This window comes from Nocardioides sp. NPDC057767 (genome assembly GCF_042798275.1).
In the GTDB taxonomy this organism is placed as follows: Bacteria; Actinomycetota; Actinomycetes; order Propionibacteriales; family Nocardioidaceae; genus Nocardioides.
In genome coordinates this window covers 1-40,910 of sequence record NZ_JBHVKJ010000054.1, presented here as the reverse complement: position 1 = coordinate 40,910, position 40,910 = coordinate 1, and the positions used below count along the sequence as shown (strand labels likewise).

At 70.8% G+C, this 40,910-nt stretch carries 39 protein-coding genes; 26 read left to right on the top strand and 13 right to left on the bottom strand.

Annotated elements, in window-relative coordinates; translation table 11 throughout:
- The coding region (locus tag ACFVDI_RS23115; RefSeq protein ID WP_378910873.1) for a DUF222 domain-containing protein at positions 1-1,032 on the top strand (1,032 nt) is incomplete at its 5' end.
- Positions 1,033-1,044: 12 nt separating this feature from the next.
- On the opposite strand, the gene ACFVDI_RS23110 is transcribed toward ACFVDI_RS23115, so the two are convergent.
- Positions 1,045-1,467 carry a carboxymuconolactone decarboxylase family protein gene (locus ACFVDI_RS23110; protein WP_378910871.1) on the bottom strand — a complete coding sequence of 141 codons (423 nt, stop codon included), beginning with the start codon at positions 1,465-1,467 and terminating at the stop codon, positions 1,045-1,047.
- Positions 1,468-1,522: 55 nt separating this feature from the next.
- Complete coding sequence (locus ACFVDI_RS23105) at positions 1,523-2,641, bottom strand: substrate-binding domain-containing protein (RefSeq protein ID WP_378910869.1); 1,119 nt, start codon at positions 2,639-2,641, stop codon at positions 1,523-1,525.
- 95 nt (positions 2,642-2,736) lie between these two features.
- Between ACFVDI_RS23105 and ACFVDI_RS23100 the strand changes: the two genes are divergently transcribed.
- The 13 genes from ACFVDI_RS23100 (at position 2,737) to ACFVDI_RS23040 (ending at position 13,405) form a co-directional block, all read left to right on the top strand.
- Positions 2,737-3,132: a MarR family winged helix-turn-helix transcriptional regulator gene (locus ACFVDI_RS23100; protein ID WP_378910867.1), complete on the top strand. Its 396-nt coding sequence runs from the start codon at positions 2,737-2,739 to the stop codon at positions 3,130-3,132.
- Positions 3,133-3,247: 115 nt separating this feature from the next.
- Positions 3,248-4,489, top strand: coding sequence for an urea ABC transporter substrate-binding protein (urtA, locus tag ACFVDI_RS23095; RefSeq protein WP_378910863.1), 1,242 nt, complete (start codon positions 3,248-3,250; stop codon positions 4,487-4,489).
- A 4-nt stretch (positions 4,490-4,493) separates the two neighbouring features.
- On the top strand, positions 4,494-5,378 hold the full coding sequence (gene urtB / locus ACFVDI_RS23090; RefSeq protein WP_378910860.1) for an urea ABC transporter permease subunit UrtB: 885 nt from the start codon (positions 4,494-4,496) through the stop codon (positions 5,376-5,378).
- A complete protein-coding gene (gene urtC / locus ACFVDI_RS23085; RefSeq protein WP_378910856.1) occupies positions 5,375-6,478 on the top strand; it encodes an urea ABC transporter permease subunit UrtC in 1,104 nt (367 codons plus the stop codon). Before urtB ends, urtC begins: the two co-directional genes overlap by 4 nt.
- Positions 6,475-7,209, top strand: coding sequence for an urea ABC transporter ATP-binding protein UrtD (gene urtD / locus ACFVDI_RS23080; RefSeq protein WP_378910847.1), 735 nt, complete (start codon positions 6,475-6,477; stop codon positions 7,207-7,209). The genes urtC and urtD overlap by 4 nt, the downstream gene beginning before the upstream one ends.
- The gene (locus ACFVDI_RS23075; protein WP_378910845.1) at positions 7,209-7,886 is read left to right on the top strand and encodes an ATP-binding cassette domain-containing protein; all 678 of its coding nucleotides are present in this window, start codon (positions 7,209-7,211) and stop codon (positions 7,884-7,886) included. Before urtD ends, ACFVDI_RS23075 begins: the two co-directional genes overlap by 1 nt.
- Before the next feature lie 12 nt (positions 7,887-7,898).
- Entirely contained in the window at positions 7,899-8,201 is a 303-nt protein-coding gene (locus tag ACFVDI_RS23070) for an urease subunit gamma (protein WP_141805279.1), read from the top strand.
- 9 nt (positions 8,202-8,210) lie between these two features.
- The gene (gene ureB / locus ACFVDI_RS23065) at positions 8,211-8,546 is read left to right on the top strand and encodes an urease subunit beta (protein ID WP_378910836.1); all 336 of its coding nucleotides are present in this window, start codon (positions 8,211-8,213) and stop codon (positions 8,544-8,546) included.
- Positions 8,543-10,240 (top strand): urease subunit alpha, encoded by a 1,698-nt coding sequence (locus ACFVDI_RS23060; RefSeq protein ID WP_378910833.1) that lies wholly within the window; start codon positions 8,543-8,545, stop codon positions 10,238-10,240. Before ureB ends, ACFVDI_RS23060 begins: the two co-directional genes overlap by 4 nt.
- Before the next feature lie 6 nt (positions 10,241-10,246).
- A complete protein-coding gene (locus ACFVDI_RS23055; RefSeq protein ID WP_378910830.1) occupies positions 10,247-10,909 on the top strand; it encodes an urease accessory UreF family protein in 663 nt (220 codons plus the stop codon).
- Positions 10,902-11,639, top strand: coding sequence for an urease accessory protein UreG (gene ureG / locus ACFVDI_RS23050; protein WP_378910826.1), 738 nt, complete (start codon positions 10,902-10,904; stop codon positions 11,637-11,639). The genes ACFVDI_RS23055 and ureG overlap by 8 nt, the downstream gene beginning before the upstream one ends.
- Positions 11,620-12,366: an urease accessory protein UreD gene (locus ACFVDI_RS23045; protein WP_378910823.1), complete on the top strand. Its 747-nt coding sequence runs from the start codon at positions 11,620-11,622 to the stop codon at positions 12,364-12,366. Before ureG ends, ACFVDI_RS23045 begins: the two co-directional genes overlap by 20 nt.
- A gap of 13 nt (positions 12,367-12,379) precedes the next feature.
- Positions 12,380-13,405, top strand: a complete 1,026-nt coding sequence (locus ACFVDI_RS23040; protein WP_378910820.1) for an Atu2307/SP_0267 family LLM class monooxygenase — start codon at positions 12,380-12,382, stop codon at positions 13,403-13,405.
- A 22-nt stretch (positions 13,406-13,427) separates the two neighbouring features.
- On the opposite strand, the gene ACFVDI_RS23035 is transcribed toward ACFVDI_RS23040, so the two are convergent.
- The 6 genes from ACFVDI_RS23035 to ACFVDI_RS23010 all read right to left on the bottom strand — a co-directional run bounded on the left by ACFVDI_RS23035 (position 13,428) and on the right by ACFVDI_RS23010 (position 20,423).
- Complete coding sequence (locus ACFVDI_RS23035; protein WP_378910817.1) at positions 13,428-14,897, bottom strand: NCS2 family permease; 1,470 nt, start codon at positions 14,895-14,897, stop codon at positions 13,428-13,430.
- Positions 14,898-14,953: 56 nt separating this feature from the next.
- Positions 14,954-15,355: a type II toxin-antitoxin system VapC family toxin gene (locus ACFVDI_RS23030; protein WP_378910815.1), complete on the bottom strand. Its 402-nt coding sequence runs from the start codon at positions 15,353-15,355 to the stop codon at positions 14,954-14,956.
- Positions 15,352-15,600, bottom strand: coding sequence for a hypothetical protein (locus ACFVDI_RS23025; protein ID WP_378910810.1), 249 nt, complete (start codon positions 15,598-15,600; stop codon positions 15,352-15,354). Before ACFVDI_RS23025 ends, ACFVDI_RS23030 begins: the two co-directional genes overlap by 4 nt.
- A 39-nt stretch (positions 15,601-15,639) precedes the next feature.
- Positions 15,640-18,069 carry a GH92 family glycosyl hydrolase gene (locus tag ACFVDI_RS23020; protein ID WP_378910808.1) on the bottom strand — a complete coding sequence of 810 codons (2,430 nt, stop codon included), beginning with the start codon at positions 18,067-18,069 and terminating at the stop codon, positions 15,640-15,642.
- A gap of 63 nt (positions 18,070-18,132) precedes the next feature.
- Positions 18,133-19,224, bottom strand: a complete 1,092-nt coding sequence (nemA, locus tag ACFVDI_RS23015; RefSeq protein WP_378910804.1) for an N-ethylmaleimide reductase — start codon at positions 19,222-19,224, stop codon at positions 18,133-18,135.
- Positions 19,225-19,247: 23 nt separating this feature from the next.
- Positions 19,248-20,423 (bottom strand): ROK family transcriptional regulator, encoded by a 1,176-nt coding sequence (locus tag ACFVDI_RS23010; protein WP_378910802.1) that lies wholly within the window; start codon positions 20,421-20,423, stop codon positions 19,248-19,250.
- A 167-nt stretch (positions 20,424-20,590) separates the two neighbouring features.
- Here ACFVDI_RS23010 and ACFVDI_RS23005 point away from each other — a divergent pair, with 167 nt between their 5' ends.
- The 4 genes from ACFVDI_RS23005 to ACFVDI_RS22990 all read left to right on the top strand — a co-directional run bounded on the left by ACFVDI_RS23005 (position 20,591) and on the right by ACFVDI_RS22990 (position 24,989).
- On the top strand, positions 20,591-21,862 hold the full coding sequence (locus ACFVDI_RS23005) for an ABC transporter substrate-binding protein (RefSeq protein ID WP_378910799.1): 1,272 nt from the start codon (positions 20,591-20,593) through the stop codon (positions 21,860-21,862).
- 79 nt (positions 21,863-21,941) lie between these two features.
- Complete coding sequence (locus ACFVDI_RS23000) at positions 21,942-22,880, top strand: carbohydrate ABC transporter permease (protein WP_378910796.1); 939 nt, start codon at positions 21,942-21,944, stop codon at positions 22,878-22,880.
- Entirely contained in the window at positions 22,877-23,746 is an 870-nt protein-coding gene (locus tag ACFVDI_RS22995; RefSeq protein WP_378910787.1) for a carbohydrate ABC transporter permease, read from the top strand. Before ACFVDI_RS23000 ends, ACFVDI_RS22995 begins: the two co-directional genes overlap by 4 nt.
- Positions 23,747-23,753: 7 nt before the next feature.
- Positions 23,754-24,989: an AGE family epimerase/isomerase gene (locus tag ACFVDI_RS22990; RefSeq protein ID WP_378910784.1), complete on the top strand. Its 1,236-nt coding sequence runs from the start codon at positions 23,754-23,756 to the stop codon at positions 24,987-24,989.
- On the opposite strand, the gene ACFVDI_RS22985 is transcribed toward ACFVDI_RS22990, so the two are convergent.
- Positions 24,947-25,858, bottom strand: coding sequence for a dioxygenase (locus ACFVDI_RS22985; RefSeq protein WP_378910781.1), 912 nt, complete (start codon positions 25,856-25,858; stop codon positions 24,947-24,949). The two genes, ACFVDI_RS22990 and ACFVDI_RS22985, sit on opposite strands and share 43 nt — an antisense overlap.
- A gap of 98 nt (positions 25,859-25,956) precedes the next feature.
- Between ACFVDI_RS22985 and ACFVDI_RS22980 the strand changes: the two genes are divergently transcribed.
- On the top strand, positions 25,957-26,466 hold the full coding sequence (locus tag ACFVDI_RS22980) for a MarR family winged helix-turn-helix transcriptional regulator (RefSeq protein WP_378910779.1): 510 nt from the start codon (positions 25,957-25,959) through the stop codon (positions 26,464-26,466).
- On the opposite strand, the gene ACFVDI_RS22975 is transcribed toward ACFVDI_RS22980, so the two are convergent.
- Positions 26,467-27,594 (bottom strand): alpha-L-fucosidase, encoded by a 1,128-nt coding sequence (locus ACFVDI_RS22975; RefSeq protein ID WP_378910774.1) that lies wholly within the window; start codon positions 27,592-27,594, stop codon positions 26,467-26,469.
- 115 nt (positions 27,595-27,709) lie between these two features.
- Positions 27,710-28,306 (bottom strand): TetR/AcrR family transcriptional regulator, encoded by a 597-nt coding sequence (locus ACFVDI_RS22970; RefSeq protein WP_378910771.1) that lies wholly within the window; start codon positions 28,304-28,306, stop codon positions 27,710-27,712.
- Between the two features lie 146 nt (positions 28,307-28,452).
- On the opposite strand from ACFVDI_RS22970, the gene ACFVDI_RS22965 reads away from it, so the two are divergent.
- From ACFVDI_RS22965 to ACFVDI_RS22950, 4 genes are all read left to right on the top strand, one after another.
- On the top strand, positions 28,453-29,841 hold the full coding sequence (locus ACFVDI_RS22965; RefSeq protein WP_378910768.1) for an APC family permease: 1,389 nt from the start codon (positions 28,453-28,455) through the stop codon (positions 29,839-29,841).
- 55 nt (positions 29,842-29,896) lie between these two features.
- Positions 29,897-30,943: an agmatinase gene (gene speB / locus ACFVDI_RS22960; RefSeq protein WP_378910765.1), complete on the top strand. Its 1,047-nt coding sequence runs from the start codon at positions 29,897-29,899 to the stop codon at positions 30,941-30,943.
- Position 30,944: 1 nt separating this feature from the next.
- Positions 30,945-32,303, top strand: coding sequence for a flavin monoamine oxidase family protein (locus ACFVDI_RS22955; protein ID WP_378910762.1), 1,359 nt, complete (start codon positions 30,945-30,947; stop codon positions 32,301-32,303).
- A gap of 85 nt (positions 32,304-32,388) precedes the next feature.
- Positions 32,389-32,982 (top strand): adenylate kinase, encoded by a 594-nt coding sequence (locus tag ACFVDI_RS22950; RefSeq protein ID WP_378910760.1) that lies wholly within the window; start codon positions 32,389-32,391, stop codon positions 32,980-32,982.
- Here ACFVDI_RS22950 and ACFVDI_RS22945 read toward each other — a convergent pair.
- Complete coding sequence (locus ACFVDI_RS22945; protein WP_378910877.1) at positions 32,955-33,845, bottom strand: LysR family transcriptional regulator; 891 nt, start codon at positions 33,843-33,845, stop codon at positions 32,955-32,957. The genes ACFVDI_RS22950 and ACFVDI_RS22945 overlap by 28 nt on opposite strands.
- Before the next feature lie 71 nt (positions 33,846-33,916).
- Between ACFVDI_RS22945 and gabT the strand changes: the two genes are divergently transcribed.
- From gabT to ACFVDI_RS22930, 3 genes are all read left to right on the top strand, one after another.
- A complete protein-coding gene (gene gabT / locus ACFVDI_RS22940; RefSeq protein WP_378910758.1) occupies positions 33,917-35,254 on the top strand; it encodes a 4-aminobutyrate--2-oxoglutarate transaminase in 1,338 nt (445 codons plus the stop codon).
- Complete coding sequence (locus ACFVDI_RS22935; protein WP_378910754.1) at positions 35,251-36,711, top strand: NAD-dependent succinate-semialdehyde dehydrogenase; 1,461 nt, start codon at positions 35,251-35,253, stop codon at positions 36,709-36,711. The genes gabT and ACFVDI_RS22935 overlap by 4 nt, the downstream gene beginning before the upstream one ends.
- Before the next feature lie 166 nt (positions 36,712-36,877).
- Complete coding sequence (locus ACFVDI_RS22930) at positions 36,878-40,330, top strand: indolepyruvate ferredoxin oxidoreductase family protein (RefSeq protein ID WP_378910752.1); 3,453 nt, start codon at positions 36,878-36,880, stop codon at positions 40,328-40,330.
- Here the strand turns inward: ACFVDI_RS22930 and ACFVDI_RS22925 are convergent.
- Positions 40,327-40,818, bottom strand: coding sequence for a hypothetical protein (locus ACFVDI_RS22925; protein ID WP_378910749.1), 492 nt, complete (start codon positions 40,816-40,818; stop codon positions 40,327-40,329). The two genes, ACFVDI_RS22930 and ACFVDI_RS22925, sit on opposite strands and share 4 nt — an antisense overlap.
- Positions 40,819-40,910 lie beyond the last annotated feature (92 nt).

The window sequence follows — 40,910 nt, the reverse complement described above, 5'->3', positions numbered from 1 at the left end:
CTGGCGAAAATCCTTCTGGCCGAGATGCCGCACACCTTCAACCTGATGAAGGCCGGGTTGTTCTCGCAGTGGCAGGCCACCATCCTGGCCCGCGAGACCGCGTGCCTGTCGTGGGAGGACCGCCGGGTCATCGACCACGAACTATGTGCCACCGGGCCGAACGGGCGGCCCGCGAAGGCGGTCGCGATGGGGCTCCGCCAGCTCGAGAACGCCGCCAAGAAGCTCGCCATCTCGCTCGATCAGGCCTCCGTGGTCGCCCGTGCGGCGAACGCGGCCAAGGACCGCCGGGTCAGCCTGCGGCCGGCACCGGACACGATGACCTGGTTGGGTGCCCTGCTGCCGGTCCAAGACGGCGTCGCGGTCTTCGCAGCCCTGGACCAGGCCGCCAAGACGGCTGCTGCTGCCGGGGATGAGCGGAGCCGGGGTCAGGTCATGGCCGACACCCTCGTCGACCGGGTCACCGGACGCAGCAGCGCCGAGGCGAAGCCTCGGGTCGAGGTCAAGATCGTCATGACCGCCGACGCTTTGAGCAACGACAGCGATCAGCCGGCGATGGTGGAGGGCTACGGACCCGTCCCCGCCGCCTGGGCGCGGGAGGCTCTGGCCGATGCCGAGGTGTTCGTGCGCCGGCTGTTCACCGACCCCGCCGGCCAACTGGTCGCGATGGAATCACGCTCCCGCAAAGCCCCCGACGGACTCGCCGAGTTCATCGTGACTCGCGATGGCGGGACCTGCCGCACCAACGGGTGTGACGCCCCGATCCGCAACATCGACCACATCCAACGCCACACCGACGGCGGCGCCACCAACGCCGAGAACCTCCAAGGGCTCTGCGAACGATGCAACCAAGCCAAAGAAGCCCTCGGATGGCAGGCCAGATCAGGACCCGACGGCAGCATCACCACCATCACACCCACCGGCCACACCTACACCAGCCCACCACCCGACACCTGGGGCCAAGACCCACCACCCCTGTCCCGGGCAGAGTTCACGCTGCGCGACGTACTCCTCGACCACACCCTCGCCGCCTGAGGCAGATCGCGGTCAGGCGAGGGGAAGAAGGTCGCGCTCGGCGAACACCTTCTTGGCGGTGAAGGTGGCGTTCAGGGCGCGGGGAAAGCCGCAGTAGACCGCCGAGTGGAGGAAGGCCTCGATGATCTGCTCAGGGGTCAGGCCGACGTTGAGGGCGGCGTTGATGTGGACCTCGAGCTGCGGCTCGCACCCGCCCAGGGCGGTGAGCATGCCGAGAGTGACGAGCTGTCGGTCCCGCGGTGCCAGACCGGGGCGGGCGTAGATCTCGCCGAAGCCCCAGGCCACGATCTGGTGCCCGAGCTCCGGGGCGATGTCGGCGAGCGAGTCGATCACTCGGGCCCCGGCCTCGCCGTCGATCGCGTCGAGGATCTCGCGGCCCTGGTCGTGTCGGGCGGCGCGGATGTCGGGCTCCTGGGTCGGGTTCACGTTGGTCATGCCGGGAACGCTAGGAGTTGGAGTGCGCTCGAAGTCAACGGCACGAGGCGCCCGCCTAGGACGCGTACGCGATCTGCTCCTGGACCTCGAAGCGGAGGCCGTTGGCGGCGGCGATGTAGACGTCCTGGTCGACGAGGTTGCCGTGCATCCGCATCAGACCGCGGGGGCTGGAGTAGCTGTGGCGCTCGGCGAGGCGCAGAGCGGGCTCGACCTCGAGGGAGCCGCAGGCGTCGCCGACCTGGCGCAGGAACATCAGCGACTCGTAGCAGGACTCGCCCACCGCGTTGAGGGAGGGCGCGTACTCGCCGAAGCGGCGGTAGTAGCGCTCGGCGAGGCCGGCCGACTCGGGGGTGGTGAGGCCGTCGAAGTAGGCAGCGGCGGCGAAGACGTTGGCGTTGGCGCCGGCGCCGCCGGCGAGCAGGGTGTTCTCCTCGACGGCGGGGCTCAGCCGGGTCAGCGACGAGCTCAGCCCGGCGGCGGCGAACTGGCGGTTGAAGTGCACCGCGTCCTGCCCCATCAGCAGCATGATCACGCCGTCCTGCTCGCCACCCTCGAGCCCGCGCAGCACGCCGGCGAAGTCGCGCGTCCCCAACGGCACGTACGTCTCGCTCACGACCTCCGAGAGGGAGCCGTGCAGCGCCGCGCGTGCCGTCGACCCGGTGACCCGCGGGAAGACGTAGTCGTTGCCGACCACGGCCCAGCGGGAGACGCCGTGGTTGGCCCGCATCCAGGCGGCGGCGGGGAGCAGCTGGTTGACCGGCCGCTCGCCGATCATGAAGACGCCGGGGGTGTCGTCGCCACCTTCGTGCATGGCGGCGAAGGCGTAGAGGGCCCGGCCCCCGATGCGGGCGGTGATCGCCTGGCGTACGGCGGAGATGTGCCAGCCGGCGATCGCGTCGACCCGCCCGAGCTCGACCAGCCGGGCCACCTCGGCGGCCACCTCCTCAGGTGTGCGCCCGGCGTCGACCGCCACCATCTCGACCGGCCGTCCGGCGATGCCGCCTCCGGTGTTGAGCTCCTCGGTGGCCAGCTCGCCGCAGGCCAGGCAGCCGGGACCGTAGATGCCGGTCGGGCCCTGCATCGGGACCACGAACGCGATCGAGACCGCCCCGGGCGGGCGGGGTGCGAGGCCCAGCAGGGCATGGGATGACGGGGTGAACGACGGTGGGGTCATCGACACCTGCTCCCGAACGGAATGTTGTCCTGATGACTCACCATTGAGCCGTTGGGTGGTTAGGGTACGGCAGACAGCGATCGTGGGGAGGGCTCATGGAGGTTGCCGAGACGGCCGGCACGGATCCGGCCGTGCTGCTCGCCCGAGCGCAGCGCCGGATCGAGCGCGCCCTCGCCGAGGCGTACGCCGACTTCGACCTCACCGCGGAGCAGTGGCGCATCCTCAGCGTGCTGCTCGACCAGCCCGGCCAGACGATGTCGCGGCTGGCCGACGGCGCCGCGCTCCCGGCCGGCACGCTGACCCGCCACGTCGACCGGCTCGCCGAGCGCGGGCTGGTGCTGCGCAAGGTCCACGCCGAGGACAAGCGTCGCGCGGTCGTCGCGCTCTCGCCGGTGGGCGCCTCGGTCGCCCGCGAGATCCGCGCCCGGCAGCAGATCGAGCCCGTCGCCGACGTCGTCCGCGACCTCCGGACCGCCCTGGACAGCCTCTGAGAAGACGTTTCCGCCTGGAAACAAATCCCCCCTGGGTTCGACACATGGGCGAAACAAGCCGTCCCTAGATTCCTTCCATTCGAGAGCAATTGTCCGATGGAAGGACCCCCATCCCGTGCGTACGAAATTCTCGAGCCGCGTCCTCGCGGCCAGCTCGGTGCTCGCCCTGGGCATGACCGCGACCGCGTGCGGCGGCGCGAAGACCGGTGACTCCGCGACCAGCGAGAGCTGCGTCGACACCAGCGGCGACACCGTCAAGATCGGCTTCCTCAACTCCCTGTCCGGCACGATGGCGATCAGCGAGACGACCGTCTTCAAGTCCCTGTCCATGGCTGCCGAGGAGATCAACGCCGACGGCGGCGTGCTCGGCAAGAAGCTCGAGATCGTCAGCGAGGACGGCCAGTCCGAGCCGACCGTCTTCGCGGAGAAGGCGACCAAGCTGATCCAGGACGACTGCGTCGCGGCCGTCTTCGGCGGCTGGACCTCCAGCTCGCGCAAGGCGATGCTGCCGGTCTTCGAGGGCAACGACGCGCTGCTCTTCTACCCGGTGCAGTACGAGGGCCTGGAGTCCTCCCACAACATCTTCTACACCGGCGCGACCACCAACCAGCAGATCATCCCCGCCCTCGACTTCCTCAAGCAGGAGAAGAAGATCGAGTCGATCTTCCTGGTCGGCTCCGACTACGTCTTCCCGCGCACGGCGAACAAGATCATCAAGCAGTACGCAGCAGCCAACGGCATCGAGGTCCTCGGTGAGGAGTACCAGCCCCTGGGTTCGACCGACTTCGGCACGGTCGTCGACAAGGTCAAGGCCGCCGGCGCGGACGCGGTCTTCAACACCCTCAACGGTGACTCCAACGTCGCCTTCTTCAAGGAGTACAAGGGCAAGGGCCTGACCGCCTCGGCGATGCCGGTGCTCTCGGTCTCCATCGCCGAGGAAGAGGTCCCGGGCGTCGGCGTGGGCAACCTCGAGGGGCAGTACACGGCCTGGAACTACTACCAGACCATCGACAGCCCGGCGAACAAGGAGTTCGTCACCGACTTCAAGGCGGCCAACGGCGCCACGGCGGTCACCTCCGACCCGATGGAGGCGGCCTACACCTCGCTCCATCTGTGGAAGGGCATGGTCGAGAAGGCCGACTCGTTCGCGGTCGAGGACGTCATCGACGCCGCCGACGGCGTCACCTACGATGCACCCGAGGGCACCGTCGAGGTCGACGGGGAGAACCACCACATCGCCAAGACCGCGCTCATCGGCCAGGTGAACGCCGAGGGTCTGATCGACACGGTCTGGTCGAGCGACGAGCCGATCGAGCCGGACCCCTACCTGAAGTCCTACGACTGGTGGAAGAACTAGCCCGTTGGATGCCCTGCTCGCCCAGGTCTTCACCGGCGTCTCCGCCGGTGCGGTCCTGCTCCTCATCGCTCTCGGGCTCACCCTGACCTTCGGTCAGATGGGTGTGATCAACATGGCTCACGGCGAGTTCATCATGGCCGGCGCGTACACCGCCTACGTCGTCTCGACCATCGTCGCCAGCACCGAGCTGAGCCTGCTGATCGCGCTCCCCGCGGGGTTCGTGATCGGCGGCCTGCTCGGGCTGGCGCTCGAGGCCAGCGTGCTGCGGTGGATGTACGCCCGTCCGCTGGACACGCTGCTCGTCACCTACGGCGTCGGTCTCGTCCTGCAGCAGGTCGCGCGCGACATCTTCGGGGCGCCGGCCAAGGAGGTGCCCGCACCGGGCTGGCTCGACGGGTCGATCCCGATCCTCGGCTACGACTTCCCGCTGACCAGGCTCTTCATCCTGGTCCTGGCCGGGGTCTGCGTGGCGGCGCTGCTGGCCGTGCTCCGGTTCACGGCGCTCGGACGGCAGATCCGGGCGACCGTCGGCAACCGGGACCTCGCCGAGACGATCGGCATCTCGACCCGGCGCACCGACCAGGCCACCTTCTTCATCGGCTCCGGCCTGGCCGGGGTCGCCGGGGTGGCGCTCACGCTGCTCGGCTCGACCGGCCCGAACCTCGGCACGTCCTACATCGTGCAGGCGTTCCTGGTGGTCGTGGTCGGCGGCATCGGCCACCTCAAGGGCACCATCGTGGCGGCACTCGGCATCGGCCTGCTGCAGGCGTTCCTCGCCCATGCGCTGACCGGCTCGGTCGCGCAGGTGATCGTCTTCCTCGCGATCGTCGCCTTCCTGCAGCTGCGCCCGCAGGGCATCCTCTCGGTCCGGACCAGGAGCATGGCATGAGCACCTCGAGAATCAAGAACAGCTCTCCGTACGTCGGCTGGCTGCTGCTCGCGATCGCCCTGCTCGTCCTCGCCCCCGCCGTGTTGTCGGACTTCCGGCTCGGTCTGCTGGCCAAGTACTGCTGCTACGCCATCGCCGCGGTCGGCATCGGTCTGGCCTGGGGTCGCGGCGGGATGCTGGTGCTCGGCCAGGGACTCTACTTCGGCATCGGCGCCTACGCCATGGCGATGCACCTCAAGCTCGCCGACGCCGGGCCGGGCGGGGTGCCGGACTTCATGGCGCTCTACGGCGACGCCACGGTGCCGGGCTGGTGGGAGCCGCTGCGCAGCGGCGCTCTCGCGCTCGTCGTCATCCTCGTCCTGCCGGCACTCGTGGCGGGCCTGCTGGGGCTGGCGGTGTTCAAGCGGCGGATCAAGGGGGCGTACTTCGCCATCCTGTCGCAGGCACTGGCCGCCGCCTTCGCGATCCTGCTCGTCGGTCAGGTCAAGACCACCGGCGGCGCGAACGGGCTCAACAACTTCCAGGGCTTCTTCGGGTACGCCCTGTTCGACCCGGCCAACAAGCGGATGCTCTACTTCATCGCCGCCGGGATCCTGCTGGTCTCGATCCTGGCGATGGCGTGGCTCTACCGCACCCGCTTCGGCGAGCTGCTGGTCGCGGTCCGCGACGGCGAGGAGCGGGTCCGCTTCCTCGGCACCGACCCGGCCAACGTGAAGCTGGCGGCGTACGTCATCGCGGCCGTCCTGGCCTCGATCGGCGGCGCGCTCTTCGTGCCGATCGCCGGGATCGTCTCGCCCGACGACGTCGGGGTGGTCGCCTCTATCGGGCTGCTCGCCGGGGTCGCGCTCGGCGGGCGGGCCTCGCTGCTCGGCCCGGCCGTCGGCGCGCTCCTGGTCGGCTATGCCGAGACCTCGCTCTCCGAGGCGTTCCCGGGGTCGTGGTCCTACTTCCAGGGAGCGCTGTTCGTGCTCGTCATCCTGCTGTTGCCGGGTGGGCTGGCGCAGTTGCTGGGGATGGTGAGGGGCCTGCCCTCGCGGCGTTCGGCGACCGAGACGTCCGAAGAAGCAACGACGCGGGTGGGCGAGGAGGTGACGGCATGACCGCGGAGATGTTGCAGGTGAACGACCTGCGGGTCGAGTTCGACGGGTTCGTCGCGATCGACGGGGTGTCGCTGACCCTGGAGCCGGGCCGGCTGCACTTCCTGATCGGCCCCAACGGCGCCGGGAAGACCACGCTCGTCGACGCCCTGACCGGTCTGGCCAAGGGGAGTGGTGAGGCGCGTTATCGCACACGCGATCTGCTCGCGCTGGCATCGCACCGGATCACCCGCCTCGGCGTGGGACGTACGTTCCAGACCGCGACGGTCTTCGAGGAGCTGAGCGTGCTGCAGAACCTCGACATCGCCGCGGGCGTGCACCGGGCGCGCTGGCGGCTGATGCTCCCGCGGCGACGGACACCGGAGCAGGTCGCCGAGGTGCTGGAGACGGTGGGTCTCACCGAGCTCGCCCCCCGGCCGGCCGGGGTGCTCTCGCACGGGCAGAAGCAGTGGCTGGAGATCGGCATGCTGCTGGTCCAGGACTCCTCGGTGATGCTGCTCGACGAGCCGGTGGCCGGGATGTCGGCCGAGGAACGCGAGGAGACCGGTGAGCTGCTGCGCCGGATCAGCCCAGACCGGACCGTCGTGGTCATCGAGCACGACATGGACTTCGTCCGTAGGTTCGCCGACGTCGTCACCGTCCTGCACGCCGGGAAGGTGATCACGGAGGGCACTGCCGCCGAGATCAGGGAGGACGCCGAGGTGCAGCGGGTCTATCTGGGAGAGGACGCCTGATGCTGAAGATCGAGTCGGTCACCGGTGGCTACGGCCGCACCACGGTGCTCCACGAGGTCAGCCTCGAGGTCCCGACCGGCGCCGCGGTGGCGCTGATGGGCCACAACGGCGCCGGCAAGACGACGTTGCTCAAGGCCGCCGCCGGGCTGGTCCGGCCCAAGAGCGGCCGGGTGCTGCTCGACGGCGAGGACGTCACCGCGCTGCGGCCGAGCGCGCGGGTGAAGCGCGGTCTGGGCTACGTCCCGCAGGGTCAGCAGAGCTTCGGTGACATGACGGCGCTGGAGAACCTCCAGCTGGTCGGGGACCGGTCCGGGATCAGCGAGATGCTCGACCTGTTCCCGGCCCTCGAGGACCTTCTCGGGCGACGCGCCGGGCTGCTCTCCGGCGGTCAGCGCCAGCAGCTCTCGATCGCGCGTACGCTGCTGACCAGGCCGAGGCTGCTCATCCTCGACGAGCCGACCGAGGGCATCCAGCCCAACGTGGTCGCCGAGATCGAGCGGGTGATCTCCGAGCTCACCGGGCGCGGCGACCTCACCGTGCTGCTGGTCGAGCAGCATGTCGGGTTCGCGCTGCGTACGGCCTCTGCCTACTACATCCTCGAGTCCGGCCGGATCACCGCACGCGGTGACGGCGGCTCCGGGGCCCACGAGCACGTCCGATCCCAGCTGGCCGTCTAGAAGGATCCACCGATGCATCTGACCCCGTCCGACACCGAGAAGCTGCTGCTGTCCGTGGCCGGGATGGTCGCGCGCGACCGGCTGGCCCGAGGAGTGCTGCTCAACTACCCCGAGTCGGTCGCGCTGCTGTCCACCTGGGTCATCGAGCGGGCCCGGGAGGGCGCGTCGGTCTCCGACCTGATGACGCAGGGCCGCGCCGTGCTGACCCGCGAGCAGGTCATGCCCGACGTGGTCGACATGCTCGTCGAGGTGCAGGTCGAGGCGACCTTCCCCGACGGCCGCAAGCTCGTCACCATCCACCAGCCCATCGCCTGAGGAGGCCCCATGTCTGTGCAGTCCCGAGGACCCGGAGCCGTACGCGTCGCCGAGGGCACCATCCACCTCAACGCCGATCGGAGCGAGTCGGAGCGACGCACCCTGGTCGTCCTCAACACCGGTGACCGGCCGGTCCAGATCGGCTCCCACATCCACCTCCCCGAGGTCAACGCGGCCCTCTCCTTCGACCGCGAGGCCGCCGAGGGGTTCCGGCTCGACATCCCCGCCGGCACCTCGCGCCGGTTCGAGCCGGGTGCTTCCCGCGAGGTCGCGATCGTCGCGCTCAAGGGTGCGCGTCGCGTGCCCGGCCTGCAGATCAAGCACAGCCAGACCACGGAGGCGTGACGGTGGAGATCAGCAGGACCGAGTACGCCGCGCTCTACGGCCCCACGACCGGCGACCAGGTGCGGCTCGGTGACACCGACCTGTGGATCGAGGTCGAGGACGACCTGACCGCCGGTGGCGAGGAGTCGGTCTTCGGCGGCGGCAAGTCGATCCGCGAGTCGATGAACCAGTCCACGGTGCCCCGGGCCGAGGGCGCTCTCGACACGGTGATCACCAACGCCGTGGTGCTCGACCACTGGGGCATCGTCCGGGCCGACGTCGGGATCCGCGGCGGGCGGATCGTCGCCCTGGGCCGCTCCGGCAACCCCGACATCGCCGACGGCGTCCACCCGGACCTGATCATCGGGCCTGGCACCGACGTCGTCAGCGGCGAGGGAAAGATCCTCACCGCCGGGGCGATCGACATCCACGTACATCTTCTCTCCCGGTCGCAGATCGTCGAGGCGATCTCGACCGGGATCACCACGATCGGCGGTGGCGGCACCGGGCCCTCGGAGGGCTCCAAGGCCACCACGGTCACCCCCGGGCCGTGGCACCTGGAGACCATCCACCGCGCACTCGACGACCTGCCGGTCAACCTCCTGCTGATGGGCAAGGGCAACACCGTCTCCGCCGCCGGGCTGGCCGAGCAGGCCCTCGCCGGCGCCGCCGCCTACAAGGTCCACGAGGACTGGGGCGCGACCCCGGCGGCGATCGATGCCGCTCTCAGAGCCGCCGACGAGCACGGCCTGCAGGTGGCGCTGCACTCCGACTCGCTCAACGAGGCGGGCTACCTGGAGTCGACCGTGGCGGCGATCGCCGGCCGCTCGATCCACGCCTTCCACGCCGAGGGCGCCGGGGGAGGGCACGCGCCCGACATCCTCTCGGTCGCCTCGCTGCCCTACGTCATCCCCGGCTCGACCAACCCGACCCTGCCGCACACCGTCAACACCGTCGCCGAGCACCTCGACATGCTGATGGTCTGCCACCACCTCAACCCGCGGGTACCCGAGGATCTGGCCTTCGCCGAGTCCCGCATCCGGGCGACCACGATCGCCGCCGAGGACGTGCTCCACGACCTCGGCGCGCTCTCGGTCACCTCCTCCGACGCACAGGCGATGGGCCGCATCGGCGAGGTCGTCTGCCGCACCTGGCAGGTCGCCCACGCGATGAAGGGCCGGCTCGGCCCGCTGGGCGGTCCGGCCGACAACGTGAGGGCGAAGAGGTACGTCGCCAAGTACACGATCAACCCCGCCATCGCCCACGGGATCGCCGCCGAGGTCGGCTCCGTGGAGCCCGGCAAGATGGCCGACCTGGTGCTGTGGGACCCGCGGTTCTTCGGCATCCGGCCGGAGGTCGTGATGAAGGCCGGCGTCCTGGTCTGGGGCGCTCTCGGCGACCCGAACGCCTCGATCCCGACCCCGCAGCCGGTGCTCATGCGACCGGCGCTGGTCGGGCCGGGTGCCGACCATGCGGTCTCCTTCGTCGCGCCGTCGGCGCTCGATGCCGGGCTCGCCGACCGCCTCGGCCTGCGCCGCCGCCTCGTGGGGATCGAGCCGACCCGGGAGATCGGGAAGGCGCAGATGATCAACAACGACGCCACCCCCGACATCCGGATCGAGCCCGAGACGTTCCGCATCCACGTCGACGGCGAGCTGATCGAGCCCGCCCCCGCGACCGAGCTGCCGCTGACCCAGCTCTACTCGATGTTCTGAGCGGCGATGTCCGAGGAGCTGCTCATGATGCTGCTGGCCGACGCCCGACTCCCGGTCGCCGGTCACACCCAGTCGGGCCAGCTGGAGGCGGCCGTACGCTCCGGCCTCACCGCCGAGCAGGTGCCGGTCTTCATGCGGTCGCGCCTGGCCAGCGTCGTGCGGGTCGAGGCCGGGACGGCGGTGGTCGCGCTGCACCGGCTGCGCGCCGGTCTGCCCTTGGAGCCGGTCCTGGACGCCTGGGCGGCCCGCACCCCGGCGGCACCGATGCGGGACACCTCGCGCACTCTCGGTCGCGCGCTGTTGCGGCTGGTCAGGCGCCTTTTCCCGGACTCGATGCACGTTGCCGAGGTGGCCGCCCTCGAGCGGCGGTGCCGTCCGCTCGTCCTGGCCGCGGCGGCCGCCACCGGTGGCCTTGCGCCGGCCTCGCTGGGCCGGCTGGTGGCGTACGACGACCTGCAGACCGTCGCCTCGGCAGCCCTCAAGCTGCTGCCCCTCGACCCGCTCGACGCCACCTCGTGGGTGCACGACCTGCTGCCCGAGGCCGAGCGGGTCGCCGCCGAGGTCGCGCCACTCACCGACCCCCACCAGATCCCGGCGCCCAGTGCGCCCCAGCTCGACCTGTGGGCCCTCGCCCACGCCGACACGACCAGGAGGTTGTTCAGTGCCTGAAACTGTGACAGAGGATGGGACGAGGAACGGCAGGGGACTGCGCATCGGGGTGTGCGGCCCGGTCGGGACCGGCAAGAGCTCGCTGATCGCGCTGCTGTGCCGCGAGCTCTCCGCCGACCTGGAGATCGGCGTGGTCACCAACGACATCTACACCGACGAGGACGCCCGCTTCCTCCGCTCCGCCGGGGTGCTCGACCCGGCCCGGATCCGAGCGGTCGAGACCGGCGCCTGCCCGCACACCGCGATCCGCGACGACGTCACCGCCAACCTGATCGCCGTCGAGGAGCTCGAGGAGGAGTTCGCGCCGCTGGACGTGGTCCTGGTCGAGTCGGGCGGCGACAACCTCACCGCGACGTTCTCCCCGGCTCTGGTCGACACCCAGATCTTCCTGATCGACGTCGCCGGCGGCGGCGACGTCGCCCGTAAGGGCGGCCCCGGCATCGAGCGCGCCGACCTGCTGGTGGTCAACAAGACCGACCTGGCCCCGTACGTCGGTGTCGACCCGGTCGCGATGGTCTCCGACGCGGGGTCGGTGCGCGAGGGCCGCCCGGTCATCGCCCTCTCCCGCACCGACCCGGCCTCCGTCGAGGAGCTGATCGCCTGGGTGAGGTCCGAGCTGACCCGGCACCGTGGCGGGGCTCTGGTTCCGGCCGACCCGGGTCCGATGGCGCCGCACTTCCACGCCGACGGCACCAGCCACGCCCACGAGCATGACCACCAGCACGCCTGAGGTTGCCAGAGGCTCCCTGACCCGGGTCCGGGTCGGGGCGGTCGACGGCGGCCGGGTGCGGGTGCAGACCGAGGTCGCCGGCCCGGCGACCGCCCCGGCGCTGCGCCCGATGCTGCTCGCCAGCGACGCCCGCTCGGCGCGGATCTCGCTGGTCCCCGACGGCGCGATGCTGCTGGCCGGCGACCACGTCACGATCGAGGTCGAGGTGGGGGAGGGCGCGCGCCTGACCCTGGTCGAGCCCGCCGGGACGGTGGCGTACGACATGGACGGCGGCCACGCGTCCTGGTCGGTCCGGATCGCCCTGGCGGCCGGCGCGGGACTGGTCTGGGCCGGCGAGCCGTTCGTCGTCTCCGCCGGCGCGGACGTCACCCGTGACACCCGGGTCACCCTCGGTCCCGGTGCGAGGCTCGTCCTCCGCGAGACCCTGGTCCTGGGGCGCCACGGCGAACCCCCCGGTCGGGTGAGCACGACCTGGGAGGCCCACGACCATGACGGTCGGCCGCTCCTGGTCGAGTCGCTCGACCTGGACGCGGACTCCCTGGCCCCCGGGCTCCTCGGCCCGTACCGGGTGCTCGGGTCCGTCACCGCGCTCGGGTGCGACCTGCCGTCCGACGCCTGCCCCGAGGGCCGGCTCGACCTGGAGCACGGCGGGACGCTGTGGCGCCACCTGGCGAGCGAGACCCACGAGGTCCCGAACCAGCCCTGGGAATGCGCCGCGACTGGTTGAGGTTTCAACAGGCGTGACTGACATCGAGTTCGGCCTGGACACCTTCGGCGGGGTCACCCGCGACGCCGAGGGCAAGCCGCAGCACCACGCGCAGGTGATCCGCAACATCGTCGAGGAGGGCGTGCTCGCCGACCAGGTCGGGCTCGACTTCTTCGGAGTGGGGGAGCACCACCGCCGCGACTTCGCCGTCTCCAGCCCGGAGATGGTGCTCGCCGCGGTCGCCTCCCGCACCGACCGGCTGCGGCTCGGATCCGCAGTGACCGTGCTCAGCTCCGACGACCCGGTGCGGGTCTTCGAGCGGTTCGCCACCCTCGACGCGGTCTCGAACGGCCGCGCCGAGATCGTCGCGGGGCGCGGCTCGTTCACCGAGTCGTTCCCGCTGTTCGGCTTCGACCTCGCCGACTACGAGGAGCTCTTCGAGGAGCGCCTCGAGCTGCTCGCCGCGCTCCTCGAGGAGGAGAAGGTCACCTGGGAGGGCCGCACCCGCGCGGCACTCACCGACCAGGAGGTCTTCCCGCGCACCGAGAACGGCCTCACCGCCTGGGTCGGCGTCGGCGGCAGCCCGGAGTCGGTCGTACGCACCGCCCGCCACGGCTTCGGCCTCTTCCTCGCGATCATCGGCGGACCGGCCGACCGGTTCGCGCCCTACATCGACCTCTTCGAGCGGGCCCAGGACGAGTTCGGGGTTCCGCGAAAGCGGGTCGCCGTGCACTCGCCCGGGTTCGTCGCGAAAACCGATGAGCAGGCCCGCGAGACTGTCTACGAGGGCTGGCTGGCGATGCGTACCCAGATCGGCCGCGAGCGTGGCTGGCCGCCGCCGCGGCCCGGCGACTTCGAGCGCGAGATCGAGGGCGGGTCCCTCTACGTCGGCTCGCCCGAGACGGTCGCCCGGAAGCTGGCCGGCACCATCAAGGTGCTCGGCGTCGACCGGTTCGACCTGAAGTACGACCAGGGCCAGGTGCGTCACGAGGACCTGATGGGCTCGATCGAGCTCTACGGAACCGAGGTCGTGCCGCTCGTCAAGGACATGCTGGGCTGATCCCGCCGGTCAGCCCAGCCCGTCAGCCCAGCCAGCTCGAGATCGGGTGGATCGCGAAGTAGACGGCGAACATGACCGCGACCAGCCACATCAGCGGGTGCACGGTCCTGGCCTTGCCGCGGACGATCTTGATGAGCACGAAGGCCAGGAAGCCTGCGCCGATGCCGACCGAGATCGAGTAGGTGAACGGCATCAGTGCGATCGTCAGGAACGCCGGGATGGCGATGTCCGGGTCGGCCCAGTTGATGTCCTTGACCTGCTGCATCATCAGGAAGCCGACCAGCACCAGGGCCGGCACCGCCGCCTCCGAGGGGATCACGGTGACCAGCGGGGCCAGGAACGTGGTGAGCAGGAACAGCACACCGGTGACGACCGCGGCCAGACCGGTGCGGGCGCCCTCGCCGACGCCCGAGGCGGACTCGACGTAGGAGGTGTTGGAGGAGACACCACCGGCGCCACCGGCGGCAGCGGCCAGCGAGTCGACGACCAGGATCGAGCGCGTACGCGGCGGGGTGCCGTCCTCGCGCAGCAGTCCGGCCTCGGAGCCGATCGCGGTCATCGTGCCCATGGTGTCGAAGAAGTCGGCGAGCATGAGCGTGAAGATCAGCAGCACCGCGGTCACGATGCCGACGTTCTCGAAGGAGCCGAGCAGGTTGAACTCGCCCAGCGTCGCGAACGAGGGCCAGTCGATGATCCTGTCCGGGATCGCCGGCACGTTGAGCGCCCAGCCGGTCGGGTTCTCGGCGCTGCCCCTGCCGAGGTCCGCGATGGCCTCGACGATGATCGCCAGCACCGTGGTCACCGCGATCGAGATCAGGATCGAGCCGCGCACCTTGCGCACCCACAGGGTGATCACCAGTGCGAGGCCGATGACGAAGACCAGCACCGGCCAGCCCGCGAGCTGCCCGGTCGGACCCAGCTGCACCGGAACGGTGGTGTTGGCGGCGTCGGGGATGCGGCGTACGAACCCGGCGTCGACGAAGCCGATCACCGCGATGAACAGGCCGATACCGACCGAGATCGCGGTCTTGAGCTCGCGCGGGACGGCGTGGAAGACGGCCTCCCGGAACCCGGTCAGCACCAGCACCAGGATCACCAGGCCCTCGATCACCACCAGGCCCATCGCGTCGGCCCAGGTCATCTGCCCCGCGATCGAGAACGCCACGAACGCGTTGAGCCCGAGCCCGGTAGCCAGCGCCAGCGGATAGTTGGCCACGAGGCCCATCAGGATCGTCATGACGCCCGCCACCAGCGCGGTTCCGGCCGCGATCGCGGCCAGGTTGTCGCCGCTGGTGCCACCCAGGAGGTCGCCGTTCATGTCCTCCGCGAACCCGAGGATCAACGGGTTGAGGGCGACGATGTAGGCCATCGTGAAGAAGGTGACCACGCCACCGCGGACCTCGCGCCCGACCGTGGAGCCGCGCGCGCTGATCTGGAAGAACCGGTCAAGAGCATGGGGACGTGCCGGGGTCGAAGTGCTCACGCCCCGCATCTTCGCAGATGGCGACGGTTGACCGGGGCAGTCCCCTCAGCGCGCCGGGACCGCCGTCAGTTGATCGTTCTCACGGGGCATCGCGCGACGGCTGCCTTCGCGATCCGTACGTCCGCGGTGACGAGAGTGAGGTCGTGCGACTCGGCGACGGCGACGTAGCCGGCGTCGTAGGTCGACAGGTTGCTGCGAAGCTCCCACATCCGGGTAAGACAGGGGCCGGTCGGTGCGGTGATCACCGTGATCGCTTGGAGCCAGTGCAGCGCTCGGTCCCCGTCGTTGGGGGTGAGCTTGCCGCCCAGGGAGAGTCCGCGGAAGACGCTGAGCACCTCGGTGCGCCAGATCTCTGGGACGATCCATTCAGGGTCATCGGCCAGGATCTTCGTCGCCGCGTTCACGCGAGGGTCGGTGTCGGGGTCGGAGAACAGGAGGGCGACTGCGGAAGCGTCGGGGACGATCACGCAGCGCCCTCGTGGCGCTCGCCGCGAGCGGCGTCGCGGGCAGCGAGCACGTCTTCGGTGGTGAACTTCGAGTCGCCCCGGCTGGCCACCACGCGGTCGATCAGAGCCTGGTTGTTGGCGAACGAAGCCTCCCGGAGGACGACGTCGCGCAGGTAGGAGTTCAGCGACTGCCCACGGTCCTTCGCGCGCTGGGCGAGGACGTCACGTACGTCATCGGGGATGTCGCGGATCTGCAGGTAGGCCATGCACTCATTATGAGTGCAGTATGCATTCGCATCAAGTGGTCAGTTGGTGTGGTTGATCGGCAGGTCGGCCTCGGCGGTGCCCCAACTCTGATTCGGCTCCGCACCGACGTCGATGCGGACGGTGCCGCCGCGGTTCATCACAGACTCGGGCAGCCAGGACTGCTTGCGATCGCGGCCGTCGAGGGTGACGGACCGGACGTAGATGTTCTCGGTGCTCGCCTGCGGCGAATCGATGGTGATGTTGACGCCGTTGCCGCGGTGGATGGTGACCTTCTCGAAGACCGGGCTGGAGATCAGCATCTCGGCGCGGGCGGGGTCCTGGGGGTAGATGCCCATCGCGGCGAAGACGTACCACGCCGACATGGTGCCGAGGTCGTCGTTGCCGGGCAGGCCCCGCGGCCCCGTGCCGTAGGCGAGCGAGGCCATCGCGCGGACCGTCTCCTGGGTCTTCCAGGGCGCGCCGAGGGCGTTGTACATCCACGGGACATGGATGCCGGGCTCGTTGGTCGGGTCGTAGCGGAGCGCGTCACCGCCGGTGTACTGCCAGGAGCCGTCGGCCTTGTGGAAGAACGCGTCCAGCCGCTGGATCGCGCGCTCGCGCCCGCCGACGGCCTGGGCCAGCCGGTCCACGTCGTGCGGCACCATCCAGGTGTACGTCGCGCTGCTCCCTTGAGCGAAGCCGGTCTGGGTCGACGGGCTGAAGCCCGCGACCCAGCTCCCGTCGGCGTTGCGGGCCTGCTGGTAGCCGGCCGTCCCGGTGGCGGGGTCGGTGGCGGCCGGGTTGAAGGTGTGCTGCCACCAGCCGGCCCGCTCCATCAGCGCATCGGTCTCGGCCGAGGAGGCGCCGAGGCGGCGGCCCCAGTCGGCGAGCGAGTAGTCGGCGACGGAGTCCTCGAGGGTCTCCGCGGCACCGCCCCAGCAGCGGCAGGTGTCCTGGGGCGCGTACCCCTTGGCGAGGTAGTCGGCCAGGTTCGGCCGCTGGCCGATGCACTGGCCAGGACAGCCGTAGCTGGAGAGCCCGTCCGGGTGCGGCACCGTCGCCTGGCGGACGAGCGACTCGTAGGCGCCGGCGGCGTCGAAGTTGCGGACCCCGAGCGAGTAGAAGCCGGCCAGTGTCGGGGCGCTGGGATCGCCGGTCATCACGTGGGTCCAGCCGCTCAGGTGGACCCAGCGGTCCCAGACTCCGCCGTGCTGGCGGGAGTAGGCGTGCAGCGAGCGGGCGAAGTCGCCGGCCACGCGCGGCTCCAGGAGGGCGAGCAGCTGGGTGTGGGCGCGGTACTGGTCCCAGCCGGAGAAGTTGCCGTACTGCGCCTGCTGGCCTCGCTCGATCCGGTGCACCTCCTGGTCGCTGCCCCAGTAGGTGCCGGCCACGTCCGAGATCACGTTGGGCTGCAGGTAGGAGTGGTAGAGCCCGGTGTAGAACGCGGTCTGCTCCGCCGAGGTGCCGCCGGCGACCTCGATCGAGGAGAGCGCCCGGCGCCACTCTGCGCGAGCGTCCGAGGCGACCGAGGCCACGGTGTCGCGCCGCCCGATCTCGCCGGCCAGGTTCGCCTCGGCCGCCGACTGGCTGGTGTAGGAGATCCCGATCCGCATCCGCACGCTCTGGTCTCGGCTGGGGTCGAAGGAGACGTAGCCGCCCGAGCCCTGTCCCTGGCGGGCCGCGCCGGTCTCGTAGCCCTCGCCACCCCGCGCCTCGGTGCTGCCCGGCCGGAGCTCGCCGTTGACCCAGGTGCCGTGGCCGGTGAAGGCGCGATCGAACTGCGCGGCGAAGTAGAGGCGGTAGTAGGAGCGCTTGTTGCTCCCGCCGCCGTTGCCGCGCCTGCCGCAGAACGCGCCGGTGAGCACCGAGCCGCTCACCGTCCGCCGCGCCTCGTCGATCCGCGTCACCGCGGTCTCGCTGCCGTTGAGCGAGTTGGAGGTGCGGAAGAGCAGGTTCGCCGGCTTGTCGGCCGGGAAGGTCAGGTCGCTGACCGCCGCCCGGGTCGTCACCGCGGTGTCGACCTCCGCCCCGTTGGCCAGGCCCAGCCGGTAGCGGCCCGGCTCGGCCAGCTCGTCGGCGTGGCTGAAGTTCGAGGCGTACGTCGCATCGGTCACGTCCGCGGTCGGCGACCCGGTCATCGCACCGGTGTGCGGGAAGATCGGCACGTCGCCGGCGGCGCCCGGGTGACAGCCGGCCCCGTTGACGTGGGTCAGCGAGAAGCCGCGCAGCCGGGTGGTGTCGTAGGAGTAGCCGTTCGACGCGGCGGTGTTGGTCTGGTCGCCCGCCGTGGAGGTCGGGCTGAAGGAGAGCATCCCGAAGGGACGTACGGCTCCGGGGTAGGTGTTGCCGCCGTTCGCCGAGCCGATCAGCGGGTCGACGAGCGCCACCGGATCGCCGACCGGGGGCGCGGCGGCCTGAGCCGCGGTGAGCGAGGTGAGCGCGCCGCCGAGGAGCGCGAGGGACAGGGCACAAGTCGCGAGAACCCGCATGGCGGAGGACGATTCCAGAAGAAGGCCCTCCGCCGTGCGGGTTCGGGTGAGGAACAGTTGAACTCAGGCGGTCCACTCGGGGTAGTCGGTGTAGCCGGCCTCGCCGCCGCCGTAGAAGGTTGCCAGGTCGGGCTCGTTCAGGGGCAGGCTCTCCTCCAGACGCCGGGGCAGGTCCGGGTTGGCGATGAAGGTGCGCCCGAACGCGGCCGCGTCGATCAGCCCGGCCTCGAGCAGGCGCGCGGCCTTCTCCGAGGTGTAGGCGCCGGCGGCCACGATCGGGCCGGGGTGCGCGGCGCGCAGCTGCTTGCGGTAGTCGTCGGTCAGCTCCGGGCCGCCGGCCCAGTCAGGCTCCGACAGGTGCAGGAAGGCGATGCCGCGCTTGCCGATCTCCTCGGCCAGGTGGAGGCCCATCTTGGCGCCCTCGGGGTCCTCGAGGCCGTTGAACGAGCCGATCGGCGAGATCCGGATGGCGACGTGCTCGGCGTCCCACTCGGCGATGACCGCGTCGAGCACCTCGAGGGTGAGCCGGGCGCGATTCTCCAGGGAGCCGCCGTAGGAGTCGGTGCGCTCGTTGCTGCTCGCGCTGGCGAACTGGTGGAGCAGGTAGCCGTGGGCGGCGTGGATCTCGACGAGGTCGAAGCCGGCCTCGCGGGCGTTGCGCGTGGCGCGACGGTAGTCGTCGAGCAGATCCGCGATCTCGGAGGTCTCCAGGGCGCGGGGCGTGGGGCAGTTGACCCGGGTCGGGGTGCCGTCCTCGCCGCGTACGGTCGTGCGGTTGCGGTAGGGGAGCGCGGAGGCGCTGACCGGGAGGTCACCGTCGTGGAACGACTCGTGGGAGACCCGGCCGGTGTGCCACAGCTGCGCCGCGATCCGGCCGCCCGCCTCGTGGACGGTGTCGGTGACGTGCCGCCAGCCCTCGACCTGCTCGGCGGAGTAGATGCCCGGGGTGTCCATGTAGCCCTTGCCCTGGGGCGAGATCTGGGTGCCCTCGGAGACGATCAGGCCGGCCGAGGCGCGCTGCCGGTAGTAGTCGGCCATCAGCGGGTTGGGTACGTCGCCGGGCCGGCTGGCGCGCATCCGGGTCAGCGGCGCCATCAGGACGCGGTTGGGGAGGGTCGTCGAACCGAGGTTCAGCGGCGAGAACAGTGAGGTCATGTGGCGCTGAACTGAGCGGGCGCTCATATTGTTCCCGACTCCGGTGCCGGAGCGGCCGAGCCGGCGATCACCAGCGCCCCCATCACGCCCGCCTTGTCGCCGAGCTCGCTCGGGACGACGTCGAGCGCGGCGGCGGTGTCGGGCTGGGTGAAGCGGTCGATGGAGTCCTTGATCCCGAGGACGAAGGAGTCCGAGTGGCGCATCGTGTCGCCCACCACGATCAGGGCCGGGTTGAGGTGGTTGCAGAGGTCGGCCAGCACCCGGCCGACGGCGCGGCCGGCGTCGTCGAGGATCCGGTTGACCCGGATGTCGCCCTCCTGGGCGAGCTCGAGCAGCCGCTCGACGCTGAGCATCTCGTCGTAGGCCGGCTGCAGCAGCTCGACCAGCCGGGAGCCGCCGAAGGCCTTCTCCAGGCAGCCGCGGTTGCCGCACCGGCAGATCGGGCCGTTGTCCTCGAAACGTACGTGGCCGATCTCGCCGGCGATCCCGGTGATGCCCCGGTAGAGCTTGCCGGCCAGGACCAGGCCGGCGCCGATGCCGCTGGAGGCCTTGACGTAGATGACGTCGTCGACGTCGCGCGCGGCGCCGTACTCGATCTCGGCGAGGGCACCGAGGTTGGCGTCGTTCTCGATCTGGACGGGCAGGCCGATGCGCCGGGCCAGCTCCTCGCCCGGGGCCAGGTCCATCCAGTTGCCGAGGATGGGGGAGACCACGATGCCGCTGTGCGGGTCGACGGGGCCTGGGATCCCCATGCCCACGCCGAGGACCCGGTCGTTCCTCGGGTCGACGCCTGCCTCGGCCAGGCAGTCGCGTACGAGCGCCGCCGCGCGGTCGATGGTCTCGACCGCGGAGTTGTCTACGTCGAGCCGGATCTCCTGCTCGACCAGCGGATTCGTGGCGAGGTCGGCGACCGCGACCCGGACGTGACGATGGCCGATGTCGACGCCGATGAGCGTGCCGGGAGCGCCGCTGACGGTGAGGAGCGAGGGCGGGCGGCCGCCGCCACGGGCCAGGCCGGCGCCGGTGGTCTCCACGATCTGCCCGGAGGCGAGCAGCTCCTGGACGATGCTTGACACCGTGCTGCGGGAGAGCCCGGTGCGCCGGGCGAGCTCGGCGCGGCTGACCGGTGCCGACCGCCCCAGGAGGTCCAGAACCTGGGATCGATTGGTGGTGCGCAACCGCGACTCCGGTGAGGTCATGTCGTGACTGTAGGTGATTATGTCGATTTTCGACAGATCTCAGGTTGAAAACGTCCTGCGTTATGCGTTGACTCGACAGAATCGGGAGGCGTACGTTGTCTCGGCACGCGACCGCGAGTAACCCAGATCACATACCGACACGGCGGTCGCGCAACCGGAGGACAAAGATGAACGCAACGCGTAAGGCCCTGGCCGCCGGCCTGGCCGCCCTGAGCCTGCTGGCGGTCTCCGCTTGCGGGAGCGACAGCGAGAGCGGCAGCACCGATGAGGTGGAGGTCTTCACCTGGTGGGCCGAGGGTAGTGAGAAGGCCGGGCTCGATGCCCTGGTCAAGGTGTTCGACGAGCAGAACCCCGACCTGAAGTTCGTCAACGGGGCCGTCGCCGGTGGCGCCGGCAGCGACGCGAAGAACGTGCTTCAGTCCCGCCTGCAGAACGGTGAGCCGCCGGCCACCTTCCAGGCGCACGCGGGCGCCGAGCTGACCGACTACATCAACGCCGGCCAGATCGAGGACCTCACCGACCTCTACGAGGAGAAGGGCTGGAACGAGCAGTTCCCCGAGGGTCTGCTCGAGCGGCTGACCCAGGACGGCGGCATCTACTCCGTCCCCTCGAACATCCACCGTGCCAACGTGATGTGGGCCAACCCGGCGGTCCTGGAGAAGGCTGGCATCGAGGCCGACAAGACCTACGACTCGCTCGACGCCTGGATCGCCGACCTGAAGAAGATCAAGGCCAAGGGCATCATCCCGCTCTCGATCGCGACCGACTGGACCCAGGTCCACCTTCTCGAGACCGTGCTCCTCGCCGATCTGGGCGTCGAGGCGTACAACGGCCTCTGGGACGGCACCACCGACTGGGGCGGCAGCGAGGTCGAGGCCGCGCTCGCCGACTACAGCACGCTCCTCTCGCTGACCAACACCGACCGCCAGGGTCTCGACTGGCCGGACGCGACCCAGCTGGTCATCGACGGCCAGGCCGCGTTCAACGTGATGGGTGACTGGGCCGAGGCGGCCTTCCAGGAGCAGAAGAAGACGCTCAACACCGACTACACCGCGGTCCCGGTCCCGGGCACCGACGGCGTCTTCGACTTCCTCGCCGACTCGTTCACGATGCCCGTCGACGGCCCCAACGCCGCCGGCACCGAGGCCTGGCTCGAGACCATCGCCAGCGACGAGGGCCAGGTCGCCTTCAACAAGGCGAAGGGCTCGATCCCGGCCAGCACGACCGCCGACACCGCCGACTTCGGCGAGTACCAGCAGACCGCGATCAAGTCGTGGAGCGAGGACGAGATCGTCTCCTCGCTCGCCCACGGTGCCGCGACCTCGGTCAACTGGCTGACCGACGTCACCGCCGCGGTCGCCAAGTTCGGCAGCAACAACGACGTCGCCGAGCTCCAGGAGGGCCTCGTCGAGGCCGCCGAGGACAACAAGCCCGAGTAAGCGCGTCATCCGGTCCGAGAGGCTGCGGCCGCATCACCTGCCGCAGCCTCTCGGCCGCCCTTTGTGAAAGGACGGACACATGTCCTCCACGGTGCCGAGCGCCGTCAAGCGACCCAGACGGCCCAAGGGCCGCATCGGCGGCCACGGGTGGGTCGCCCCGGTACTCCTGATCCTGCCGACCGTCATCGTCGTCGGCGTCTTCGTCTACGGCCTCATCGGGTCCAACATCCACACCTCCCTGCAGGACCGTCACAACATCGGTCCGTCCCAGGGCTTCGCGGGTCTGGAGAACTACCGCGACCTGTTCACCGACGACGACTTCATCTACTCCCTGCGCAACCTGCTGCTCTACACCGCGACGTTCCTCGTCGGCACCCTGTGCCTGGGGTTCCTGTGGGCCTGGCTGCTGGAGCGCAAGGCCCGCGGCGAGTCGCTGTTCCGGGCCATCTACCTGTTCCCGATGGCGGTCTCGTTCGTCGCCTCCGGTGTGGTGTGGCGCTGGCTGCTCAACAACGCCGAGGGTGATCGCGCCTCCGGCCTGAACCGGCTCTTCGGGTCCCTCCACCTCGACTTCCTGCAGAACCCGTGGTGGACCGACGAGCGGTGGGGCATCCTGGCGATCGCCGTTCCCGCCATCTGGCAGCTGAGCGGCTATGTGATGGCCCTCTTCCTGGCCGGCTTCCGCGGGATCCCCGAGGAGCTGCGTGAGGCGGCCCGGATGGACGGTGCCTCGGAGTGGCAGCTCTACCGCCACGTCATCTTCCCGCAGCTGAGCCCGGTCGCCCTCTCCGCGATCATCATCATCGGCCACATGTCGCTGAAGGTCTTCGACCTGATCATGGCCATCGCGGGCCAGACGAACTACACGACCCAGGTGCCCGCCACCCAGATGTGGATCGAGTTCACCCGCGGCGACTACGCCAAGTCGGCCGCCATCGGCACGATCCTGCTCGTCATCGTGGCCATCCTGATCGTTCCCTACCTCGTCTCCACCTACCGTCAGGAGCGTCGCCGATGACTACTGATGCCATCCCGGCAGCTGTCGCGACCAGGATCCCGGGCGAGCGCTCGCGCGGTGTCTGGCGCACCGTCAAGTACGTCCTGCTGATCCTCTTCGCCCTGGTCATCCTGCTCCCGGCGTACGTCCTGTTCGTGACCAGCTTCAAGGGGCTCGGCGACGCGACGCCCGCCAACGCCTGGAAGCTTCCCGAGTCCTGGGAGACGGCCGGCTGGTCGCGTGCCTGGGAGCAGCTCGGGCCGGCGCTGGGGCGCACCTTCGCGATGGTCATCCCGGCCTCGATCATCTCCTCGGTGCTCGGGTCGATGAACGGGTTCGTGCTCTCCAAGTGGCGCTTCCCGGGCGCCGACGTGGTGTTCACGCTGATCCTGTTCGGGATGTTCATCCCCTACCAGGCGGTGATGGTGCCGCTGGTCCAGCTGATGGGCAACCTCGGCGTCCCGAACGGCGTGCCGAGCCTGATCGTGCTGCACGTGGTCTACGGCCTGCCGATCACCACGCTGATCTTCCGCAACTACTACGCCGGCGTCCCGGTCGAGCTCGTCGAGGCCGCTCGGGTCGACGGCGCCGGCATGCTCCGGACGTACGCCTCGATCATCCTGCCGATCTCGGCGCCGGCGTTCGTGGTGGTGCTGATGTGGCAGTTCACCTCGGCCTGGAACGACTACCTGTTCGCGCTGTTCTTCTCGACCTCGCGCAACGGGCCGGTCACGATCGCGCTCAACTTCCTGGCGAGCGGTCAGCTGCAGGACTACTCCGCCAGCATGGCGGGGGCGCTGATCGCCTCCGTCCCGACGCTGATCATCTACATCCTGCTGGGCCGCTACTTCGTCGGCGGGCTGATGGCGGGCTCGGTCAAGGGATGATCGAGCGATGATCGATCCGGATGGCGAGTGCCGCCGGCTGGCCGGGTTCGCCCGGGCGTCAGCGGCCTCGCCCGCCGGGTTCTGGTGGCTGGACGAGTCCGGCCGCCCGGACCCGGCGGAGCCGGTGCACACCTGGATCACCGCCCGGATGACCCATGTCTTCGCGCTCGCTCACCTGCGCGGGGATCTCCCGGGCGACACGGCGGTCGAGCTCGCCGAGCACGGCGTCCGCGCGCTGAACGGTGCGCTGTGCGACGACGAGTTCGGCGGCTGGTTCGCCTCGGTGTCGGGGGAGGGGGAGCCGGTCGGCACCCTCAAGGAGGCCTACGCCCATGCCTTCGTCGTCCTGGCCGCCAGCAGCGGCGTCGCGGCCGGGGTGCCGGGCGCTGACGCGCTGCTCGACGAGGCGCTGGGCGTGATGCAGCAGCACTTCCTCGACGACTCCGGCCGGGTGGTCGACAGCCTCGAGCGCGACCTGCGGACGGGGGAGGCCTACCGTGGGGCCAACTCGAGCATGCACACCGTCGAGGCGTTCCTGGCCGCGGGCGACGTCACCGGGGACGGTGCCTGGCACCGGCGGGCGCTGGCGATCGCCGAGCACCTGATCCATGGTGTCGCGCGCACCCACGGCTACGACCTGCCCGAGCACTTCGACCTGGGCTGGTCGCCGCGGCTCGACTACAACGCCGACCGTCCCGGCGACCCGTTCCGCCCCTTCGGCTGCACGCCCGGCCATCTGCTGGAGTGGTCGCGTCTGCTGCTGCACCTCGACGCGAGCGTGCCGGACGCGCCGGCGTGGCTGGTCGAGGACGCCCGGGCGCTCTTCGAGCGCGCGGTCGAGGTCGGCTGGTCCGCCGACGGCGAGACCGGCTTCGTCTACACCACCGCCTGGGACGGCACCCCGGTCACCAGGCTGCGGCTGCACTGGGTGGCCGCGGAGGCGCTGGCTGCGGCCGGCGCGCTGCACACCCGCACCGGCGACGCCGTCTACACGCAGTGGCGGGAGCGGTTCGAGACCTACATCGAGACCCACCTCGTCGACCGCGAGCTCGGCAGCTGGCACCACGAGCTCGATGAGCACAACCGTCCCTCGCACGTGATCTGGCACGGCAAGCCCGACGTCTATCACGCCTACCAGGCCCTGCTGCTCGCCCGGATGCCCCTGGCCCCGGTGCTGTCGGTGCAGCTGCGCGGGACGGGTCAGGCCGCCTGGAAGGAGCGCCGGGAGAGCCCGAGGCCGTAGCCGTCCAGGGTCGTGGTGACCGGGGCCGTCGGGTCCGTGGCCGCGCCCAGGGTGACGAAGAGCGGGGTGAAGTGCTCGACGGTCGGGTGGGCGTACGGCATCCCGGGGGCGGCGGTGCGGAACCGGGCCAGCTCGGCGACGTCGCCGCGGTCCAGGGCCTCGGCGGCCCAGGAGTCGAAGTCGGAGGACCAGCCGGCGGGCTTGTTCTCGGTCATCATCTCGCGGGTGATGAACGGGAGCCCGTGGGTCATGTGGCCCGAGCCGACCACGAGCACGCCCTCCTCGCGCAGCGGCCGCAGGCGCTCGCCGAGAGCGAGCAGCCTGTCCGGGTCCTCGGTGGGCAGCGAGAGCTGCACGACCGGGATGTCGGCGGCCGGGTACATGATCTTCAGCGGCACCCAGGCGCCGTGGTCCAGGCCGCGACGGGTGTGCTGATGGGCGGTCTCGGTGTCGGGCATCAGCGCCGCGGTGGCGCGAGCGAGCTCGCTCGCGTCCGGGGTGTCGTAGCGCACCGAGTGGTAGATCGGGTCGAAGCCGCCGAAGTCGTAGACCAGCTCGTCGGGGCGGGTCGCGCTGATCGAGAGCGGCGCCGACTCCCAGTGCGCGGAGATCACCAGGATCGCCTTCGGTCGCGGCAGCGAGCGGGCCCAGGCGTGCAGCGGGTCGAGCCACTCGGGGCTCTGCAGCGGCAGCGGACCGCCGCCGTGGGACAGGTAGAGGCTCGGCAGCGGCCCGTCCGCCGGCGTCCAGACACGGTGCGGGTCGGCCGCCTCGCGAGCCTCGACCGCGCGCAGGTGCTGGGCGAACGGATGCGTCTCGGGGAGGCGGGCGTCCGCGGCGGCGGTCGTGCTCTCGGGTGCGGTGGTCATGGCGGTCTCCTGCGGCTCAGGCTAATAGTTGTTGCTTGAACTAACTCTAGGCGACCGGTGTTTGTTCCGGGCAACTTTCTACGGCAAACTCCGTGGGCGTGGAGGGCAACTGGCTGTCGCCGGCGGAGCGGGTGGCATGGATACGCCTCATCGCCGTGCTCGAGCTGCTCCCGGGCGCCCTCGACTCCCAGCTGCGCCGCGATGCCGGCCTGACCCACTTCGACTACGGCGTGCTGGCCATGCTCTCCGAGGTGCCCGAGCAGACCCTGCGGATGACCGAGCTGGCCGGCTACACCAACGCGACGCTGCCTCGGCTGTCCAACGTCGTCAAGCGCCTGGTCGACCGCGGCCTCATCGAGCGCCACGCCTGCCCTGGTGATCGCCGCGCGACCAACGTACGTCTCACCGAGGCCGGCCACGAGAAGATGGTCGCCTCCGCCCCCGGTCACGTGGACGCGGTCCGCGAGTACGTCTTCGACGCGTTGACTCCCGAGCAGGTCGACCAGCTCTCCGAGATCGCCGGCGCGATGCTCGAGCGGCTCGACCCGAGCGGCACCCGGCGCCCGCCCATCGACCCCCAGCCCTCGGGTGGTCAGGCCTCGGCGTAGTCAGTCCCGGTGGACCGAGACCTCGCCGTCGAGCTCGAGGGCGATCACGGTGCACAGCGGGTCGAGATCGTCGTCGGTGGTGAAGACGTACTCCCAGCCGGGGACCTCGTGGAGCCCGCCGATGCGTTGATGGCGGAGCTCGGCGCCGGTCCCGAGGACGTACGCCTTCAGGACCTGGTTGCGCAGGCCGCGGACCGCGACGTAGTCGTTGGGGCGGTCCAGGACGTAGAGGAACAGGGTGCGGCCGTCGTCGGAGACCGCGGTCGGGCCGTAGAAGTGTCCGTGCGGAAGGCCGCGGCGGATGCCTCGGACGGCAGGGGGGTGGCGCGACACCCAGTCGCCGAGCGCCTCGAGGCGCTCGGTCTGCTCGGGCGTGATGGTGCCGTCCTCGCGCGGCCCGACGTCGAGGAGCAGGTTGCCGCCACCGCCGATCGTCTCCACGAAGGTGCGCACGATCTGGCGCGGTGACTTGTGGTTGTCGTCCTGTGGCTGCCAGCCCCAGGAGTCGTTGATGGTCAGGCAGAGCTCCCACGGGCCGTCGGGCGGCTCGACCGGGACGCCCTGCTCCGGCGTCACGTAGTCACCGTGACCGAGCATCCGGCCGTTGACCACCATCTCGGGCGCGAGCTCGCGCAGCTCTGCCCGCAGCTCCCGCATCCGCCACTGCCGCTCGTCGCGCTCCCACTCGCCGTCGAACCACAGCAGGTCCGGCTCGAAGCGGGTCACCAGCTCGCGGATCTGGGCGCGGTGGAACTCGAGGTAGCGCTCCCAGCGCTCGGGCTCCTCCTCGCCCCGGCGAGGGACCGCGTAGGGGTTGTCCTGGACCGAGGGGTGCTGCACGGCCGGCCGCACCGTCGCATAGTCCGGGTGCGTCCAGTCGAGGTGGGAGAAGTAGAGGCCGACCTTGAGCCCTCGGCGGCGTACGGCCTCGACGAACTCGGCGACGAGGTCGCGGCCGGCCGGCGCTCTCTTGACCACCGACAGGTCGTTGACCTGGGTGTCGTAGAGGGCGATGCCGTCGTGGTGCTTGGCGGTGAGCACGGCGTAGGTGGCCCCGGCCCGCTCGAAGAGCTCCGCCCAGGCGTCGGCGTCGAACTCGGCGGCGGTGAAGCGGTCGATCTGGGCCATGTAGTCGGCGTAGGGGACCCGGCCGTCGTAGAACGACCAGGACTCGGCGACGCCAACCAGTGGACGAAGATCCCCAGCTGCGCCTCGGGGAACCAGGAGGCGATCGGCATGCCCGTCATCCCAGCTGTCCCGCGACGGCGGCACGGGTGTGATCGAGGGCGCGCTCGCGCAGCGTCGTGCCGCCGCCGGTGACGATGCCGATGCTGAACCCGTCCCACATCGCCCGCAGCCGCTCGGAGACAGCCTCGCGGTCGGGCACCTGCGGGAGAGCGGCGGCGAAGAGCCGGACCAGGTCGGCGTGCCACTCGTCGTCCATCGCGCGCTGCGCGGCGGCGAGCTCGGCGTCGTACGGCGCCCGTGCCCACAGCTCGAGCCAGAGGAGCCAGCGCGGGTCGCGCTCGTCGAGGGCGAGGTAGACGTCGACGAAGGACAGCAGCGCCTCGACCCCTCCTGACCTGGACGCCTCGACCTTCTCCAGGATGGGCGCCCGCTGTGCCGCGTACTCGTTCTCGCTCCAGCGCAGGGTCTCCAGGAGCAGGCCGTTGCGGGTGCCGAAGTAGTAGAGGAGATGGCCGCCGCTGGTGCCGAGCCGGGCCGCGAGCGAGGCCATCGTCACTTTCGCGAGCCCCTCCTCGGCCACCATCTCGAGGGTTGTCGCGAGCACCTGCTCGCGCGGTCGTTCCAGGCGTCTGTTGGAGCGTGTGCGCGTCACCTCGACAGTGTCTCCTTGTGCTCGCGGGGTGAAATCTTCGGTCCCACCCCTTGACTCTAGCGGTTATCTGGGTCACTTTGAATGCCGTTCAAAGTTTTGTACGGCGTTCAAAACTCGCTGTACCCTCATCCCCAAGGAGAACCGCGATGATCGAATCCATGCAGGTGAGCCCGGACGAGGTGACGCCGACGCACGAGCGGCGCCGGCTCGCGCGGGTGCTCGGACCCGGTGCGGCGGTTCTGCTGGTGCTCTCGTGCATCACGCCCGCCTCGAGCCTGTTCATCATCGTCCCGGAGCTGTTCGCGACCCAGGGGAGCGGCGCGGTGCTGGCCGTCGTGGCCGGCTTCGCGGTCTCGGTCGCGATCGCCGCCTGCTACGCCGAGCTGGGCACCCGCACCGCCAGCTCCGGCGGTGAGTACGCGATGGTCACCCAGACGCTCGGCAAGTCGATGGGCTGGCTGACGTTCTCCCTGGCAGGCGTGCTGCTCTGGCTCATCCCGCCGATCTTCGCCCTCGGCACCGCCGACTACCTGGCCGACCTGGTGGAGCTGCCGCGAGCCGCGACCGGCGCGATCGTGATGCTGCTCTCGACCGCCACCGCGATCCTCAACATCAAGGCCAACGCCGTGGTCACCGGCACCTTCCTCGCGCTCGAGATCGTCGCCGCCGTCGTCGTCACCGTCCTCGGCCTCGGCCACGTCCAGCGCGGCCCCGGCGAGCTGGTGACTCCGCACGTCATCGGCGAGAACGGCCTGGAGCCCTTCACCCTGGCGATCCTGATCTCCGGCCTCGCGGTCAGCACGTTCCTGGTCAGCGGCTTCGGCACCACCGTCTACCTGTCCGAGGAGATCGTCGACCCGCGTCGCAACGTCGCCCGCGTGGTCTTCTGGACCCTCGGCCTGGGTGGCCTGGTCATCCTGGTGCCGACCGTGACCACGGTCCTGGCGGTCGACGACCTCAGCGACCTCGCCTCCGGCAACTTCTCCCAGTGGGTCGCCGCCTGGGGCGGCGAGCGCGTTGCCGTCGCGGTCAACGTCGCCATCGCCATCGCGATCCTCAACGCCGTCATCGTGATGGTGCTGCAGAACGCCCGGGTCGTCTACGCCTCCGCCCGCGACCGCTCCTGGCCCTCGCCGGTCAACGCGGTGCTCACCAAGCTGCACCCCCGCTACGCCACCCCCTGGCTTGCCACCCTCGTGATCGGCATCCCCGGCGCGATCCTGGCCGGCGCCGTCGAGATCGAGGCGCTGCTCGGGGTGACCTCGGTGGTCATCTCCACGATGTACGTCGTCGTCGCGATCGCCGCGCTCCGCGCCCGCCGTCAGGGGCCGGCCGCCGAGGGCTGGCGGATGCTGCTGTGGCCGCTGCCGCCGCTGGTCGTGATCGGCGCGATCGGCTACGCGCTGGCCGGCTCCGCGCGGACCGACATCCTGATCACGGTGGCCATCGTCGTCGCCGCCCTCGCTTACTACTACGTCTACCTCGCCCGCAGACCGGGCGAGCGGTTCCTGGTCGTCGACCCGACCGAGGACTGAGCACATCCCCTGAACCCGACTCGACCCGACGAATCGAACGAGAGAGAAGAACGCCATGGCTCGCTACGGAACCCAGTTCGGCCCCGACATCACCTTCCTGGGTGTCGACCGGTGTGACTGGGCCGACCCCGCGACGTACGAAGGTGCCGACGTGGTCATCCTCGGCGCCCCCTTCGACGGAGGTACGTCGCACCGGTCGGGCACCCGGTTCGGCCCGCAGTTCATCCGGCAGACGTGCTACCTGGCCCACGACGGCTCACGGCCCTCGCTGGCGATGCGGGTCGACGCGCTGCAGGACATCCGGGTGCTGGACGCGGGTGACGTGGAGATGTTCTCCGGCGACGCCGAACGCTCGGTGCGCGACCTGCAGGAGGCCGTCCACGCCGTGACGAGCAACGGCGCCATCCCGCTGGTGCTGGGTGGCGACCACACGATCGCCTGGCCCGACGCAGCCGGCGTCGCCCAGCACCTCGGCCAGGGACGCGTCTCGATGATCCACTTCGACGCCCACGCCGACACCGGGGACATCGAGTTCGGCTCGCTGATCGGCCACGGCCAGCCGATGCGCCGGCTCATCGAGTCCGGGGCCCTGCGCGGCGACCGGTTCCTGCAGATGGGGCTGCGCGGCTACTGGCCCGAGCCCGAGACGCTGGACTGGATGGCCGATCAGGGCATGCGCTCCTACGAGATGACCGAGATCGTGCACCGCGGTCTGGAGGAGTGCCTCACCGAGGCCTTCACCATCGCCACCGACGAGTGCGACGGCGTCTTCCTCTCGGTCGACATCGACGTCTGCGACCCCGGCCACGCTCCCGGCACCGGCACCCCGGAGCCGGGCGGACTGACCGCCCGCCAGCTGCTCGACGCGGTCCGCCGGATCGCCTACGAGCTGCCCGTGGTCGGCATCGACGTGGTCGAGGTCTCGCCGCCCTACGACCACGCCGACATCACCTCGTTCCTCGCCAACCGGGTTGTCCTCGAGGCGCTCTCGGGCATCGCCCGCCGCAAGCGCGACCAGGCCGACGGGACCCGCTGGGACCCGAGCCTCCCGCTGCTCGCCCAGCGCCCCGACCGACGACCCACCGACACTCAGGAGAACTGACATGACCACCCATGACGTGATCGTGGTCGGCGCCGGCGTGACCGGCCTGACCGCGGCCTGGCGACTGGCCCAGGCGGGCCAGGACGTGCTCGTCCTGGAGGCGCGCGACCGCGTCGGCGGCCGGCTGCGCACCGAGGCGCACGGCGCACCCGGCGCCGAGGCCGACTTCGAGATCGGCGGCCAGTGGGTCTCGCCGGACCAGGACGCCCTGATCGGGATCCTCGACGAGCTCGAGCTGCCGACCTACCCGCGCTTCCGCGAGGGGGAGTCCCTCTACGTCGACAGCACCGGTGTCGCACACCGCTTCGGCGACGAGCTCCCGGTCGGGGAGTCCACCGCGGCCGCGATCGCGCAGCTGACCAAGACGCTCGACGCGCTGGCCGCGGCGATGGACCCGGCCCGGCCGTGGGAGCTCGACGACGCCGACCACCTCGACAGCGTCTCCTTCCGTACCTGGCTCGAGCAGCAGTGCGACGACCCGGTCGCCATCGACAACATCGCCCTCTACATCGGGCCGGCGATGCTGACGAAGCCCGCGCACTCGTTCTCCGCGCTCCAGGCGGTGCAGATGGCCGCCAGCGCGGGCTCCTTCAGCAACCTGGTCGACGCCGACGTGATCCTCGACCGCCGAGTCGTCGGTGGCCTGCAACGGGTGCCGCTGGCCCTCGCCGAGCGGCTGGGGGACCGGGTCCGGCTCGGTCAGGACGTCACGCACATCGAGTGGGACGAGGACGGCGCCGTCGTCCACGTCGGCACCGAGATCCACGCCGCGCGCCGGCTCGTCCTGGCGGTCCCGCCGACCCTGGTCAGGCGGATCCGGTTCAGCCCCGAGCTCCCCGCCGAGCACCGGATCGCCCGCGAGCACCAGTCCTTCGGGCTGGTCATCAAGGTCCAGGCGCAGTACGCGACGCCCTTCTGGCGCGCCGACGGCCTCAGCGGCACCGGCTTCGCGCCGTGGCAGCTGGTCCACGAGGTCTACGACAACACCCCCGAGGGCGAGTCGCGAGGAACGCTGGTCGGCTTCGTCTCCGACGAGCGCGCCGACACGGTCGGCCGACTCTCCGACGACGAGCGGCGTCGCCGGGTGCTGGAGTCGCTGGCCTCCTACTTCGGGGAGGCCGCGCTGCGGCCGCTCACCTACGTCGAGAGCGACTGGCAGCACCAGGAGCTGACCGGCGGTGCGTACGGGACGAGCTTCGACCTCGGCGGGCTCACCCGCTGGGGCGCGGTGCTGCGCGAACCGCTCGGGCCGATCGAGTTCGGCAGCAGCGACGTCGCCGGTCACGGCTTCCAGCACGTCGACGGGGCCGTACGTGTCGGGGACGAGATCGCGGGCAGGATCCTCACGGTTGCAACGTGATCGCAGCGAAGCGGGACCTAGCGTCACATCGGGCGCGCTCATCGTGGGGATGAGCGCGCCAACCTCGAGAAAGGTCCACCCCCGTATGCGCCTCCTCCTCATGGGACCGCCCGGTGCCGGCAAGGGCACCCAGGCCGCCGTCATCGCCGAGCGCTTCGCCGTGCCGGCGATCTCGACCGGCGACATCTTCCGGGCCAACGTCGCCGAGCAGACCGCGTTGGGCGTGGCGGCACAGGCCTACATGGACGCGGGCGAGTACGTGCCGGACCAGATCACCAACGCCATGGTCGCCGACCGGCTCGCCGACGGTGACTGCGCCGACGGGTTCCTCCTCGACGGCTACCCGCGCACACCGCAGCAGGTGGCCCAGCTCGACGCGATCCTGGAGCGCGTCGGCGTCGGGCTCGACGCGGTGGTGCTCCTCGAGGCCGACACCGACGAGCTGGTCGGCCGGCTGCTCGCCCGCTCCCAGGAGCAGGGTCGCGCCGACGACACCGAGTCGGTCATCCGCCGGCGGCTCGAGGTGTACGCCGCCGAGACGGGCCCGCTCGCCGACCACTACGCCGAGCGTGACCTGCTCGCGAGGGTGGACGGCCTCGGTCCGGTCCACGAGGTCACCGAGCGGATCCTGACCGTGCTGACCTCGGCCGCTCAGCGGACGGCAACCTCGGCGCCGTAGCGCTCGACGCAGAAGGCCGAGAGGCGCTCGGCCAGGGCGGCGAGGGCCTCGGCGGCATGGTGCTGGGGGTCCCAGGCCGCGTACAACCTGATCCGGACACGCCCGGCCGGCGCCTCGATGTGCAGCGGCACGAGCCCGAAGCGCGGGTCGTCGGAGACGACCGCGACCCCACGGCCCGAGGCGGCGAGAGCCTGCGCGACCTGGGCGTTGGACACCTCGAGGACGTCGCCGTAGCCGACGGCGGCGTCCTCGGCCGCTGCGTCCAGCAGGGGCCGGGGCCGCAGGTCCTCGGTGAGCAGCACGAGTGGCCGGGTCACCAGGTCGCGTACGTCCACGGACCCCCGCCCCGCCCACGCGTCGTCGGGCCGGACGTAGGCCCACACCGGCAGCACGGCGAGTGCGTGGGAGGCCAGGGACCGGCCCGGCGGCCGGGTGACGATCGCCAGGTCGGCGCCGGCCCGGACGGCGGCGGCCGCGCCGCGCGGGTCGAGCTCGCGGACCATCGCGACCGGGTCCTCGGGTCCGAGGGTCGCGAGGAACGGGGCGAGCACGTCGGTGAGCGTGGTGGACGGCACCGCGAGATGCAGCTCGTCGAGCCTCCCGGAGGCGAGCACCCCGACGGCGCGTTCGAGGTCGTCCGCGTGTGCCAGCAGGTCGCGGGCGCGGGGGAGGAGGTCCTCGGCCGTGCGGGTGAGCCGCAGCCGCCGTCCCTCCCGGGCGAACAGCGGCACGCCCAGGCCGGCCTCGAGCTGGCGCAGCTGTCGGGACAGGACCGGCTGGGTCACGTGCAGCACCTCGGCGGCGCGGGTCGCGGAGCCCGCGTCGGCCGTAGCGACGAAGTAGCGCAGCAGGCGCAGATCCATGCTCACGAGACATGATTCTAGTAGTCAAAAGGTCTTGGACGACATGTGTCGCCGAGCCTCATGCTGAACCCATGACCGAGCTCTCCACCCTCGAACAGTCCCGCCTCCTGCGTACGCCCCTGCCCGGCCCGCGCTCCCAGGAGCTCATGGCCCGCAAGGTCGCGGCCGTGAGCCAGGGCGTGGCCACCACCATGCCCGTCTTCGCCGCCCGTGCGGCCGGCGGGATCGTCGAGGACGTCGACGGCAACCGCTTCATCGACCTCGGCTCCGGCATCGCGGTGACCACCGTCGGCTCCAGTGCCGCCCGCGTGGTCGAAGCGGTCTCCGATCAGGTGGCCGCGTTCACCCACACCTGCTTCATGGTCACGCCCTACGAGGGCTACGTGGCCGTCGCCGAGCAGCTCGCCCGGCTCACCCCCGGTGACCACGAGAAGCGCACCGCGCTGTTCAACTCCGGCTCCGAGGCCGTCGAGAACGCGGTCAAGATCGCCCGCTCGTTCACCGGCAAGGACGCCGTCGTGGTCTTCGACCACGCCTACCACGGGCGCACCAACCTCACCATGGCGATGACGGCGAAGAACATGCCCTACAAGCACGGCTTCGGGCCGTTCGCCGGCGAGGTCTACCGTGCCCCGATGTCCTACCCCTTCCGCGACGCCGACGAGATCGACGGCAAGCTCGCGGCAGCCCGGGCGACCTCCCTGATCGAGACCCAGGTCGGCGCCGAGAACCTCGCGGCCGTCGTGATCGAGCCGGTCCAGGGCGAGGGCGGCTTCATCGTCCCGGCGCCCGGCTTCCTCGCCGCGCTGGCGGAGTGGTGCCGCGCCAACGACGTGATCTTCGTGGCCGACGAGGTGCAGTCCGGCTTCGGCCGCACCGGCACCTGGTTCGCCGTCGAGCACGACGGCGTCGTCCCCGACCTCGTGGTCAGCGCCAAAGGCATCGCCGGCGGCCTGCCGCTCTCCGCGGTGACCGGTCGCGCCGACGTCATGGACGCCGTCCACCCCGGTGGCCTGGGCGGCACCTACGGCGGCAACCCGCTGGCCTGCGCCGCCGCGCTGGCCGTGATCGAGACCATCGAGGCCGAGGACCTGCTCACCCGGGCCCGCCAGATCGAGACGCGCCTGCTGGGCCGACTCCGCGACCTGCAGGAGAACGACCCGCGCATCGGTGACGTACGCGGCCGGGGCGCGATGATCGCCGCCGAGTTCGTCGACCCGGCGACCGGCGACCCCGACGGCGCGGTCGCCAAGGCGGTCGCCGCCTACGCCCACCGCCAGGGCGTCATCACCCTGACCTGCGGCACCTGGGGCAACGTCATCCGCTTCCTGCCGCCGCTGAGCATCTCCGACGAGCTGCTCGACGAGGCCCTGGACGTACTCACCGCCGCACTGGAGGAGACCAAGTGACCATCAGCACCGAGACCGGCTACCTCGCCGCCCTCGAGCCGGGCAGCGGCGTCCTCGTCGGCGGCCGCTGGCGCCCGGGCGCGGCCGGCGTCTTCGCGGTCGAGAACCCGGCGACCCGCGAGCACGTCGCGGACGTCGCCGACGGCACCACCGAGGACGCGACCGCCGCCGTCGACGCGGCCGCCGCGGCTCTCCCCGCGTGGTCGGCGCTGCCGCCGCGCACCCGCAGCGACCTCCTCGGCCGCGTCCGCGACCTGATGCTGCGCGACGCCGACGACCTCGCCGCTCTGATCGCGCTCGAGAACGGCAAGTCCCTCACCGACGCCCGCGGCGAGGTCGGCTACGCCGCCGAGTTCTTCCGCTGGTACGCCGAGGAGGCCGTCCGCCCGCACGGCGACTTCGGTCCCTCGCCGGCCGGCGGCACCCGCACCATCGTCACCCACAAGCCGGTCGGCGTGGCCGCGCTCGTGACGCCGTGGAACTTCCCGGCCGCGATGGCCACCCGCAAGATCGCCCCCGCCCTCGCGGCAGGCTGCACGGTCGTGCTCAAGCCCGCCTCCGAGACGCCGCTGACGGCGCTCGCGGTCGCCCGGCTGATGGCCGAGGCGGGTGTGCCCGACGGCGTCGTCAACGTCGTCCCCGGCCAGGACGCCGCCGGCATCGTCAGCACCTGGCTCGCCGACCCGCGGGTCCGCAAGATCTCCTTCACCGGCTCGACCGGCGTCGGCCGCGTCCTGCTCCGCCAGGCCGCCGACCGCGTCGTGAACACCTCGATGGAGCTCGGCGGCAACGCGCCGTTCGTGGTGACGTCCTCCGCGGACGTCGAGGCGGCGGTCGAGGGCGCCATGGTCGCCAAGTTCCGCAACGGGGGACAGGCCTGCACCGCCGCCAACCGGCTCTACGTCCACGCCGACGTCGCCGAGGAGTTCACCGCCCGCCTCGGTGCCGCGGTCGAGAAGCTCCGGGTCGGCCCGGCCGAGCAGGGCAGCGACATCGGCCCACTCATCTCCGCGAAGGCGTACGCAGGAGTCACCGGTCTCGTCGACGCCGCCGTGGCCGCGGGAGCCGTGATCGCCCACCGCGCCGAGGTACCCGCCTCGGAGGGCTACTTCTACGCGCCGACGGTCCTCACCGGCGTACCGGCCGACTCGCCGCTGCTGCGCGAGGAGATCTTCGGCCCGGTGGCCCCGATCGTGGTCTGGAACGACACCGAGGAGCTGCTGGCCGCGGTCAACGACACCGAGTTCGGCCTGGCGGCGTACGTCTACGGCGAGCTGGGCGAGGCGCTGCACGTGGCCGAGCGGATCGACGCCGGGATGGTCGGAGTCAACCGCGGCCTCGTCTCCGACCCGTCGGCGCCGTTCGGTGGCGTGAAGCAGAGCGGCATCGGGCGCGAGGGTGCGCGGGCGGGTCTGGAGGAGTATCTCGAGACGCAGTACCTCAGCGTCGCCTGGTGACGGTGCCGCTGGTGATTGGCATCACGTAGGCCCCATCCCCGATGATGTGACCCAGGCCACCCGCACACCCTGCGGGTGGTTCCTCGGGACAGCCTCACCCCGGCGGTCCCGGCAAACACTCCAGACGGACCACCAGTGCCGCCCGGCAGATTGAGGAGTCACCCCTATGACCGCAGTGTTCGAGCCTGGGACATCGTTCGAGGCCTACGACCTGGCAGACCGCTACCGCGTCGGGGCCGGCCCCGTGCTGCTGACCGGGATCCAGGCGATCGCGCGGATGCTCGTCGAGCAGCGCGCCCTGGACCAGCGCCGCGGTCTGCGGACCGGCACCTTCATCTCCGGCTACCCGGGCAGCCCGCTCGGTGGTCTCGACCAGCTGCTGCTGGGGCTGCCGAAGGAGATGGCCGACGCCGACATCACCGTGGTTCCCGGCCTCAACGAGGAGCTCGCCGCCACCGCCGTGTGGGGCTCGCAGTCCGCGGTCACCCTCGACACCGAGCGCTACGACGGCGTGACCGGGGTCTGGTACGGCAAGGGTCCCGGCGTCGACCGGGCGCTGGACGCGATGCGTCACGCCAACATGTACGGAGCCCACCCCAGCGGCGGCATGCTGATGCTGGTCGGCGACGACCCGGCCGCCAAGTCCTCGACCGTGCCTGCGGTGAGCGAGCGGACCCTGGCGAGCCTCGGCATCCCGGTGCTGTTCCCGCGCAACGCCTCCGAGATCGTCGAGTACGGGATGGAGGGCATCGCCCTCTCCCGTGCCTCCGGCTGTGTCGTCGCGCTCAAGATCGTGGCCGACGTCGCCGACGGCGCCTGGGTGGTCAACCCGGAGATCGGCGTCCTCGACCCGGTGACGCCGAAGACCCAGTGGGACGGCGTCCCCTACACCTACGAGCCGACCAAGATCGAGCTCTTCCCCGACCGGATCGTGGGCGCCGAGGCGAAGCTCTACGGCCCCCGGATGAACGTCGTCAAAGCGTACGCCGCGGAGAACCACCTCAACCGGATCGAGGTCAAGGCGCCCGGCGCCAAGATCGGCATCGTCGCCTCCGGCTCCTGCTACGACTCGATGCGCCAGGGCCTGAAGGACCTCGGCCTCGACCACGACGCCCTGATGGCCGCCGGCATCCGGGTGCTGCGGCTGGGCATGATGTGGCCGGTCGAGCCGACCATCGTGGAGGCCTTCGCCGAGGGGCTCGACGAGATCCTCGTCGTCGAGGACAAGACCTCCTTCATCGAGCAGGGCATCCGCGAGATCCTCTACGGCGAGCCCTCTGCTCCCGTCATCATCGGCAAGAAGGACCGCGCCGGTGTCCCGCTGGTGCCGCTCGACGGCGAGCTGACCGCCGGCCGGCTGCTCGCGCCGCTGCGCCGTGCGCTGAAGGGCCACGCCCAGCTCAAAGCAGCCGGGCCCGCCCGGATCGACCTGCCGCTGCTGTCGACCTCGCGCACGCCGTACTTCTGCTCCGGCTGCCCGCACAACCGCTCCACCGCGCTCCCGGAAGGCAGCCTGGGCGGCGGCGGCATCGGCTGCCATACCCTGGTGACCGCCTCGCAGCGCGAGGACAGCGCGGTCGTCGGCATCACCCAGATGGGTGGCGAGGGCTCGCAGTGGATCGGGCAGGCGCCCTACAGCCACGCCGCGCACACCTTCCAGAACGTCGGTGACGGCACCTTCTTCCACTCCGCGCAGCTCGCCATCCAGGCGTGCGTCGCGGCGGGCGTCAACATCACCTACAAGCTGCTCCACAACGACGTCGTCGCGATGACCGGTGCCCAGAAGCGGCAGGGCGAGGTCGAGATGGCCCAGCTGACCCACAAGCTGATGAACGAGGGCGTCAAGGCGATCATCGTGGTCGCCGACGAGCCGAAGCGCTACCGTCGCGCCCACTTCCCGGCAGGCGTACGTCTGTGGCACCGCGACCGCCTCGACGAGGCCCAGCGAGACCTCCGTGAGATCGAGGGCGTGACCGTCCTGATCTACGACCAGCACTGCGCCGCCGACGCGCGCCGCCAGCGCAAGCGCGGCAAGCTCGAGCCCCGCAACACCCGGATCGTGATCAACGAGGCCGTCTGCGAGGGCTGCGGCGACTGCGGTGTGAAGTCCAACTGCCTCTCCGTCCAGCCGGTCGAGACCGAGCTGGGCCGCAAGACCCGCATCGACCAGACCTCGTGCAACACCGACTACACCTGCGTCGAGGGCGAGTGCCCTTCGTTCATGGCCGTCGAGACCGACCCGAAGGTCAAGACCGCGAAGAAGAAGACGCCCGAGCCGCCGACGGTCGCGGACCCGGGCTACGCCGAGCTCGACCGCACCTACGGCGTCTTCATGGCCGGCATCGGCGGCACCGGCATCGTCACCGTCAACCAGGTGCTGGCGACCGCCGCGCTGCGCGCCGGCTTCGGCGTGGAGTCGCTCGACCAGGTCGGGATGAGTCAGAAGGCGGGTCCGGTGACCGGCCACCTGCGGTTCGGCCCGGGCGCGATCGATCCCTCCAACCGGGTCACCCCGGGCTCGGCCGATGCGCTGCTCGGTTTCGACCTGCTCACCCTCGCCGAGGGCAAGAACCTCGCCTACGGCGACCCGGCGCGCACCCGCGCGGTCGTGTCGACGTCGAAGACGCCGACCGGCCCGATGGTCTACGACAAGGACATCGCCTACCCGGCCGACGACGAGCTGCTCACCCGGGTCAACGGGGTGACCTCCTCGCTGCGTGCTTTCGACGCGCTCTCCGCCGCCGACACCCTCTTCGGCAACACCGCCGCGGCCAACTTCCTGCTGGTCGGTGCCGCCTACCAGGCCGGTGCGCTCCCGATCCCGGCCGAGGCGATCGAGGAGGCCATCGGCATCAACGGTGTCGCGGTCAGCGCCAACGTCGCCGCGTTCCGCTGGGGCCGCGCCTCGGTCGCCGCGCCGGAGGAGTTCGCCAAGGTCACCGGCACGGCCACCGCGCCGGTCGAGGAGATCGCCGTCCCGGCCCTCGACGAGGCCAAGTTCGACGGTGAGGTCCGCCGCCTCGCGGAGTTCCGCGCCCCGAAGCTGGTCGCCTTCCAGAACCAGCAGACCGCCCGCGACTACGTCGAGGTCGTCGACCGGATCTGGAACGCCGAGCGCGCGGTCACCGACGAGACCCGCTTCTCCGAGGCGGTCGCCCGCTACCTGTTCAAGCTCACCGCCTACAAGGACGAGTACGAGGTCGCCCGGCTGCTCACCGCTCCGGCTGCCCTCGACGGCGTCCGTGCCGAGGTCCAGGGCAAGATCAGCTTCAAGCTCTCCCCGCCGGTGTTCGGAGCGTTCCTGAAGGGTCGCAAGATGACCTTCGGTCCGCGCTCCCACTTCATGCTCCGCCTCCTGGCGACCATGAAGTTCCTGCGCGGCACGGCCCTCGACCCGTTCGGTCGTGCCCACGTACGCCGCGCCGAGCGCGCTCTTCTCGCGCACTACTCCGAGCTCGTCGACTCGCTCGCCGCTGAGCTCACCGAGGAGTCCTACGCCCGGGCCGTCCGTCTCGCGGAGCTCCCGGACATGGTGCGCGGCTACGAGAACGTGAAGATGCGCAACGTCGAGGCCTACCGCGAGGCGCTCGCCGCCGAGGGGATCGACCTGACGGTCTAGAGAACGCCGAGTGCATCTGCCAGCCTCGACCGCGCTCCGGCGCTGTCGAGGCTGGCCTCTACCCGGCGGACGTTGCCGGCCGAGGGGTAGGCGAACAGACCCATCAGCGCCAGCGAGACGACCCCGCCGATGACGTACGTCATCACCTGGCCCTCGGTGAGGACGAACGCGAGCGCGAGGGAGACGAGCGCGACCAGCTCGCTGAGCACGAGCCGGAGGATCACCGACATCTGGTGCTTCTGCAGCGCCTCGCCCTTCGCCTTCTCCGGGTCCTTCCCCGGGGTGATCGGGGCGACCCGGAACCCGATCGTCGCGAGGATCAGGGCGACGACGACACCGGCCACGACCTGACCGCCGATCACGTACGTCGAGGGCAGCGTCAGGTCGTCGTCGGGAACGCTGAGGTAGACGACCACCCCCAACACCACGATCATGCTCATGAAGGCGAGCGCCAGCATCTGAGCCGAACGCAGGGCGGGTGTGGGCATCTGAGACTCCTCATCGACGGGCGGCTGTCCGGGTGACTGGGACGCAACCTAGCGGACGCCGGGGCCCCGGGATGCGGTTCGCACCCCGGGGC

Bases quoted from the DNA above. Each gene is read 5' to 3' on its own strand.
- ACFVDI_RS23110 (WP_378910871.1), bottom strand. From the start codon at position 1,467: ATGACCAACGTGAACCCGACCCAGGAGCCCGACATCCGCGCCGCCCGA.
- ACFVDI_RS23105 (WP_378910869.1), bottom strand. From the start codon at position 2,641: ATGACCCCACCGTCGTTCACCCCGTCATCCCATGCCCTGCTGGGCCTC.
- ACFVDI_RS23100 (WP_378910867.1), top strand. From the start codon at position 2,737: ATGGAGGTTGCCGAGACGGCCGGCACGGATCCGGCCGTGCTGCTCGCC.
- urtC (WP_378910856.1), top strand. From the start codon at position 5,375: ATGAGCACCTCGAGAATCAAGAACAGCTCTCCGTACGTCGGCTGGCTG.
- urtD (WP_378910847.1), top strand. From the start codon at position 6,475: ATGACCGCGGAGATGTTGCAGGTGAACGACCTGCGGGTCGAGTTCGAC.
- ACFVDI_RS23075 (WP_378910845.1), top strand. From the start codon at position 7,209: ATGCTGAAGATCGAGTCGGTCACCGGTGGCTACGGCCGCACCACGGTG.
- ACFVDI_RS23070 (WP_141805279.1), top strand. From the start codon at position 7,899: ATGCATCTGACCCCGTCCGACACCGAGAAGCTGCTGCTGTCCGTGGCC.
- ureB (WP_378910836.1), top strand. From the start codon at position 8,211: ATGTCTGTGCAGTCCCGAGGACCCGGAGCCGTACGCGTCGCCGAGGGC.
- ACFVDI_RS23055 (WP_378910830.1), top strand. From the start codon at position 10,247: ATGTCCGAGGAGCTGCTCATGATGCTGCTGGCCGACGCCCGACTCCCG.
- ACFVDI_RS23045 (WP_378910823.1), top strand. From the start codon at position 11,620: ATGACCACCAGCACGCCTGAGGTTGCCAGAGGCTCCCTGACCCGGGTC.
- ACFVDI_RS23035 (WP_378910817.1), bottom strand. From the start codon at position 14,897: ATGCGGGGCGTGAGCACTTCGACCCCGGCACGTCCCCATGCTCTTGAC.
- ACFVDI_RS23025 (WP_378910810.1), bottom strand. From the start codon at position 15,600: ATGGCCTACCTGCAGATCCGCGACATCCCCGATGACGTACGTGACGTC.
- ACFVDI_RS23020 (WP_378910808.1), bottom strand. From the start codon at position 18,069: ATGCGGGTTCTCGCGACTTGTGCCCTGTCCCTCGCGCTCCTCGGCGGC.
- nemA (WP_378910804.1), bottom strand. From the start codon at position 19,224: ATGACCTCACTGTTCTCGCCGCTGAACCTCGGTTCGACGACCCTCCCC.
- ACFVDI_RS23010 (WP_378910802.1), bottom strand. From the start codon at position 20,423: ATGACCTCACCGGAGTCGCGGTTGCGCACCACCAATCGATCCCAGGTT.
- ACFVDI_RS23005 (WP_378910799.1), top strand. From the start codon at position 20,591: ATGAACGCAACGCGTAAGGCCCTGGCCGCCGGCCTGGCCGCCCTGAGC.
- ACFVDI_RS23000 (WP_378910796.1), top strand. From the start codon at position 21,942: ATGTCCTCCACGGTGCCGAGCGCCGTCAAGCGACCCAGACGGCCCAAG.
- ACFVDI_RS22995 (WP_378910787.1), top strand. From the start codon at position 22,877: ATGACTACTGATGCCATCCCGGCAGCTGTCGCGACCAGGATCCCGGGC.
- ACFVDI_RS22990 (WP_378910784.1), top strand. From the start codon at position 23,754: ATGATCGATCCGGATGGCGAGTGCCGCCGGCTGGCCGGGTTCGCCCGG.
- ACFVDI_RS22985 (WP_378910781.1), bottom strand. From the start codon at position 25,858: ATGACCACCGCACCCGAGAGCACGACCGCCGCCGCGGACGCCCGCCTC.
- ACFVDI_RS22975 (WP_378910774.1), bottom strand. From the start codon at position 27,594: ATGGCCCAGATCGACCGCTTCACCGCCGCCGAGTTCGACGCCGACGCC.
- ACFVDI_RS22965 (WP_378910768.1), top strand. From the start codon at position 28,453: ATGATCGAATCCATGCAGGTGAGCCCGGACGAGGTGACGCCGACGCAC.
- speB (WP_378910765.1), top strand. From the start codon at position 29,897: ATGGCTCGCTACGGAACCCAGTTCGGCCCCGACATCACCTTCCTGGGT.
- ACFVDI_RS22955 (WP_378910762.1), top strand. From the start codon at position 30,945: ATGACCACCCATGACGTGATCGTGGTCGGCGCCGGCGTGACCGGCCTG.
- ACFVDI_RS22950 (WP_378910760.1), top strand. From the start codon at position 32,389: ATGCGCCTCCTCCTCATGGGACCGCCCGGTGCCGGCAAGGGCACCCAG.
- ACFVDI_RS22945 (WP_378910877.1), bottom strand. From the start codon at position 33,845: ATGGATCTGCGCCTGCTGCGCTACTTCGTCGCTACGGCCGACGCGGGC.
- gabT (WP_378910758.1), top strand. From the start codon at position 33,917: ATGACCGAGCTCTCCACCCTCGAACAGTCCCGCCTCCTGCGTACGCCC.
- ACFVDI_RS22930 (WP_378910752.1), top strand. From the start codon at position 36,878: ATGACCGCAGTGTTCGAGCCTGGGACATCGTTCGAGGCCTACGACCTG.
- ACFVDI_RS22925 (WP_378910749.1), bottom strand. From the start codon at position 40,818: ATGCCCACACCCGCCCTGCGTTCGGCTCAGATGCTGGCGCTCGCCTTC.